The following is a 57,671-nucleotide window of genomic DNA, read 5'->3' as shown; positions in this document are numbered from 1 at the left end:
ATTCACATAAGCTTTCCATACTTTTTTGTACTGATCTTTTGTAACTTCAATTTCTTTTCCGCCCATTCCGAGTACCCTTACATTTTGAGGCATTTCTATTTGTTTTTCGGCTGCTGCGGGAGACTGAATTGTTTTGTTGCCCACCAGGGTCATGATATGTGATCCCGTAGAATCTTCAATTTTTACAATTAATCCCGGCAAACCATAGAATTTGTAGGGTCCATCCTGAAAAGGAATATCAGTAGTAAACCATGCGGTCCATTCTCTTCCGCCAAAACTGGTTGTTGCTTTTTGGGCATTATACTCCCCTATTTTCTGTTTATCAGAAAGAATTTTCCATTCCGGTTTTGCATCTTCTTTCACTTTGTACTGGTCGGTAGAAACTCTTGTAAACAGATATGTCTTAAAATCAGGATACTGCTTGGTTACTTTATAAGAAACCTGTCCCGGTCTTTCGCTTCTATTGATGTTTATATTTCCTGATCCGCCTTTGATCTGTTTTTCCAGATCGGCCTGTGAAGTGGAATCTGCGACAAACTTATCTCTGCTGTAATAGCTGGAACCGTTTTTATCAATATCCAGAAGCATCATCTCCTTTTTTACATCGGCTTTATCATTAGAATCCGGAATAAACTTATATTCATAGAAGAATCTGTTGATCTGTGCATTAGTGAATATGCTAAAAAATAAAAAAAGTAAAATATTGTTTTTCATAGGTTGATATATAAAAAAGCTTTGCCAATTTATATTGACAAAGCTAATTCGGGACTTTATTATTTTGTCTGAATTCTTATTTCTCCTGAAGGCTCTCCATCTTTGGTACGTTTATTTACATTCATACTTTTGATCTGGTCAGGTTTTAAAGCATCAATATCTTTCTTGCTTACTTCAATACCGTTGATATAAAATTTCATATTATCATAGGTCGAATTAAGATTTGTTATTTTTGAAACGGTAAAAGCGTCAGCATTTTTTTTAAAGTCAGAGCTCAGTCTTATAGTTACCGGATTCTTTGAATCATTAAAACTTGTGGTACCATAAATGTATACTTTTCTGTTATTTCCGTCCAAAGCTCTTCTTTCAGCATCAAGCTTGGCTCTTTCCATATCCAGCTTAGCCCGTTTTTCATTCAGTTTGGCTCTCTTTCTGTCAATTTTAGCCCGTTTTGTAACAGTTTCCATAGCATTTTTGGCATTTGCAGCAGCTTTAGCTTTATCTTCAGCGCTCCATTTTATATCCTGCAGATCTTTAAAGCTATACATATTAACTCTTGGTGCATCAGGAGCATTCGGTGGTAGTGGAACATCAGGATATTCAAAATTGATTTCCGGTATTTCAGGGATTTCAATTTCCATCTTCTTAAGCTCTTTCATTTTATTTTTCCATTCATCTGATTTGAAGTAATCATTAATTTTTCTTACTTCATTTCCATTGATGGTATAGGCCATTCTGAAATCGTCTGAGCTGGTAATTTTCCCCATTTCTTCTGAAAGTGAGCTCAGCTCATCAACGTTCTTCTGAAATTCTTTACTCTCAGGTTTCAGCTCTTTTAATGCTTTGCTTTTTTCCTGAATCTTCTTTCCAAGATCGGTTAACTTTTCAGTTTCTCTTTTTCTTAATTGTTTTTGCTGAACAATATCGATGGTATTGATCCTTTCATTTTTTACCGTGTCTTTTTTAATTTGAGAAACGGCCTGTTCGATTGCTATATTCGTTTCTTTGATTTCTTTATTCTTGGCATTTACCATATAAGCAAAGGCTACTGAAAATAAAACCGGCAATGCAAAAATTCTTCGCGCATATCCGAATTTGGTTTTGGGTTTTTGTAACATTTTGAGTCGTTTTTTTAAATTTGAACTTAAAAACGGACTGGTTGCAGGTAACTGTGTTCCGGAAAAGTGACTTGCTAAAAGCATCTGCGCAAATGCTTTTGTGTCCGATTGTTTTACGGCTTTCTTATCAGCCAGATATTCGTGGATTAGATTGAGTTCTTTTTTGATGATATGAAAGAACGGATTGAACCAGAAAACAGAGGTAATGATCTGAATAAAAATTTTATCCAGTGAATGTTTCTGCTCAATATGTACCATTTCATGCTTTAAAATCTGCTTTCCGATGTCTGAATTCAATACAATGGTATTTTTCCAGAACAGGTTTTTAAAGTAAGAAAACGGAGCTTCGGTAAGGTTTGTACGGTAAAAATTGATCCCGTCAAAACTTTCTTTTTGAAATTGGTGCTTAAGTTGTTGAATTCTAAAAATCCCATACATAAATTTCCCTAAAAAATAGAGAGAAACCAATCCCAAAGCTGAAAAAATAATTCTAAAATAAATGTGGTCATTGTTTATTGTTTTATCTGAATTAAAATTCTGTACCTTATTTATTAATACATATACTTCATTGCTTACCTCTATTGTAAAATCATCTACCCTGATCAGTGGCAGCAATAATGACAGTAACATGGCTGATAAAAGATAAAATCTGTTATAATGATGAAATGTCTTGTCCTTTAAAGACAACTGATAATACAAAAACGTTACACCTGAGCATACAATTACTTTCCCAAAGTACAGAAATATGGCTTCCATATTAGTTTTTCTTTTTGAGTTCGTTTAATAACATTTCAAGATCTTCTACAGTCATTTCATTTTTTTCTACCAGAAATGAAACTGCACTTTTGTAAGAACCTTTAAAATAATTCTTCACAAGACTTTTCATCGTTTTTCCTGAATACTGTTCCTTTGAAATCAACGGAAAATACTCATGCTGTCTTCCGTAGACACTATATTCTACAAATTCTTTATCCTTTAATACTTTTAAAATAGTAGAAACAGTATTGGTATGTGGTTTCGGATCAGGAAATAAATCAAGGATATCTTTAAGAAACCCTTTTTCCAGTTTCCATAAATACTGCATTACCTGTTCTTCTGCTTTTGTTAAAGTCTGAATTTTCATATCCTGTTTCATTTATCATTATCAGATATAAAAACATTGTCGTTTCTATATCACTAAGAAATTAGTTATACAAATGTAGAAATAAATCCGAACCAAACAACTATTTTTTTAGTGATAAAATGAAAACAGACACAAATAATTGATAATCAGTTATTTATTTTTTATTAAAATATGTTAAATTTTTAATGAAGAAAATTTATAGCCTGAATAATCAATATTAAAATACTTAATTTGACAGTAAATTCTTAAAACTTGTTAATTTTTATTAAATAAAACTAAAATGAATGTGCTTAAAATGAGAAAATATATTTATTTTAGTGCTTTAAAAATTTCTCATGAAAAGATATAATTTATTGATTGTACTATTACTATTGATTTTTAACGTAACAACTGCTCAAAAGAAAAATTCTCCGGCTGCAGATTTCAGCTCTTTAAAAGAAACGAAAACCAAAATTGAAAACACCGTTCCGCTTGTAATCGGGCACCTGCAAACCATTGCTACAAAAGAAGGTGATAATAACATCCTTACCAACGGAAAAGTCGCTTTAGGAAAAGAATACGGTATTTTGGAATCCGAATGGCGTTTGTACAGAGGGAATATGAATAACTGTATTCTGAACAACTCTTCTAAAAAAGCAAAAAAATGTATGGAATACCATACGACCTATTTAAGAAATACACTGATCAATTATAAAAACTATATCACTTATCTCACGAGAAAAAATGGGTATTTAGGTGTTGAAGGTGATACAAAAATAGATTTCAACCCTGCTGAAATTGCTACTAAATTAAGTGAAGCTTATTTCAATGCCAATGCTGCCGCAGGAAGAATGAAAGGAAATCAGAAAACTGAATTCTTAGGCCAGACCATGGCGGAGGATATTAAACTTAGACCTTACGCAGAACTTGCCCCGTAGATAATGAATGATAACTTATGATCGATCATAAGTTTACAGATATAAAATCCTGCTTTTTGAAGCAGGATTTTTCTTTTATAGAAGCCCACATCCGTGAAAATTTCAACTGTTATTTCTTTCATTTATATTCTGCTGAAATCTTTCACAGATCTCCAAAATCTCACCAGGAGATTCACTAAATTTACCCAGTCCGACAGAATAATAATTCTCTCCGGTCTCTTTAAAATTATACAATGCTTTTTCTCTATCTCTAATTTTAATAAGAAGGCTGTACTTTGTTACTGTAGAATAGCCGCCACCTTCAGTTGGTTCTTTACGTTCGCAACGATCAATAAAAAATCCTGAGATCTTATTCCATGAAACATCAAGGTCAGGAAGTATATTGAAGGTCCCTTCACCATGTAAAATATCAACAATATTTCTTCCATAACGTATCTTCATACCGGCTTTGGATAAAATGATTTTCTTTTTAATGTCCCAGAGATAGCCTGAAACCATAACCATGGGAAAAACCAGCGTCAACAATATCAAAAAGACAATAAATATATGGTCTTCACGAACAGCAAACCACCATTTAATAAAGAAAAATAATGGAACTATACAGAAGATAACCATAAGAACCGCATCCGTTATTACTGATTTCTTTCTTTCCGAAATTATGATTGTTTCCATATTTTAAACTTTACAATAAAGATGGCATAAAAATCAATACATAAGGCCATTAACTTTCAGATTTCCTCTCATCTACAAAAAAACATAAAAAAATATAACATTTTTTGTCCAGAATTTAAAATTCGTTTGTCATTAAGGTATAACAACCAAAATTAAAATCTTATGGAACCAAGAATTAATTTATTCGAAAAAGGGAAAAAAGCGATTACTCCGATCTTTGGAATTACTCAGTATTTGAAGCATTCCACTATTGACAGAAAGCTGATGGAGCTTATTGATTTCAGGGTATCCCAGATCAACCAGTGTGCGTACTGCCTTGATATGCATTCTAAAGAACTTCGTGCTATGGGCGAAACAGAACAGCGTCTTTACGGGCTGAGTGCATGGAGAGAAACTCCATATTATACAGACAGGGAAAGAGCAGCTCTGGAATGGGCAGAAGCAGTGAACAGTCTCCATGTTCCGGATACAGCTTATGAAAATGCAAAAAAACAGTTTTCCGAAGAAGAGATCATTGACCTTACTTTAGTGGTGAATGCCATTAACGTCTGGAACCGTTTCAATATTGCCTTCCAACAGGTTCCGGGAGATTACCAGGTGGGAATGTTCGGATAGTTTTTCTAAAAGTTAGAATTGATTTAATAAAAAAGAGAACCACAATGTGATTCTCTTTTTTTATTTGGAATTTCTGAATACAACTTCATTTGAGATAAAAAATAACAAAATCATTTTAACATTAACAAAAATCTAAGTGTTGGGCTTTCAAAATTGCAAAATTGATTGAAGAAAAAGGAATCGATCCAAAAAGATCGGATTAAAATTAATAACCAATTAAAGCTTCCCTGAAAATATTATAATATAAACAACCACCTTTTTCTACTCATATCCTACACATTTACGAAGTTTTAGAAAACAAAAATTCCTTTTATGGTGAATAAAATTATTTTGTATACTTACTACTGATTGCAATCACAAATAATTATTAATTTAAAATTTATTTACTATGAAAAATCTAAAAAAATTATTGCGAAAAAATTTGAAAACTATAATTGGAGCAGATGGTCAATCTACCGGCAAAATTTATCCCGGTAATGGAATTGGAAATGGAGATTCATGGCATTGCTGTAATAAAACAACCGGCACTTGCGGACCATGTGGAGGAGCAGGAGCCTGTGACGAGGGTTATGAGCTAAGATTTTGCTAATAACATTTCAGAAAATAAGGGAGGCTGTTAGATTCAACAGTCTTTCTTTGTAACTTTATTTAAAACTTTTGAATGAAACGAAATTTCTTTTTACTATTTAGTATTTTAATTTCTTTAAATACTTTTTCTCAAGGAAAAGTCATTGGAAAAGATATTAATGATAAGTATCAGAAAACATTGAGATTAATAAGTCTATATAATGAAAAGTATTATAAAAATTTTGCCGGAGATTCTTCAACAATAAATAGCGGACAATATATCTTTAATATTCCGGGTTATGGTAAAAGTATTCCTTTACCTTTTCGCTTCTTATTTAAAACTGAAAGAAATAAAGTATTTGACATTTCAGAGCTTTTTTACATTTCACACCACACAAATATTATAAAATTTGACTCGGAAACTAAAAAAATCATTCTTGATAAAAATGATAGTTCTTATCATGAGATAAATGATTACAATACCTATCTGTCCTCCTATTTATTTAAGAAAAATAAGATAGACAGTATACAGAATAATATTTATAAAAGAGATTATAAAGTTGGGCAACCTACAATCGACAGCTTGCAGGAGCTTTATGCAGTTCTTGACCGGCATGAGGATTCCTTATTATTAAATATGGCAAATAAAATCCCAAAATCTTACGTTTTATTCTGGAAAATAGTTGGGAAATTTGAATCGAAAGGATTTAAACAAGAGTATCTTAATATTTTCAATAACTTACACCCTACAATAAAAAAATCTTCTGTTGGATTAATTTTTGAGAACGATCTCAAAAAAGCAAAAAAAACTGCTTTAGGAAATACATTTCCCAATTTAAATTTTCAAAATAAAAAAATACTTTCAACTTTAGGAAAAAGCTATACTCTCATTGATTTTTGGTTTTCTTACTGTGCTCCTTGTTTAGAACAAATGCCTGCATATAGAGAAATCTATTCACAATATAAATATAGAGGATTTGAAATTGTAAACATCTCTACAGACAGAACAAAAGATCTGGGAAAATGGAAGAAGGTTATTCAGGAACAGCAGTTGAACTGGGTTCATTATTTAGATGAAAATGGAATAAAAGCAAAACATTATATGATAAATAAGTTTCCCAGTAATTTCCTCTTAGATTCTTCGGGGAAAATTATTAAAAAAGATATTTCTCCCGAAAAATTAAATATTTTTTTAAGTGAAAATATTAATTAGATTTTAAAGTTTTGATTGAGGACAATTTTTTCTGATCAGATTAATGCAGCAAAATAAAAAAAGAGAACCACAATGTGATTCTCTTTTTGCTTTAGTAGCGGGAACCGGACTCGAACCGATGACCTTCGGGTTATGAGCCCGACGAGCTACCTACTGCTCCATCCCGCGATATTGGATTGCAAATATACAACTATTTTTTATAATTCCTAATTTTTCTTTTAAATAAAGGACTTTTATGAAAACTATCTTATTATTTGTATCTTTGTTTTATGGCAAAGATATTAAGAATTTATCCGGAAAATCCACAGGAAAACCTTATCAATGAAGTCATTAAAACTTTAAATAACGGTGGGCTCATCATCTACCCGTCTGATACAGTATATGCTTTAGGTTGTAATATTTTTGACATCCGGGCTATGGAAAAACTGGCTCAGATGAAAAAAATCAAGTTGGAAAAGGCTCAGTTTTCTATAATCTGTAATGATCTCAGCCATCTTTCAGATTTTACAAGACCCATCGATACTTCGGTGTTCAGGTTTCTGAAAAGCCATCTTCCCGGTCCCTTTACATTTATTCTTGAAGCCAATAAAAATGTGCCTTTGGCATATAAAGGGCATAAAACAATTGGTATCCGTGTTCCTGACCATCCGATTCCGCAACTGATCGTTGAAAAACTCGGACATCCGATCGCTTCAACCTCCATTAAAGATGATGACGAGATCATCGAATATTCTACAGATCCGGAACTTATTGCTGAAAAATATGAGCATCTGGTAGATATTGTGATCGACTCAGGATATGGAGACAATATTGCCTCTACCATTGTTGATCTTAGTTCGGGAGAACCGGAAGTGATCAGACAGGGAAAAGGAATAGTTTAAATGCCAACAGTGAAAGATCTACCGTCAATTCTATAAGTGAACAGTTTAATTTAAACATCACATTTTATCAATTTTAATTTTTATGAAAATAATAACATCTCCGGCTAAATTAATGAATGTGGAAAACTCAACCGATCTGTTGAGATCTACCACTCCAAAATTCATTGAAGAGGCTGCATTTATACAATCTCATTTAAAACATAAATCTCCGAAATATCTTTCCGAATTAATGGAAATTTCGCCTAAACTGGCGGATGAAAACTGGGAAAGAAATCAAAAATGGAAATCAAAACCGGGCACAAAGGAATCGGCACCTGCTATGTTTGCTTTTACCGGCGAAGTTTACAGAGGACTGGATGCAAAAACACTGGATAAAAGTGCTGTGGACTATTTACAGAAAAACTACAGAATGCTTTCCGGGTTATATGGCCTCCTGAAACCATCAGATAAAGTAATGCTTTACAGACTGGAAATGGGCCGGCATTTTGAATTTGACCAATATAAAAACCTTTATGAGTTCTGGAGAGAAAAAATCACAGAGCAATTAAATTCCGAGATGAAAAAAAACGAAATCCTTCTTCATCTGGCAAGCAATGAATACGGAAAAGTAATCGACCGTAAGAAACTCAGGCATAAGGTAATTGATTTTGATTTCTATGAACTGAAAGACGGGAAATTAAAAACCATTGTAGTCTATACCAAGCATGCCAGAGGTTTAGTCGTGAGATTTTGTGCAGAAACCAATGCACAAACTTTAGATGATGTAAAAGCATTCAACTATGAAGGCTATCGGATTGATGAAGAAAAATCTACTGATACAAAACTGGTTTTTACAAGATAAATGACGATTTCAGAATTTAAACAATATTTCAAAACAGCACTTTCCGAAATCTATACAGAATCGGAAAGCTCTTTTTTATATTCTGTCTTTATACAAAAAATTGTAGGTTTGGATGCCTTTTATCAGAGAAGATTTGCTGATCAGGAATTACTGATCGATGATGAAAGCCGTCTTCAGCAAGTGATTTTAGAATTAAAAACCAACAAGCCTTATCAGCATATTTTAGGGGAAACCGACTTTTACGGAATGAAATTTTTCGTAGATGAAAATGTATTGATTCCAAGGCCGGAAACGGAAGAACTGTTGGAAATAGCCATCAAAAAGATTCAAAGATTAAGGCTTACCCACGAAAGCTTAAAAATTCTTGACATCGGAACCGGAAGCGGTGTAATTCCTTTGGTTTTAAAAAAACATTTTCCTGAAGCTGAGGTTTCATCTATTGATTTTTCTGAAAAAGCCCTGGAAACGGCAAAAAGGAATGCAGATTTTCATCAGCTGGATATTCATTTTATTCATAGGGACTATCTGAATTCTGAATTGACCGAAAATTATGATATTATTATTTCAAATCCACCCTATATCGGGATTGAAGAAGAAGCTGAAATTGCAGATTCTGTAAAGGAATTTGAACCTAAAATGGCACTCTTCTCTCCTACTTCCGATGCTTTGATATTTTACAGAAAAATTGCAGAAGACTCTAAAAAGCATCTCAATGAAAACGGATTTTTATTCTTAGAGATCAATCAAAAACTAGGTCCTGAAACTTTGGAGTTATACACCGGGCATTTTTCAGAAGCACAGCTGATCAAAGATTTATCTGAAAATGACAGGTTTATTTTCGGAATCAAATAAAATTTTATTTTCAAATGGAAATTAAAGCCCACATCATCAACAGCATCAATATCGCCGAAGCTGTTTCTGACCACCTGATTATCCAATCTGCCCAGGATGCCCTGGATCTTCTGGGCAATGCTTATTATCAGGGTTTTGACAGGGTCATCATTCATGAGAAAAATATAACCCCTGAATTTTTTGACCTGAAAACCAAACTGGCCGGTGAGATTCTTCAGAAATTCTCTAACTACCGGGTACGTTTGGCTATTGTCGGGGATTTCAGTAAATACCAAAGCAAAAGTATCAGAGATTTTGTTTTTGAAAGTAATAAAGCCCGGCATATTAATTTTGTTGAGACCACAGAAAAAGCTCTGGAAAGCTTATCCGTATAGATTTATCATCTGTTTTCAAAAAAATCCACGGCATCCTGTATTGCTTTTTCAATAGGCTTATATTGGACATCTAATTCATTCATTGACTTCCGGTTAGAATAAAAGTTCTCAATTCTCAAAGCTTTCATATTGACGGAGCTCATACCGCTTTTAATCTTTAATACTCTCAAAAAATCACCTACCCACCCCAGAAGAACCAATCCAAAACCAGGGATCGGAATCAATACCGGGCTTTGGCCAGTAATTTCATTGACCTTTTTGAAAAACTGTTTATAGGTTAGATTTTCATTAGCCAGGAGGTATTTTTCACCATTCTTTCCTTTTTCCATTGCATTTATTATTCCATTGGCTGCGTCTTCTACGTGAACGAAATTCTTTCCGCCCTTCGGGTAAAAAACAAACTTCTTTTTCCAGACCCAGAAAATAATTTTTCCGGAACTGGGCTTATAATCAAAAGGCCCGATCATAAAAGTCGGATTTAGAATAGTAACTTCTGTTGTTTTGTTGTTTTGTAAAAGGTAATTTTCTGTTTCAAGCTTAGTCCTGGCATAAAAAGATTGTGTAAAAGGATATTGCTGAGGCATACTTTCGTTTCCCGGTTCCTTCATACTGCCAAATCCTAATGTATTGGCTGTACTCACAAATAAAAATTTTCTGACTCCGGAAGATACAGCCTGTGAAAAAAGTTGGATAGAGGCTTCGTAATTTATCTTTTTGTAGTCATCATAGGAAAGAAGGTTCTGACGCGTTTCCGCAGCGATGTGAATGACACAGTCCACTTCTTTTAGATGAGATGAGAAATCAGAAAGCAAATCTCCTTCAATCAGCCGGAGGTGTTCATTTTCTTCACCCAGATAGCCGTTTTTCTTGCGCACCAGAGCAATAACAAAATAATCATCTTTTAATAATTTTATAACAACATTAGCGCCCAGAAGTCCTGTAATTCCGGTCACAAAAATTTTTTTCATGCTTCTATTTCTTTTTTTATCGCATTGGTCATCAGCGGAAGCTTAATCCATATGGGTAAGACTTTCATAACGAGCCAGCTTATCGGGTTTACCATGATCACCGAATCTTTTTTGAATAACTGATTGATGCAATAATGGGCTACTTTATTCGGATCCAAGAGCGTTAATTTACCTAAAAAACCTTGTTTTTCAATTCTTTTACAGACATCCGTATTGGTTTTCATGGCTCCCGGATTTACTACGCTTACAAATACACTGGTGTGTTTTAATTCTTCATGCAATCCTCTTGAAAAAGAATGAATAAAAGTTTTTGAGGCCGGATAAACCGTTTTAAAACCGATCGGCGAAAAGGCTGCCATACTGGAAACATTGAGAATATAAGCCTGAGGCTGTTCCAAAAGGTTCGGTAGCAGCTGATGAGTAATCAATGAAGTAGCAGTTACATTAACCTGTAAAATTGTATTGATATAATCCGGGCTTGCCTCCACAAATTTTCTTGTTCCTCCCAATCCTGCATTATTAATTAAAATATGAATTTTAAATGATGAATTCAACCAATCTGTTAGTTTTAAAACATTTTCATTTACGGAAAGATCAACTTCATAGTAATGGGTTTTCACCTGATAAGTTTCTGCAATTTCTTCACTTATCATTTTCAGGTTTTGATTGGGAAGACTTATCAGGATTACATTGATATTCTTTTTAGCCAGGCTTTCGGCAAATGCTTTTCCAAGTCCCTGACTTGCTCCTGTAACGACTGCATATGATTCTTTAGTATCCATAACACAAATTTTATGGTACAAAATTATCCCGTGAAAGCTCTTTTAATGTTCCGGATTATATGAGTGAACACATTTGAAAAGAACCCACAAAATAATACAAATCAGTAACTTACAATTAAAAAAAGTTAAATTTTATAAACCTGAACTTATTTTTTGAACTCAGAAGGAGTCTTACCCGTCAATTTTTTGAACGTGGTATTAAAGGAAGTTTTGGAATTGAATCCTGATTCGTAAGCAATGCCCAAAATTGAAAGCTTATTGTTGCTATTATCTTTTAATAATATCTTCGCATGCAGAATCCTGTATTCATTGACAAACTGGAAAAAGTTTTTCTGAAACCCGGAATTGATCACATAGGATAAATGATGGGTAGATACGGAAAGCAATTCTGAAAGCTTAATTAAATTGAGTTCGCTGTCGAGATAAGGTTTCTCTGATTCCATGATTTTTTCAAGCCCGGTTTTAATCCTCAGCAATTCTTCGTCGGAAATCAGTTTTCTTTTCACTTCTTCAGTTTCGGGATCTTCGTTAATGGAGATCAGCTCTTCCCGCTGTTTTTCTTCAACCGGATAAATTTCCTTTTGCTTTAAAGAATAATAAGCAACACTGTAAATAACCAGCAAGAAGGCAATATTAATAAAGACATTTAACGAGTTTGAATTGTAAGAAAGATTATAAATAATATATATAATATTAATAACGAAGATAATGATGATGATATATTCCAGCCAGTTCAGGTTAATTCCTTCTGTATTGGCCGAAAACTGCTGAATCCTTTTCTGGTGTTTCCTTATCGTAATGTATGACAATCCTGTGTAAAATAGGGCCTGGAAAAGAATCAACCCGATGAATATGAGTTCGGAAATATTTTTATTCCCGATCCCAAAGCGCTCTAATAAGAGATTAATGAGAAAGATTACGGGAAGAATCAGGTATTTAAGATCTGACAACTTAAACTTAAATGCAGGATTGGTGTAGAACAATACACTGAAAAAAAACAGGATCGGTGTTAAAAACTGGATCAGCCGAACGGAAAGGATAGAATGGATTTCCACAGGAGAACCTTTGACCAATGAAAGCACCTCATCGAGCCAGAAAGATGACCACAGAAACAGGAACATCCCGAACCAGAAATTGGCTTTCCGGTTTACCCGGAGTGCGTTGGCCAGTTTCAGCAGAGAAAGCAAAACCAATGAACCATAGATAAGTACCACGATAAAACGGTTTAACTCTGATGTGTTCATTGATTTTAATATTTTGGTTAAAGATAGCTTTTTTAGCCTATTTTTTTCCGTATAAAAATCTGATAACTTAAATAGATTAGCGGAAGCGACATAACTCCTAAAAAGTATAAATTACTTATTGCCAATTGAGGGTGCAGGACAATTGAATAAACCAAACCAAAAAATGCCCCCCCCAGATGAGCTGAATGTCCTAAATTATCCCATTGTTTTGGATTTAACATCATATAAACTGAATATCCAAAATATAAGGTCCCGAAAATCCATCCTGGTAAAAAGTTTACACTAATTTCATTAGGAGCCATTGCTATTGAGGCAAAAATAATCCCAGAAACGGCACCTGATGCTCCAATAGCAGAATACCATGGTTGTTTTTTATAAATTAAAAGGCTAAATAAATTTCCAAGAATCATTGATCCGAAATAGATAATCAGAAAACCAATATTCCCAAAAAAATATATTACCACCCCTTGAAAAAAATAAAGAGATAACATATTGAAAAACAAATGCATAAAATCTGCATGAAGAAATGCAGAACTAATCAATCTAATATACTCCTTTCGGCCAGTAATTGCACCAACATTAAATTTATATTTTTCAAATAAACTTGTATTATTAAATCCCATGTAGCTAATGATACATGTAACAGCAATAATTATTAAGACAACTGCATTCATATTTTTTTAATTTTCAGGTTCCCCGCCATCAAATAAGTCTCCAATTACTCCACCTTCATCATCAGTTCCTTCAAAAGGTTCCGGATCTTCGTACACTTCAGGTTCTTCTTCTACAGGCTCAGGAATGGTAATATTGATCGCTTTTACTTTAAATTTCGTGAACTGGTTACCAATGGCTTTTATCCCTTTTACAGCGATAAATTCATCGATGTTTACCATTTCAGGATCGCGGTCTTTTCCTTTGTCTTTTGCAAAAATAATTTCTGCAGTAGAGCCGTCAGCAACCAGTACATTTTCAATAAATGATTTTGGATGTTCCGAAGGCATAAAAGTTTGCGGATTGGTATTATTTTCCAGCAGGAATCTTTTGATAAAATAAATTTCTTTTTCGCCATCGTAATAGATGCAGGTTACGGGCTGATCTGGTCTCCATTTTTCAAGGATCAGATATTCATCGTCAAAACGGTTTCCAAGATCAAAACTGACCAGTTTGGCTTCTCCCTGGGTATTGATTGTTAAAATTTTATCATCTCCCTTGAAATTGCCCAGTAACGTTCCTCTGCCATCAGCATTCAGTCTTCTCACAGTATCATCAAACCAGATTCTTCTCGGAGCCAGTGTGGAAACTCCTTCTTCTTTCAGGTCTACTTTTTTCACTGAGTATTTGGTCACCAGATTTCCTTTGGAATCACGGCCTTTAATTGCTAATTCAGAGAAATCGATATCCATTTTATTTTTCCGGATTCTCGGGTTGGGTTTTAAGAGAACACTTACCGTTTCCGCTTCACCATTCGGATTGGCAGAAAAATAAAGCATTTCGGAGCCCTTTTTATCGGAAGCCAGAGGATAATCAGTGTTTCTTGTTACTCCGGTTACGGAAAAACGTTTCATATAATACGGACCTTCCTTACCTTCACGGTAGATCATATTGTAAACGGTTCTCTTATCATTTTTCTTCCATACGGCTACATGCAGGAGATCTTTCCCGATAAATGTTTTGGCCTCTACTTTTACGACCTTCATACTTCCGTCTTTTCTGAAAGTAATAATATCGTCGATATCAGAACAATCAAATAAATACTGGTCTTTTTTCAGGGAAGTCCCTACGAAGCCTTCTTCAAAATTGGCATAGAACTTTTCGTTCGCAACAGCCACTTTGGTTGCATCAATCGTGTCAAAAATTCTGAGCTCAGTTTTTCTTTGCCTGTCTTTTCCGTATTTTTTCTGGATATTCAGATAATAATCAATCGCATAAGTAATAAGATTGCCCAGATGATGTTTTACCTGTTCTATTTTACCTTCAAGGGCTGCAATATTTTCTTTAAACTTATCTAAATCAAATCTTGAAATCCTCTTGATTCTGATCTCAGTTAACCTCAGGATATCCTCTTCCGTCACTGCCCTCAGCAAATGTCCGGTGTGAGGCTTCAATCCTTTATCGATCATCTTTATCACTTCTTCCCAAGTTTCCACTTCTTCAATATCGTGATAGATCCTGTTTTCGATAAAGATTCTTTCTAATGATGAAAAATGCCAGTTTTCCTGTAATTCATGGAGTTCAATTTCGAGTTCTTTCTTTAATAATGAAACTGTATGATCCGTATTCATTCTTAAGATTTCAGAAACATTCAGGAACATCGGTTTGTCTCCTACAATTACACAGGCATTCGGTGAAATCGTTACCTGGCAGTCTGTAAAGGCATATAATGCATCAATGGTTTTATCCGGTGAAACGTCATTATGAAGGTGAATCAGAATTTCAACAGTGTCTGAGGTATTATCTTCAATTTTTTTGATTTTGATCTTCCCTCTTTCATTGGCTTTCAGGATCGAATCAATCAGGTCGCTTGTTGTTTTGGAAAAAGGCAGTTCAGAAATAACCAGGGTATGTTTGTCCATATGGGTTATTCTGGCTCTGGCTCTTACTTTTCCACCTCTTTGACCGTCATTGTATTCTGAAACATCCAGGTATCCTGCGGTAAGGAAATCAGGGAATAATTCAAACTTTTTGCCTTTCAGATAGGCAACAGATGCATTGATTAATTCATTAAAATTATGCGGAAGTATTTTGGTAGAAAGTCCGACCCCAATCCCTTCAACTCCCTGCGCCAGAAGCAAAGGAAATTTTACCGGCAAGTCGATGGGCTCATTATTTCTTCCGTCATAGGATTTTGCCCACTCTGTAGTTTTAGGATTGAAAACAACCTCCAGAGCAAAGGGGGTCAGTCTTGCTTCAATATATCTTGCAGCAGCAGCAGAGTCTCCGGTATAAACATTTCCCCAGTTTCCCTGGGTATCTATTAACAGCTCTTTCTGCCCGATCTGCACCATTGCATCTGTAATGGAAGCATCACCGTGAGGGTGATATTTCATGGTGTTTCCTACAATATTGGCCACTTTATTATACCGGCCGTCTTCCAGCTCCCGCATGGAATGCATAATTCTCCGCTGAACCGGTTTAAGGCCATCATAAACAGACGGAATTGCCCTGTCTAAAATAACGTAAGAAGCATAATCAAGGAACCAGTCTTTGTAAAGTCCGGATACTTTTTTTAAGCTTTCCCCTTCATGCGAATTTTCGTCTGTTATCATTTGTTATTCAATAGTTTTTTCTCGTTATTGGCTTTCACAACTTTATTTAATGAGAATTTTAAATCGTTTACTTCTTTCTTGGTCAGGTAAGAAATTTCGTATTTCAACATTGTTGAGCCGGAATTTTTACTTGAAATTGTGATATACAGTCTTTTAAAAAAAAGGAGCTGTACTATTTCATACTTTAATAGTTTGTATTTTGGAAACTCATCACTTAAAGGTCTATCCAGAAAAGGTATGATATTCCTGTTTTTAAAGTTAAGCGCTTCCCCGTCACTATCATATTCAAAAATCTGTCTTCCGCTAAGGTAAAAAATACCCAACAGAACAACGGGAATAATAATTAACAAATAGCTTTCCTGCCCTAAAATATTAAACCTGGATTCTTCTAAGAAAAAGCCGGTGATTCCACCTGCAAGTATCATAAACAATAAGGTATTAATAAAATTGTACACCGAAGCTTTGTTACGGTTACTTAGTCTCATACTTATCTGTGTTTGGTTTATCTGAGTTTTTTGGTTACTACTGGTTCTTAGTTTTAGTTTTAATTTATATTTAATTTTCTACTTCATTCAGAATTTCCCTTTTATCAATATCGGGGTCTTCTACTACGAGGTTCTCAAGAATAAACACCTGCCTGTCCGGTGTATTTTTCCCCATATAGAATTCCAGAAGCTGGTCTATGGTCTGGTCTTTCCCTACTACTACAGGTTCAAGGCGGATATCCTTGCCGATAAAATGCTTAAATTCATCAGGTGAAATCTCTCCCAATCCTTTAAAGCGGGTAATTTCCGGATTTCTTCCTAAATCATTCAACGCTTTTAACCTTTCTGCTTCCGAGTAGCAATACCTGGTTTCTTTTTTATTTCTTACCCTGAACAAAGGTGTTTGAAGGATATATAAATGTCCGTTCTTGATCAGATCAGGGAAAAACTGTAAAAAAAATGTAATCATTAAAAGACGGATGTGCATTCCATCAACATCGGCATCGGTAGCAATGATCACCTGGTTGTATCTTAAATCTTCAAGGCTTTCTTCGATATTTAAAGCGGCTTGCAGCAAGTTGAATTCCTCATTTTCATACACCACTTTTTTGGTTAGCCCATAACAGTTCAACGGCTTACCTTTTAATGAGAATACAGCCTGTGTTTCTACATCTCTTGATTTTGTGATAGATCCGGATGCAGAATCTCCCTCGGTAATAAAGATTTGTGTATCCCCTTTTCTTTCCGCCTTCTGGTCGTTATAATGCTGTCTGCAATCGCGGAGTTTTTTATTATGAAGGGATACTTTTTTTGCCCTTTCTCTTGCCAGTTTCTGAATTCCGGAAAGCTCTTTTCTTTCTCTTTCGGAAATGAGGATCTTTCTTTGAATTGCTTCGGCAATTTCAGGGTTTTTATGCAGGAAATTATCAAGTTTGCTTTTCAGAAAATCAATAATGAAAGTCCTTACAGTAGGCCCGTTGGGTCCCATATCGTTAGAGCCAAGCTTTGTTTTGGTCTGGGATTCAAAAACAGGTTCTTCTACATTGATAGAGATGGCTGCAATAATCGATTTCCTGATATCCGATGCATCAAAACTTTTATTGAAAAACTCACGGATTGTCTTTACATATGCTTCCCGGAAAGCATTAAGATGCGTTCCTCCCTGTGTTGTATTCTGACCGTTTACGAATGAAAAGTATGTTTCGGTCTGGGATTTATCCGAATGGGTAATGGCAAGCTCAATATCAGTATCTTTTAAGTGTACGATCGGATAAAGAATCTCGCTTTCCAATTCTTCTTCCAATAAATCTTTAAGACCATTTTCCGAATAATAAGTTTCCCCGTTGAAAATAATTTTCAATCCCGGATTCAGGTATGCATAGTTCCGGAGCATTCTTTCGATATACTCTTTCCGGTATTTGAAATGAAGGAAAATTTCCCCATCCGGGATAAAGGAGATTTCTGTCCCGTTTCTGTCTGAAGTTTCTTTTTCTTCATGATTTTCCGAAATCATTCCACGTGAGAATTCCGCAACTTTCATCCTTCCTTCCCGGAAAGATCTTACCCGGAAATAGTCTGAAAGTGCATTAACCGCTTTTGTACCAACACCATTCAGACCCACAGATTTCTTGAAGGCCTTGCTGTCGTACTTTCCACCGGTATTCATTTTGGATACGGCATCCACTACTTTTCCCAGCGGAATTCCACGACCGAAATCCCGGATCGTAACTTTACCGTCGTCGACTTTGATTTCAATTCTTTTACCTGCCTTCATCCTGAACTCATCGATGGAGTTGTCAAGAATTTCTTTAAGTAAAATATAAATACCATCATCAGCAGACGAGCCGTCTCCCAGTTTCCCGATATACATACCGGGGCGTAAACGGATGTGCTCCTGCCAGTCGAGGGTTCTGATATTATCTTCGGAATAGATTGGATTTGTTTCTTGTGACATATGTTATTTCAGCAAACATACAAAAATACGAAATTGAACAAAATTATCCGATTTTTTTTAATTCATTTTTATCGATATTTATCCATATTATGTTGTATTATTATTAATCAAATTCTATATTTACAGCATTATTCAAATTCATGTGAAAAAATTATTTAATTTTTTTTCATTTTCTATCACTCTGTTTTTTTCATCATTTTTTTTTGCACAGATCCCCGGACTGGTCAATTATAGTGAAGAAGACGGCTTAAACAGCTCTTATACTTACATGCTCAACCAGGATAGCAAAGGTTTTATCTGGATTGGCAGTGATAACGGACTGTTCAGATTTGACGGGAAGGAATTTAAACAGTATAATAAAAAAAACGGACTGAAGAATATTGATATTTTATCGTGCAACCCGCTGCCAAACGGCGAAATTTTCATAATGCCCTATTTAAGTGATTTCGTCTATTTAAAAGAGGGTAAAATTATTAATTCGGATCACAATAAAGAGCTTAAAAAACTTAAGTTTAATCATAATTCTGCAGCCTATACCAGTGGAGATTCACTTTTCATTTACAATACCCGTGACCCAAAAGAAATATATGTTTACAGAAATGGGAAAGTAAAATCAATCCCTTTATATCTCAACAAAAAAAAGGAGGCTTCTGAACCACGTTATGTATTTACTTTTGATGTTCACAATCATTTGCTTTACTTAACTGATACTGATGGTAAAATTCTGGCTTATAATATCTTTACAAAAAAAACTACAATTTGTAATATATCTTTACCTAAAAGCGCTATTTACAGAAAAAGTGACTTTTATATATCAAGACACAATAATGAGATTAATATTTATCGGATAGAGAATAAATATTATTTCAGAAAAATCCAGTCACTTTCCGTCAATGAAAAGATTAATTATCTTGTAATAGACAGAAATTACAGGATATGGCTTTGTTTAGATAAAGGTGGAGTTTTATATTTTAAGCAGTCCTTACTGGATAATCAAAAACTTTCTAATCCACTTAAACTTATGGAAGGTTTCGTGATGAACCATGTTATGATAGACCGGGATAATAATGTCTGGTTTTCAACAAGAAACAATGGTGTTTATTTTATTACCGATAAGTTTTTCAACAATTACATTCATTTACCTGTAAAAAACAATTCATCTTATATTACCGCTATTGCAAGAAACGGCAACAATATAATTCTAGGTTATAATGAGGCCAAAAGTGGTATTCTAAACTCCAATACCATAACAGATCTTACTTTTGAAAAAAACAGCAAAATTGAGACTAAAGCCCTGTTTTCGAAAGGAAACACCATTATATTCGGAATGACTTTCAGTGCAGTCCAATATAATACTTTAACCCATAAAACAATCAATTTAGGAAATCAGAGTTTAAAAAATGTATTGCCTTACACCGATGATTCGGTATTTATTTGCACTTCCGAAGCTCTTAAGTCTTATAATTTTGTGACCCATACTTTTTCTCAATTACTTAATGAAAGAAGTTATACAGCATTACCTTACGACAAAGACAGTATATTTTTCGGAAATTTTAAAGATTTATATAAGCTCAATACTAAAACAAAAAAGAAAAGTTTATTTCTTGAAGGATATTACTTAACCGATATTAAAAAATTAAAATCAAATGTTTATATCGGGGCTACCAATCTTAATGGCATTATATTTTTCAACAATAAAAAAATTATTAAAAGAATTACCGAAAAAGACGGTTTATCAACAGATCAGATAAAAAAGATAGAAGTTGAAAATGAAAGGGTATTCTGGGCAAGCACCAATTCAGGATTAAGCAGAATTGAAATTACAGGGTCCCGGCTTAAGATCAATAATTTTACCCAGACCGATGGCCTTCCCTCTAATGTTGTCGCCGGCTGTGTAATAAAAGAAGATACAATTTATGCAGCAACTTCAAAAGGTCTGGGCATTCTTCCTATTAGTAACCTTCTGGCTCAGCACAAGTTTATCAATAAGAAAGTAAGCATTAATTCGGTCACGGTTGGAAACAGGGAAATTTTTAACCTGAATCAAAAAATCACAGGAAAAGACCCTGACAATACGGTTACTTTTGATGTAAGTTTTCCTGATTTTACCTCTCAGGGGAAAATACAATTTAAATATAAAATAGAGGGATTGAGCGATGAATGGCAGACAGGCAGCTCATCCAGGATTGTATTCAACTCCATTCCTCCCGGACAATATGTTTTTAAGGTTTTCGGATTGGGCTATAATGGAAAACAGTCTTACACCTACTCTTCAGTAGCTTTTGAAATCAAACCCAGATTCTGGCAGACCTGGTGGTTTAAATTTCTATTAATTTCTTTAGCATGTACCCTGCTTTTTATCCTCATAACATTATATTTTCAGAAAAAAAGAAATAAGAAACTAGAAGCCCTTTATTATGAGAAAAAAATTGCAGAGCTGGAGCTGCAGGCTATTAAAGCACAAATTAATCCACATTTCATCTACAACTGTCTTAATTCCATACAGTTTCTGCTTTATAAAAAAGATTATGATGAAACTGAAAATTATCTGAACACATTTGCACAGATGATCAGAAAAACGCTGCATTATTCGGAAAAAACATTTATGCCGATCAAAGAAGAAGTGGAATATCTTTCTTTGTACCTCAATATGGAAAAACTGCGTTTAAAAGATCAGTTTGATTATAAAATAACTTTATCAAAAGACACTGATGAAGAATGGCTGATCCCATCTTTACTGATACAGCCGTTTGTAGAAAATGCTATTAAACATGGTATCTCAAGCTTAAAAGACAGAAAAGGAAATATTGAAATTTCGTTTGATTATAATGGGTCATCACTTTGTATAAGTATTGAAGATAATGGCGTCGGAATCGGCAACTCCGGTCAATCGATAACAAAAACCAACTCATTCGGAGTAAAATTGTCTCAAAAAAGAATTGAAACATTTAAGCAGCTTTTTGAGACTCATATTATTTTAGAGATCAACAACCTTTTTGAAAAACAACTAAAACCTGGAACACAAATTAAAATTTATATTACGCCCTATGAAAACCAAAATACAAGTCTGCATCATTGATGATGAACAAGATGGAAGAGATTATATTTCTCTTTTGCTTCAGAACGAATTTCCGGACATTCAGATTGCATTTCAAGCTTCAAGTGTAGAAGATACTTATATTTATCTTACCAAAAACTCACCAGATATTCTTTTTTTAGACGTACAACTGAAAGACGGTACAGCCTTCGATCTTTTATCAAAATTAAAGGAAATAGATTCGCAGATCATCTTTATTACAGCATTTGAGCATTTTGCAATCCAGGCAATAAAAAACGGTGCTACAGATTATCTTTTAAAACCTATTCAAAAAATTGATTTCATCATCGCCGTCAATAAAGCCCTGGAGAATATTAAAAAAAATAAAAATATTTCTGCCAGTTCTCCCAACCATAATAAAATAAGCCTTCCTACCCTTCAGGGATTCAAACTGACAAATATTGCAGATATTGTGCGCTGTGAAGCAGATTCCAGCTATACTACGTTTTACCTGGTCGATAAAACAAAGATAATTGTATCTAAAACATTACACGATTTTGAGGAATATCTTTCAGAGTTTAATTTTTTCAGAATACATCACAAACATCTCATCAACCTCAGCCATCTGAAAGAATACATCAAGGGAAAAGGCGGCCAGGTGATTATGACCGATGATTCTGTCCTTGATGTTTCAGTCCGTAAAAAAAATGATTTTTTATATAAAATCGAGCATATGGAGTGATAACACTTATCCGTAAAAATAGTACTCTTATTATTGATGAGTATTGGCTATTAAGATTGATTATATTCCAATCACATTCATGGATTTATTTATTATCACTTCATTCAGAATAGTACCAGAATTGTATCTGTTTTAAAGGATTCTAACCATTTTTTTAAGACTCAATATAAAATATGAGATCTTTTTGTTATTAAATAATTTGATGAAATTTTCTCACTAATCACAATTAAGAGAAGTTCATTTACACTTATTAGCAGAATCAGCACACTTACTAATTCACAATAACGAGAATTGAAATTTCAGGGTACATTTAGAATACCAATAAAAACTAAAATTAAACCATGAAAACAAAAACACTATTAGCTATCCTTGGATTAGTTACCACTCAGTCATTCTTTTACTCTTGTAATGATGATAACAGCCAGACAGAATCTCCTTCAGGAATACAAAAATCTAAAACAGAATCTCCGGGTTCTTTTGTATCCACACAAAATTATTTTGCAAACCCGGAACCTTTCAATGGTGCTCTGAATTTTATCACAACACATATTTCAGCACAAGGGACTTCTTATACTTTAACACAAAACGATCTGGATCTGTTTTATGCAAAAGCTCAAATCCCAGTTAATGAAAGACTTACGATAGATCAGGTGAATCAACTGATCAATCAGACAATTAATTCTGCTCAACTTCCTTTTGATCAGATTGTTCAACAACTGACTATTTCAGATGCTGCCAAGTCATTAATGATCTCAATAAATAGTAATTATATTTCTAACATAGAGAGCAATTTAGATTTCAAAAACCTTCCGGATAATGAAAAAGTAATTATCAATAACTTTAATGATCTGGAATTTAATATCGAACAGGGTACCATACTAGCAGGCACATTCCAATCAAAAGAAATGGGTCCCGGGGCACAAAATGGTGCAAAAATTGGTTTTGCATTTGGCTGCTTAATCAGTGTGTTTACACTTAATCCTGGACCTGTATGCGCAGGTGCGATAATTGGAGGAGCTATAGGATCTCTTTGGGATAAATAATCATGAAATTTAAATACCTTTTTGCTATTATAGGCTTATTACTTGTCATTATCTTTTTCTCCTTCCACAAAACTCCTTCTTTAAACAATCGTATTAAAAATCTGGAGCTTGATCAGGAAACGATTTACTTAATCCAGAGAGGAACTACAGGAAAGCTGGGAAATGTAGCAAAAGATTTCAATATTAAGAATTCATATGCTTCTCATCTGGGGATCGGCTTTCTGGAAAACAACAGTTTAAAAATCTACCATGTATACGTAGATAAAAGCAAAAATAACAGCAATCTCTATATTGAAAATATTGACGACTTTATCAAGCCTGAAGACCTGAATTACCTGTCGGTATGGAAGCTCAGAAATATTGATTCTAAAAGCTTCAGACATATCAGACAGACTCTTATTCAGTCTGAAAAGGAAAACATCAGTTTCGACTTTAAATTTGAAGAAAGCAATAATGCCTATTACTGCTCAGAATTTATTGTCAGGAAACTTGAGGAAAGCAATGTTAAAATCATGTCTGACCACAAAAAAAAGATCGTGGGAATGATCAGCCAGATCTTAAAAAAAGATACCCTTACCTACTTTCCTGTAGATGGTTTTGAAAGTTCCCGTAACACAACCAGAATATTTGAATGGGTAAAATAACCTTTCTCATTTTCATATTAAAATAAAACTAATAATTAAAAACAATAACGGTGAAAACCTATTAAACTGAGTATTAATTCCTAAAGTTTTTGTTGGCTTTTGATTTATAAAACCAATATGCATTATGATAAGAATATATTTTTTATCGATCTATTTGCTTTTAGGATGTTTTGTACTTCATGCACAAGCTCCGTGTTCTGATTTCAATGATCCTTCCAATCCGGCAGGGAACTGGGCTCCCGCAGCTCCGCCTAATGGAAATGTAAGTGTAGGATTCGGGTCTGCCAATCCTTTAGACGGCTCCCAGTTTCTTATACTAAAAGATCTGTCAGGAGGTTCCTGGTACGAGAATCACACAGATTACCAAAGTCTTGGAAAAAAATTCCTCGGACAATGCATTTATTTTGATTTCTACATTGAAAATGACAGCGGTTTAGGAACTCCATATCATCCGAACATTACCCTTTCCGACGGAACCAACAGCACAACTTTTGTCGCAAATATTACAGTAACACCGGGAAGTGGATGGGTACGCGTTAAAGCTCCTATCCAGCTATCAAGTGGAGGATCTCTTCCCAGTAATTCTGAAGGATCATGGACGATGGCTACCGTAAACACGGCCATTTTTGATAATATAATGATGAATTCTACCACATTGGGAATAAGCCCGGATATGACATCAACCCAGCAGGAGGTTGTATTTTTTGATAATATCTGTGTAAAACCTTGCGAAAACTGTAATGAATGTAATTCTGACTTTAAGCTTCAAATGACCACCAGTACTTCCGGTAATATCACTATCGGCCAGGTCTTCCTTGAAAGTACAAATTCTCCGAGCCTGTACAAAGTAGACTGGGGTGACGGTAACGTAACGGATATCTTAACTTCTCATGCATACACCAATTCAGGATCTTATAAAGTATGTGTGACACAGTATGAAGGTGATAAACCGAAATGTACCACCTGTCTTGTGATATGCATTCCAAAACCTGTAGAAACAGCACAAAAAGACAATAATCTGAAATCTCCGCTCAGAGACAATGCAGATGTTGCAAGAGCGGAACTCAGCAATGTGAACGAGACTAAAGAATATCTGCTTGTCCCAAATCCTGCTAAAAATTACGTGGATATACATACCAATCTATCAAAAAAAGAATCGGTAACCATAAAAGTAATCGATATGTCCGGAAAAACTTTCATTGAAAAATCAGAAACAGTAGAAAGCGGCCGCCAGAATATAAAACTGAATACAGAAAGATTAATCCAGGGAACTTATATTGTTGAAATTAAAACCAATGCAAAAACAAGCTCCCAGAAACTGCTTATTTCAAAATAAGCAGACCTAAAAATTAATAACCATAAGACTATCCATACCCGGGTAGTCTTTTTTACGGGATGATGACTTTTCTTTATAAAAAATAATTAAATTCGGTGAACGTAAAAAACAGCGTCAATGATACAACTTCCTTTTTCCAAACTTTCTGATGTGGGAACCACCATTTTTAGCCAGATGACACAATTGGCCAATGAGAATGAAGCAATCAATTTATCACAGGGATTTCCGGATTTCATGCCGGATACCGAATTATTAAACTATGTAGATCATTTTATTAAAAAAGGTTTTAACCAGTACGCTCCGATGGGCGGAATGATCGGTTTAAAGGAAGAAATAGCCCGCAAAATTGAAAACAGCCATTCAGCTGTTTATCACCCGGATTCTGAAATAACAGTGACCGCAGGAGGAACACAGGCTATTTTCACGGCGATTGCCACTTTCATTAAAAAAGATGATGAAGTGATTATTTTTGAGCCGGCTTACGATTGTTATGAGCCAACAGTGGAGCTTTTCGGTGGCGTAGTAAAACGTTTTGAAATGAAAGCTCCTGATTTTGGAATTGACTGGAATACAGTAAAAGGTTTAATCAACGAAAAAACGAAGATGATCATCCTTAATAATCCGAACAATCCTTCAGGAAGGATTTTAAAAGAAAATGATATTCAGGAATTGATCAGCATTGTAAAAAATACTTCAATACTTATTTTAAGTGATGAAGTCTATGAAAATATTGTTTTTGACGGAAAACAGCATTTAAGTATCTGCAAGTATCCGGAACTGAAAGAAAGAAGTCTTCTGGTAGCTTCTTTTGGAAAGCTCTTCCATATCACAGGCTGGAAAACAGGGTATTGTGCCGCTCCTAAAATTTTAACGGATGAATTCAGAAAAATACATCAGTTTAATGTTTTCAGTGTCAATACTCCCATCCAGCTTGCATTAGCCGAATACATGAAAAATGAAGACCATTACAATCATCTCAACCGGTTTTTCCAAGAGAAAAGGGATTTTCTGAGAAAAGGATTAGCCGATACTTCTTTTGAACTTCTGGATTGTGAAGGAACTTATTTCCAGGCTTTAAAATATGATAAGATTTCCGATAAGAATGATTTTGATTTTGCCAGTGAGCTGACCATTACCCACAAAGTGGCAAGTGTTCCTTTTTCATCTTTTTATAAAAATAAACGGAACGAAAATGTCATAAGATTATGCTTTGCTAAAAAACAGGAAACATTGGAACAAGCAATTGAGAATTTATCCAAAATATAATAAAACAGGTGGCTTCGAGAAACTCAGCCACCTGTCTTTTTTTTATAAAAACATTCCACCTGAAGCTTCAATTCTCTGACCGGTAATCCAACGTGAATCTTCGGTACAAAGGAAAGCCACTACTCCACCAATATCATCCGGAAGGCCGGCTCTTCCTAAGGCTGTGATTCCTGCCACCATATCATTCATTTCTTTGCTGTCCCGCACTCTTCCGCCACCGAAATCTGTTTCTATAGCTCCGGGAGCAACAACGTTGGCTCTGATTTTTCTTGAGCCCAGTTCTTTCGCCATATATTTAGTCAACATTTCAACACCCGCTTTTATTGATCCGTAAACGGAAGATCCAGGCAAAGCAAATCTTGCCAATCCTGAAGAAATATTCACAATGCCACCCCCATCATTAATAAACGGTAATAATTTTTGAGTCAGGAAAAATACCCCTTTAAAATGAATGTCTACAACATCATCCAGCTGCTCCTCGGTAACTTCCGGAATCGGAGCATATAAAGCCGTTCCGGCATTGTTGATAAGAAAATCGATGTTTCTGCTTCCTGTATTTTCTTCCAGGTGATCCCCAACCGTTTTTATAAAAGCCTCAAAGCTTCTGATATCTTTTGTATCCAATTGATAGGCAATAGCCTTTCTTCCCAGGGACTGTATTTCTTTTACAACAGCTTCTGCCTCTTCTTTATTAGACCTGTAAGTAATAATTACATCAAGCCCTTTCTGAGCGATTTTTATTGCTGAATTTCTTCCTAAACCTCGGCTTCCACCGGTTACTAATGCGATTTTTGTTTTTGTATTCATTTCTTTCATTATTTAATGGTACAAAGTTGAAGCATTTTAGTGAAAAGGTATTTGCTTGAATCAATCTGAAATTTGCAAAATTCAAATCATGAACGAAATTCTAAAGGTGTAAATGCTGTTTTCCTTTTAAAGAAATTTGAAAAATGGGCAATCTCTTCAAATCCTAATGTATATGATATTTCCGAAACGTTCCACTTGGTCTGCCTTAAAAGAATTTTAGCCTCCTGGATAAGTCGGTCAGCAATAAATTCGGTTGTCGTTTTTCCTGTACTTTCTTTAAGTTTTTTATTTAAATAATTAACGTGTACCGCCAACCTGTCTGCATAATCTTTTGCTGTTTTAAGCTGCAACCTCTGATCTGTTGATTCAATCGGGAACTGCCTTTCCAAAAGCTCAATAAATAAAGAGACCACTCTCAGGGAAGCATCATTAGAAGTAGAAATTTTTGTGGCCGGCTGTAGTTTCTGTCCATAATGAATAAGCTCCAACACATAATTTCTGATCAGATCATATTTAAAAATATAATCGGACACTATTTCTGATTTTATTTTGGTGAAAAGCTGTTCTATTTCATCTGCCATTTCATTATCTATCTCAAATAAAGGGAAACCGCCGGGCTGAAATATGGGGAGGTCTTCAAGAGAAAGATGGGACTGGTTTTTAATGAAAAAATCTTCGGTAAATACACAGAAACTCCCTGACTGATTAGGATCTTCCGGCATCCAGTGATAAGGGACTTTAGGAGTTGCAAAAAGCAAGGCATTCTTTTCTATGGCGATTACTTTATCTGCATATTCAGCCCTATTCTTCCCCCTGATCAGGCTTATTTTATAATATTTCCTCCTGTTATAGGGCATTTCAGAAGTTGTTTTTGCCTTTTCAATAGTCTGGGCAATATCAAATATATTGAAATGACCAATATCTTTATGAAGTCCTTTTGGGAATATGCTCTCCAAATCTTTTCCCAGCTTGGCAGTCATCTCTCTGTAGAAATCTTCCAGGGAAGTGTGAACGATTTTTTCCATGATGAATCATTTGTAAAATTCAAATATACAAAGTTGAGAAATGATATGTAAAATTTATCTTAAAAATTATTCTTCTATACGAAGTGATATATTATTAGATATTTTTTATAACTTCGTCATAAACCAACTCACTAAAAATCATCACTATGAAAAATCAAAACGGAAAAAAACTGGGCAAAAAGCAATTGAGAGCCATTACAGGTGGCCTACAAATGTGCATTGATCCTGATACCAATCAATGTATGGCCTATGGACGCCAGTGTGCAGAATTACAGTGCCGGTATATACCTTAATTGAATGATAAATACCACTTGCCAATTAAAAAAATTAACAAATCATAAAATTATTATCATGGAAAATCAAAAATTACCCAAAGGAAAAAAATTGAATAAAAAACAGTTGAGAACCGTTACCGGCGGTCTTGAAGACTGTATAAATCCTGCAACCGGAGGTTGCAGAAAAATATCAATAGGCTGTGCACAGCCGCAATGCAGGCCTGTAATAGATCCTTTATAAAAATATTTTCAAAAAGAAATACCGCTTTTATTAAGGGCGGTATTTTTATTCTAAACAACAGAAGAATTTCCTGTTTCTGTCAAGCAATTCTTCTCTTTATTACTTTTTATCGTGCATGAAGAAAAAAAAGAAAAAAGAAAATACAAATGTCTCATAGCAGGCTTTGACAAACGCATACAAAAAACGCTCCCAAATTCATGGAAACGTTTTTTATTTATACGAACTTTAATATTTTCTTATACGTTGAATCTAAAATGCATGATGTCTCCATCCTGAACAATATATTCTTTTCCTTCCACAGAAAGTTTTCCGGCCTCTTTTACTTTACCTTCAGAGCCATAGCTTACATAATCATTATATTTGATCACCTCAGCACGGATGAAACCTTTTTCAAAATCGGTGTGGATTACTCCGGCTGCCTGAGGAGCTGTCCATCCTTGTCCGATAGTCCATGCTCTTACTTCTTTTACTCCTGCAGTAAAGTAAGTCTGAAGCTTTAATAAATCGTAAGCTTTTCTGATCAGACGGTTTACTCCCGGTTCTGTAAGGCCCAGTTCTTCAAGGAAGATCTCTCTTTCCTCGAAAGTTTCAAGTTCATTGATATCGGCTTCGATCTGTGCAGCCAATACAACCACTTCTGCCCCTTCATTTTTAGCCATTTCTTCAATCTTTCCAATCCATTCATTTCCGTTTTTGATAGAGTTTTCATCTACATTACAAACGTAAAGTACCGGTTTATTTGTTAGCAACTGAACTTCTCCGATGATTGATTTTGTAAAATCATCGGTAGCAAATTCTCTCGCATTTTTTCCGTCTTCAAGAAATTTCTGTAAATTCTGAAGAATTTCATAAGTAAGAATATCTTCTTTCTTACCGGATTTGATGAATTTTTTAGCTTTTTCAACTGCTTTCCCTACAGTTTCAAGGTCTTTCAGCTGAAGTTCTATATCAATAATTTCTTTATCTCTCAACGGATCTACTGAACCTTCAACGTGAACGATATTTCCGTTATCAAAACATCTTAAAACGTGAATAATTGCCTCACACTCACGGATATTGGCTAAGAATTGGTTTCCTAATCCCTCTCCTTTGCTGGCTCCTTTTACGAGGCCTGCAATGTCAACAATCTCAACTACAGCCGGTAAAACTCTTTCAGGGTTTACTATTTTCTCCAGTTCAAATAATCTCTGATCCGGTACTGATACTGTTCCTAAATTAGGTTCAATAGTACAGAAAGGATAATTTGCTGATTGAGCTTTTGCGTTGCTTAAACAGTTAAAAAGAGTTGATTTACCTACATTTGGTAAGCCTACGATTCCACATTTCATATTGTAAAATTCAAAATTTTATGTTTACGATTCAAGGTTTCTTGCATATACTCAAACTTTAATGGTTTAAATGTGTACCTTGAATTATCAGTGTGCAAAGATAGTGATTTTAAAAAGAGTTTCATAATAAAAAAATCTGCCGGAAAAACCGACAGATTTAAAATTTTATTTTGTTATTTACGGATTGTCTCCTGTTGCGTCCTGTGCCAGAGAAACCTCATTCGGAGCTTCCTGTAACGTTTTATCCAGGGTAAATAAAGATTCATCGGTTGCCCTGTCTCCACCGGCAATTTTTAATTTATCAATTAAATTCTGAGCCAGTGTTTCTTCTTCTATCTGCTCCTGTACAAACCACTGCATGAAATTCCATGTAGCCCAGTCTTTTTCTTCCAATGCCAAATCTACAATTCTGTAAATGGCTGTCGTATTATCAACTTCGTGCTTAAAAACTCCGTCAAAGCATGCTGATAATGATTTCGGATCAGCCGGTGGTGCCGGAATAGCATCTACTTTCGGTTTACCTCCCCTATTGAGAACATATTCCATAAATTTTATCGAATGATTTCTTTCTTCCTGTGCGTGCCTGTAAAGGAAATTGGCAATTCCCTGGTAACCTTTATCATCAGCCCAGATTCCATAAGACAGAAAAACGTGTGATGCATGAATTTCCTTATTCATCTGATCACTAAGTGCTTTTTCCACAGTTGGGGAAAGTCTGTTAGTATTCATAATGTATATTTTTTGTGATTAGGTTTAATGATGCAAAAATGATTCCGATAAAGTTTTTAATTTTAATCAATTGCAGGACAACCGTTTACAATATACTATATTTCAATAATTTGAATTATCAATCTATAGTCATTCTAAAATAAAGCCCGGATCAGAAAACCGGGCTTATTGTTATTCAGGTTAATCGCAAAGACGCAATGTTTATTTAAATATATTTTAAGGCGCAGGAAAACCAAAGATTTTTGGTTGGGAAAAATTTAAGTCAGGAGATGCTTCACTTCTCATTGCTTTGTTCAGAAGGATAACTAATTTTGCAAATTAATGATTCAGCGGTTCAGCCTTTTCGCTTTATCTACTTTACCTTCTTTGCCATATAATCACTTTCATTGCCTAATCTGTCAATTGCTTTAACAGCAACTGCATTCAGGGTTTTTCCGTCTTTGTATTTTGGAATTTCCTTTGAAAGGTTATCTAAAGGTACAATTTCGATTTCCCAGACTCCGTTATATTGTGTGAAAATTACCCACTGAAAAACATCACCTATATTTTTAGTGCTCCAACTTGCCTGTACAAAACTTCCGTTATCTGTTGTAAATAATGTAGGGGTTTGTAATGGTATTACTTTAATCCATGGACTTCTCGGAACCAATGCTTTTTCATTGTAGGCTCCGTTTTTTAAAGTCGGTAACATGTTTGAATTTTTTGTCAGTCCGGCAATGCTCCAGTGAATTTCCCCGGCATCATTTTTCAGGATCTGTCTTGAAATTTCAATCTGGTTTTTAATTTCCGTCGGACGGTCCTGGACCTTTATTTCAACGGTATTTAATCCCGGCCATAAGTGACGGTTTAGGGTATTTTCAGATTTCCACCAGTTCAATAATGCTTCAAAACCCTGCCCTTTTGAATCAATCGGCCAGTATAGCTGCGGTGAAAAATAATCTACCCAACCTTTATTCAGCCATAATTTAGCATCGGCATACAGTTCGTCATATTGAGAAGAACCAACAATCCCTTCCGGATAACCCGGTTTCCAGATCCCAAACGGACTGATCCCGAACCTTACATTGTTTTTTTCTGCATGAATTTCTTTATAGATTCTTTCCACGAATTTATTCACGTTATCTCTTCTCCAATCTGCTCTCGACAATGTTCCGCCACCGCTTACATAAGCATTCCAGGTTGTCCTATCCGGAAAATCTGCGCCCCTGTTGTAAGTGGCATAAGGATAAAAATAATCATCAAAATGTATGGCATCTATATCATATCTTTTCACAATATCTTTTACGACATTGGAAACATGCCCCTGAGTTTTGGGATTGGCAGGATCAAACCAATACATTCCATTTTTCAGCCGTACCACAATATCCGGAAGTTTATTCACCATCGACAGGCTGTTGACAGCACCTCCATTGGCATGATGTGCCCGGTAAGGATTTAACCATACATGCAGTTCCAATCCCCGTTTATGGGATTCCTCGATCCAGAATTGTAACGGATCATAATTCGGATAAGGAGCTGTTCCGGTTTCGCCCGTCAAAAAATAAGACCAGGGTTCAATTGAGCTTGTATATAAAGCATCCGCGGAAGGACGGACCTGGAATATGACAGCATTGAAATTATTATCTTTCAGCATATCCAACATACTGATAGCTTCAGCTTTTTGCTCATCAACCGACAGGTTATTTCTTGAAGGCCAGTTGATATTGGCAACACTTGCAATCCATGCACCACGGAATTCCCTGTTGACAGCAGGAAGATCTACTTTAAAAACTTCTTCTTTTGGCGGAATTACCGGCTTATTGATCACAACGGAATCTTTAGGTTTTGAGATATTTTTATCCGGTTTTACTGTATTTCTATCCGGAACAGGCCTTACCATATTATTCTGAACGGAACATGAACTGCTGTATGAGGCAAAAATTCCTAATAAAAATACGAGCTTTAATTGAGTCACTTTCATAGTCTGCAAAACTACTTTAAATTATTTTTAAACTTAAAGGGAAAAAAATAAACATTTTATTTTTTATTTCATAAAAAAGCCCCGAAAATTCGGGGCTTTACTATATTTATAAGAACTTGATTAAGCTTTTGCCGATCTTTCAACTCTTTTTCTTTCTTCTTCGGAAAGTAGTTTTTTTCTCATACGGATGAAGTTTGGTGTTACTTCAATTGCTTCATCACCCTGAATATATTCCATACATTCTTCTAATGAAAATAAGATTTTCGGAGCAACACCGGTATCTTTATCTTTTCCGGAAGCTCTCATGTTGTTCAGCTGTTTTGCTTCTACGATATTTACTACCAGGTCTCCCGGTTTGTTTTGTTCACCGATAATCATACCTGCATAGATTTCCTCACCCGGATCAACAAAGAACTTACCTCTGTCCTGTAGTTTAGCGATAGAATATTCTGTAGCAGGACCTTGAGTTTTGCTGATCAATACTCCATTATTTCTTCCAGGAATCGCCCCTTTGAAAGGTTTATATTCTGTGAAACGGTGCGCCATAATAGCTTCACCGGCAGTAGCAGTCAACATCTGGGAACGCAATCCGATCAATCCTCTTGAAGGAATCTCGAATTCCATGTGCTGCATCTCTCCTTTGGTTTCCATGATATGAAGGTCACCTTTTCTCTGAGTTGCCAAATCGATAACTCTTGAAGCGTATTCTTCAGGAACGTCTACAACCAAAGATTCGTAAGGCTCACATTTTTCACCATCAATTTCTCTTAAGATAACCTGTGGCTGGCCAATTGTCATTTCATACCCTTCTCTTCTCATTGTTTCGATCAAAACAGATAAGTGAAGAATACCTCTACCGAAAACAAGGAAAGTATTGGCATCATCAGTCTGCTGAACCCTCAATGCTAAGTTCTTCTCCAGCTCTTTTGTCAGCCTTTCTTTCAGGTGATTGGAAGTAACATATTTACCGTCTTTACCAAAGAAAGGTGAATTGTTGATAGAGAACGTCATGTTCAATGTAGGTTCATCAATTGCAGTTCTTTCCAATGGTTCAGGTTTTTCAAAGTCTACGAAAGAATCTCCGATCTGGAAAGCATCAAAACCTACAACAGCACAAATATCTCCGGCCTGTACTTCAGTTACTTTTTTCTTTCCTAAACCTTCGAAAACATATAGTTCTTTTACTTTTCCTTTTACAATTTTACCTTCAGCCTGAGCAAGACCGATCCACTGGGATTCTTTGATTTCACCTCTTGTTACTTTTCCGATCGCAATCCTTCCTAAGAAAGAAGAATAATCAAGAGAAGTGATCTGCATCTGAAGATTTCCTTCCGTTACTTTCGGTGCAGGAACATATTGTAAAATTCCATCTAATAATGGTAAAATATCTTCTGTTTGCTCTAATGAAGTGTTGAACCAACCTTGTTTTGAAGATCCGTAGAACGTTGGGAAATCCAACTGCTCTTCAGTAGCTTCAAGGTTAAAGAATAAGTCAAATACCTGGTCATGAACTTCGTCCGGACGGCAGTTTGGCTTATCTACCTTATTGATAACAACTAATGGCCTTAATCCCAGCTCCAAAGCTTTCTGAAGTACGAATCTTGTCTGAGGCATTGGCCCTTCAAAGGCATCTACCAACAAAATTACCCCATCTGCCATTTTTAAAACCCTCTCTACTTCTCCACCGAAATCGGCGTGACCAGGAGTATCAATTACATTAATTTTAGTGTCTTTATAGGTAACAGAAATATTTTTGGATAAGATCGTAATCCCTCTTTCTCTTTCAAGATCATTGTTATCCATTATTAATTCTCCACTTTCCTGATTTTCTCTGAAAATGTTTGTAGCATGAATAATCTTGTCAACCAAAGTCGTCTTCCCGTGGTCAACGTGTGCGATAATCGCAATATTTCTAATGTTTTGCATGAATGATTTTTACGGGTGCAAAAATAGTGATTTTTAATGAAACATTAGCAACAAGTTCAATTATTTAACAAATTCATAATGAGTATATTAAAATAACATAGTATTTAAGCATCTAAAATAAAGTATATTATAAAAACTTTTGAGAAAAAGTATCCGCAAACATCAATAAGATTAAATGATTAATATCAAAGATATTTTCCAGAATAAATCACAATGAGCTGAATCAAAATAATTCTTCCTGACTTCAATAAAAATGATGTCTTCGAAATCTTATGTCTGGCAGAAAGTCTTTTATCCCAGCCAAAAACAATCAAGGAGAGCGGTGGCTTCGAGTGCCTCAGCCACCTTGTACTGGTCTTTTTATAAAAGGTGATTATTTAATTCTGTATGATAATCATTCCGGCAACATTCCAAAAAGGTGGCTGAGGCACTCGAAGCCACCTTATTCGTCTGAAATCAAATCCCTATAAGCTATTGCCAATTGAGGAAGCAGTTCAGGGTTTCCATTGATTAAAGCTTCTTTTTTCTTACGGTTCCAGCCCTGCACTTGCTTCTCTCTGTAAAAAGCGAGATCGATACGTTCATATTCTTCAAAATAAATAAGCTTGACAGGAAGTCTTTTTTTAGTATGATTGGAACCTTCGCCTTTTTGATGCTGCAGGATTCTCCGTTCAAGATCATTTGTACTCCCTGTATAGTAGCTGCCATCCGAACATAATACAATGTACATCCAGCCCTTGACTTTATCTTTCATATTTGTGTTTTCATAAATATAAAAAGCTTTTATGAGTCTATTGATGTTAAAATACCTCGATATAATAAAAGAGCTGCTTTCCTAAAAAAGCAGCTCTTCATTTTTATGTTTCTAACAATTTATTTTTTAGCCTTTACATTGACAGCGATCTCGATATCTTTGCTAATCATCCATTCAGCAGGATCTGCTTCTGAAGTACCGAATTTGATTCCCCAATCAGCTCTGTTGACTGTAAATTTAGCTTCAATAGCCGCTGAATTTTCTGTTACATCCACTTTAGCAGGGAAAGTTACGTTCATTGTTTTCCCTGATAATGTAAGGTTTCCGCTTACGGTTTTATTAGCTCCGGCAACTGCATCTTTAGGTGCATCTTTTAAGTCAGTTACACTGGTAATTTTGAAATCTGAAGTCGGATTTTTTGCAGTATCAAAGAAATCAGGATTTTTTAAATGAGCTTCCAAATCTCCCGGTTTTTTATCCTTTTCCGTTACTGAAGCTGGGTCTACTTTGATAGAATTCATATCGATCACAAAGTTTCCTGCAGCTAACTGACCTCCTTCAATGCTTAAATCTCCGGATTTTACATTAAGAGTTCCCCAACGAGGAGCCATACCTCCTTTATGAGCAGCTTTCCAGTTTACTACAGAGGTTGCCGCATCTACTGTCAACATTTCCCCTTTGCTTTCTGCTACCGTCTGCTCCTGAGTTGCTGTTGCCGTCTCAGCTGCTTTTTCTTTATTACACGATGCTGCAAGCAGTCCTACTGCTACTAATGCAAGTACACTAATTTTTTTCATATTATTTAATTGTTTAAAAAAATTGCTTTATCAAAATCTAAATAAGTTTCAAATTTTTAAATCTTGAGATTCCAAAAATAGAAAAACCTTATTACTTATCCCCTTAACCTACATCAAGAAAATATAAAATAGATGCTTTTTCTCCATTTTGATCATTGAAATAGTAAACGGGTCCTCATTTAAAATATTTTACTCAATATTAAAATTGTCTATTTTAGCGGTTTAAAATTTAGAATGAACGCTACAAGTTATATAAAACAGATACTCAATATACCTGAAAAAAGCATTAATAATACCCTGCAACTGCTTTCTGAAGACTGTACCATCCCTTTTATCTCACGGTACCGAAAAGACTTCACAGGAAACATGGATGAGATACAGATCGAGCAGGTTTCCAAGATCAATAAACAGTTTGAAGAAATTGTAAAACGTAAGGAAACCATTTTAAAATCTGTGGAAGAGCAGAATGCCTTAACTGCTGAACTGAAACAGAGAATTGAAGAAAGTTTCGACATTCAGGAGCTTGAGGATCTATACCTTCCTTATAAAAAGCGCAAAAGAACCAAAGCGGATACCGCAAAAGAAAAAGGACTTGAGCCTTTAGCCAAAATTATTATGAGCCAGAAAAATAATGACATTCTGTTTCTGGCTTCAAAATACATCAACGATACAGTTGATTCTGAAGAAGAAGCTCTTCAGGGGGCAAGAGATATCATGGCTGAATGGATCAATGAAAACATGTACGTACGTAAGAACCTCCGCCGTTTATTTCAGCGCAAAGCTGTCATTACATCAAAAGTAGTGAAGACAAAAAAAGAGGAGGAAGAAGCCCAAAAGTTTTCGCAGTATTTTGAATGGGATGAAAATTTAAACCGAACCCCTTCTCACAGACTTTTAGCTATGCTGAGAGCAGAATCTGAAGGTTTTGTAAAAGTAAATGTAGAAGTGGATAAGGAGGAAGCCATCGGTTTTATTGAGAAAGCTATTATCAAATCTGATAATGAGAGTTCGGATCAGATTGCACTGGCTATAAAAGACAGCTATAAAAGGTTACTGGAGCCCGCAATCTCCAACGAAAGCCTACAGGAGGCAAAGGAAAAAGCCGATAAGAAGGCCATTGAAATTTTCTCTGAAAATTTAACCCAGTTATTATTGGCTCCGCCATTGGGTGAAAAGCGGATTTTAGCCATTGATCCGGGCTACAAAAGTGGCTGTAAGGTGGTGTGTATTGATGAAAAGGGAGATTTGCTGCATAATGAAACCATTTATCCTCATGCGCCCCAAAACGAAACGGGAATGGCAATGAAAAAAATCCGTTCTATGGTCAATGCTTATAATATTGAGGCTATTTCCATCGGAAACGGGACTGCAAGCCGTGAAACAGAGTTTTTTATTAAGAAAATTGCATTTGATAAGCCCTTGCAGGTTTTTGTGGTTTCGGAAGCCGGAGCTTCGGTTTATTCCGCCAGCAAAACAGCACGTGAGGAATTTCCAAGTTATGATGTAACCGTTCGTGGAGCGGTTTCTATCGGAAGAAGATTAGCCGATCCTTTAGCCGAACTGGTTAAAATTGATGCTAAATCTATTGGTGTGGGCCAATATCAGCATGATGTAGATCAGACACAATTGAAAAACGAACTTGATTCTACCGTGATGAGATGTGTAAATTCAGTGGGAATTAACCTGAATACAGCGAGCAAGCCACTTTTAAGTTATGTTTCAGGAATCGGAGAAAAGATGGCTGAAAATATTATCAGCTACCGCACTGAAAACGGAGCATTTGAAGACCGCAAACAGTTAAAAAAAGTTCCGAGATTAGGAGAAAAGGCTTTCCAGCAGGCGGCGGCATTTATCAGAATCACCAACGGCAAAAACCCTCTGGATAATTCGGCAGTACATCCTGAAGCCTATGGAATTGTAGAAAAAATGGCAAAAGACCTGGGAATTAAAACGGATGAGCTCATCGCCAACAAAGAAAAGATCGCTTTAATTCAGCCGGAAAAATATACCACCACGGAGATCGGAATTTTAGGAATACAGGATATTTTAAAAGAACTTGTAAAACCGGGTCTTGATCCGCGAAAGGCAGCTAAAGTATTTGAATTTGATCCTAGTGTAAAAAGCATTAAAGATTTAAAAACCGGAATGATTCTTCCGGGAATCGTCAACAACATTACAGCTTTCGGATGTTTTGTAGATCTGGGAATTAAGGAAAGTGGACTGGTTCATATTTCGCAATTAAAAGAAGGCTTTGTCTCTGATGTAAGTGAGGTGGTCAAATTGCATCAGCATGTGAAAGTGAAAGTAACGGATGTTGATGAGGCAAGAAAACGGGTGCAGCTCAGCATGATTTTTTAATGAAATATGATCTCTAGATTGACTGGTCCTGAAAAAGGTTACTAGTTTAATACATCAAATATACTTAAATCAGATTAGGAATTTTCCTATTCTGATTTTGTTTTTTATAGGTTTTTAATTTTACGTTATTTTTCAAGTGTACTTGGCCTGGAATATTATAATTCAGGGAAAAATGAGGTCTCAAATTATTATAATAGTAAATGGATTGATCAAGCTGCTGTGAAAGATTTTTAAAATCTTCAAAGGTATCAATCAATCCAAACTCATATTTCAGAATACCGTTCACTCTTTCCGCTACAGCGTTTTCATAAGGATCGGAGTTCTCTGTCATACTGATAAGAATATCACTTTTCTTTAGTATTTCAGTATATTCTTTACTACAATACTGCAAGCCTCTGTCTGAATGATGAATTAAAGAGTGTTTGTACATTCGGTTCTTTATGGCCTGATTTAATGCTTTCACTGTGGAACCAGTCTGTAAATTATCACTCAATTCATACCCTACAATTTTTTTTGAATAAGCATCGGTAATCAAATGAAGATAATAATTCTTCTCTTTAGTTTTAAGATAGGTAATGTCTGCAACCCAGACTTTCTCTGCACATTTAAGTTCTTTTTCTTTGATAATATTAGGATACTTCTTCATCCAATGCCTGGAAAACGGATTTAAAAGATAGTCCAACCAAGCAGACCTTACAGTCATCCGTTACCATTGTCTTGAAATCAACAACTGATGAATTGGGCTTTAAGAAGCAATTAGTGGAGCAGGGAATTAACGTAGTGGTACGGAGGAATGATACAGCGCGTATTTACGGAATGACGTTTACAGACCACAATTCTAAGGCGGTTTGGAACGGCTCACGTTTGAGCAAGGAACTGTCTGCCAATGTCTTTAATAATTATTGGAACAATAACATCAAACCGGAAATTAAAGAAGCTGTCGTACAACAAACGAAAATATCCAAATCAAATGATACGGATATTCCTGTGGCAGAACCATACCATTTGTTCGACTTCCTGAATACTTCAGAAAAACACGAAGACGGTTTGACTGAAGCATTTGGTGGCTTATTGCCCGAAGCACAGGGCGAAGATTACGAGGAACAGGATTTCGCCAACAAAATGAAGAAGAAAAGAAAACGTAATAGAGGTCAGAGGTAAACCATTTGAGATTTACATATTTATTCTTTCTTGTAATTGTTGAGCTTTTAAACAAAGTAAAAAGGACTTATAAACAAACTCGACTCAAAGAATGCTTTCTACCTTTGTCTCATCAAAAAATTAAAAATTTAATTTAATAAATGGGACAAACAAATTACAACGGAGCATTACAAAAACCAATAGGTTCTGGCTTCAACGCAAAATCATCTACAACAGATGTTATAAAAGGAATTGACCTTACAGGTAAAACAGCCATTGTTACAGGTGGCGACGGTGGTTATGGCTTAGAAATTACCAAAGCATTTTCTCTGGCTGGAGCAACGGTTGTCGTTCCGGCAAGAGATGTAGAAAAAACAAAGGAAAACTTGAAAGGAATTGCCAACGTGGATGTAGAAAAATTAGATTTATCCGAGCCTGCATCCATTGAAGCATTTACCGATACGTTTTTAAAAACAAGCAGACCATTGCATTTGCTTGTTAACAATGCAGGTATTATGTGGACACCTTTGCATCGTGACCAAAAAGGAAATGAAGGACAATTTTCTACCAATCATTTAGGACATTTTCTACTTACTGCAAAACTTTGGTCAGCTTTAAAAAATGCCGATGGAGCAAGAGTGGTAACGGTTTCATCTTCATCACACCATTATTCGCCTATTAGTTTTGATGATGTAAACTTTAACACAAGACCGTATAACAAATTTGAAGCGTATGGACAGTCTAAAACAGCAAACATTCTTTTTGCTTTAGAATTAGATAAAAGAGGACAGCAGTTTGGCGTTCGTTCTTATTCTTTGCATCCCGGTTTAAGTTTGGAAACCAATTTGGGCAGACATTTAACTTTTGAGGATTTTGTGGCTTTAGGTGTCGTACATCCAGACGGAACGCCGAATAAAGAAGCAGAGGAGGCAATGAAAGGTATCCAAAAAACCAAAGAGCAAGGAGCGGCAACTGCAGTTTGGGCAGCAACTAATCCGCAACTGCAACACATTGGTGGTATCTATTTAGAGGATGTTGAGGTGGCTCAATTTGATGAAGCCAATTATGAACATATTGCAGCAACTTATAGAAACCCAGGTGGCTTTGCAGGTATAGCACCTCACGCTTTGGATGAAGAAGCTGCACAAAAACTTTGGACGCTAAGCGAAGAATTAACACATACAAAATTTGATATTTAATATTGAAATGAAAGTGGTTCAAAAAGATGAGCCACTTTTATTTTTTACCTTTGTAAAATGGCAATAAGAGAAACAAATATAAATGCCGAGATTGTGTTCACCTGTAGCGGAGCTACCTTAAAAAACACGGAATTGATTGCAGAGGAACATTCTGTAGTTCGTATAATCTCAGGAGAATTAAAAGTTATTCAATATAATAAAACATACGTTTTTGGAAAAGGTGAAACACTGCTTTTCCCTAGAAATCAGCTATCTACATTAATAAAGACAGACAAAGATGGCTTGCCTTATAGAGCCATAGTTGTAAAATTATCACAAGATGTGTTGAGGAATTATTACGAGCAAAAAAACTTAAACCCCAATTTAGTTGCCAAAACAGACAACATCATTCCGTTAGCTAGAAGTCCTTTGTTGAACAGCTTTTTTGCTTCGATGTTGCCCTATTTCGATTTGAATTATCAACTTCCCGAAGATATTTCTCAATTAAAAATACAAGAAGCTATTGCAATTTTGCGTTCAATTGACAAACAGATTGACAATACGCTTTCTGACTTTTCTGAGCCACACAAAATCAATCTTGTTGAATTTATGGAACGTAATTTTATGTTTAATATGCCGATAGAAAAATTTGGGTATTTAACAGGACGAAGCTTAACCACTTTTAAAAGAGATTTCAAAAAAGCATTTAATAATACACCGCAAAAATGGTTAACCGAAAAACGTCTAGAACGAGCTTATTATCAACTAACCAAAGAACACAAAAAACCTATTGATATATATTACGAAGTAGGTTTTGAAAACTTATCGCATTTTTCGTTTGCATTTAAAAAGCAGTTTGGGTATGCCCCGAAAGAATTGATTGCTCAAAGAGAGGGTCGCTAATAGTTTTCAAGAAAAATGTCACCAATATTGCTATTTACAATGTTATTCTCAAAAAAGAAAAGCCGACAATCAAAAGCTAGGAATAAAAAACCGCCTCATTACTGAAGCGGTTAATGTAAATTTTTATTTAAAGTCTTTGGAATCTCTTCTCGGTTCCTTTGCTTCCGGCCATTTTACCGTTTCTCCTTTATCATCCTGTGGCATTACCCTTCTTTCCCTGCTGGTAAATTCAGGGTCTTCTGATGCCATATATGCCAAAGTAGCAGTAAGAATCACATTATTTTTGATTTCATCAAACACAATTTTATCATAAGTATCTTTTGTCGTATGCCATGTATAACCAAAATATCCCCAGTTAAGTGATCCTAATGAAAACCCCGGTACTCCGGCAGCTACAAACGATGCATGATCTGACCCGCCTCCGCCGGGCATTCCCGGAAAATCTGTTTTGATATTGTCTCTTACACTTTTAGGAGCAGCATTCAACCATCTTCCGATATAATCATAAGATTTTACAAATCCCTGCCCACTGATATTCACTACACGGCCCGTTCCATTATCCTGGTTAAAAGCAGCCTGCACCCCTTTCATAATTTCCGGATGATCTGCCACAAAACCCCTGGATCCATTCAAACCCTGTTCTTCACTTCCCCAAAGCCCTACAAGGATTGTCCTTTTATTGTTCGGATAATATTTTTTCAGTATTCTCATGGTTTCAAGCATCGTTAGCACTCCCGTTCCGTTATCCGTTGCTCCTTGTGCACCATCCCACGAATCAAGGTGTGCAGAAAGAATTACATATTCATCAGGCTTTTCCTTTCCTTTGATCATTCCGATGGTATTGAAAGTTTTGGCTTCAGGAAGAATTTTTGATTGGGCTTCTACTTTAATTTTAGGTTTTGCTCCTTTTTCTGCCATTCTGAAAAGCATTCCGTAATCTTCCACATCAATATCCAGCATAGGAATTTTTGTGGTTTTAGCACCAAAGATCCTGTTTGCACCCATAATTCCGGTCCAGTTGGAAATTGCAATCCCGGCAGCTCCGGCTTTCTCTAAAGCTTCCGGAAGCGTATTGTTATCATAACCGATGCTATTCACATAATCCTTAAAATCCTTTGAAGCCTTGTCTTTTTCGGCTTTTAACTTTTCGTACAGCTCCGGCGTTGCAAATTCTTTAATCTGCTCATCTGAACGGCCTATTTTCTGATATTGTGCCATCAATACGATCTTCCCTTTTACAGAAGGCAGCCATTTATCAAATTCAGCTTTGGAAGACACTTTAGGAAGCACCACGACTTCTGCTTCTACAGCTTTTTTAGTAGATGGACTCCATGCAAGCTGTGTTGCAGACAAAGATTTTATCCGCGGATAGGTCATATCAACATGGGTAGTTCCTCTCTGCCATCCTTTCCAGGTTCCGAATTGCTGAAGATTGGCATCGATATCCCATGAACGCAATTTATTAGCCGTCCATTCATTGGCAGCCAACATTTCAGGAGTGCCTACAAGACGAGGCCCGATTCCGTCAAGAAGTTCATAGGCAAGGTTCTCCAACTGGGAGTTGTTATTCACTTCATTAACAAAATTTTCTATAACAGGATTGAGCTTTTCCTGTGGTTTTGCCGGTGCCTGTGCCCACGAAAACTGCGCTGCCAATACAACCGCCGGCATGGTAAAAAAGGTGTTTATCTTCATAAATTTATTGATTGGAATAAAGATAAAGCAATTCGGGGAAAACTAAAAATGAATGAAAGGAAATAAGCCGTATTAAAGAAAAAATATCAATCGGATCGTAAAGTCAATAAAAAAGCCGGCTCGTTGAGCCGGCTTAAAATAATTTATTTTTTTGATTCTTCAACAGAAACTTTTCTGAATTCTTTAAATAATTTGCTTAGTTCCAAAGCTGATTTACGAGCTCTTGTTCCTGCTGCTTTGTTTCCTTTTTCAGCTTGTTGGTTTGCTTCAGATGCAAATGCTTCAAATTCCGTGTTGATTTTTTCAATTAATTCTTTCATTATTTTTAAAATTTAGGCTGCAAATATAGGTTTTAAGATAATTCCAGCCTAATCCCTCACGCAAAAAATTATATTTTATTAAGATTTTTTATAAGTTTATTTTTTTTAGCCGGTTTATGGTAAACTGCCATATAAAAATCCGGTTAAATACACAGGATTTTAGTTCCGATTTCTATATGGTATTTATTGATTATCTGATCCAATAATCAGCCTTTTTTAAATTAATGCTGTTTTAAAAGACCGAAACTGATACTAAACAGCAATAAAGGCCCCAACATTGTCCACCAATTCAATGTATACTGCCGATGATAATATTCCAGAGGAAACTTTTTCCAATTTATTTTTTTTACCGGCTCATTGGTAAAGATTTTCGGATAAAAAAACAATCTTTTACTTTCATGGAAATGGTGTGTAGCTTCTATAAATTTCAGCTGATCGGCAAGTCCTGGACCCGGTAAGGGCATTAAACTGAAGCTGGGTATGCAATCCCGGAACGAAATAGGACATCTTCCTGCTCAGTTCCACTCTTTTCCAAAGCTTTGCTTTTAACTGATCCGATTGTCTTTCTGATTCATCATCACCCATCTGTTGCATGGCATAGTACCACAGCCAACTGAAATTCTCTTTCGGAAAACCATAACCTTTGAACTGGGGATAATGCATATAAAATTTCTCTATTGTCGCGTTTTTATCTGTATCCCATTTTTCATGGTAAGCTTCCCGCTGTTCTATTGCAGTGTCCAAAGCTTCAGGAAGCGGGTATTTATTCAGAATAAAATTATTAAACATTGCCGGCAATACAATGGTCAGAACAATCCATGCACATAACAGCCCTGCCGCACTAACGCTTGAATTCTTTTTCCAGGAAACCACCCAGAAACTGATCACAAACCAGAAGATAAGATAGCATACCGATACGAATGTAAATCCTAATAACAAAAAATTACAGCTTAAGTTGAGAATGGGTATCGCCAATACAATAAAAAATAATAAAACAGCAACAACAGCAATAAAACGCACCAGTAGTTTTTGTAGAATAATCCTGAAAGGATGCTGAGATTGTACGAATAGCAATGGCCACGTGCTTTCCTCCCGTTCTTCAGACAAAAGGCTGTAACAAAAGGAAATAATCACTAAAGGAAACAGGAAAATAATAACAAGGCCCAAATCCAGGTTTCCCATAAGCAGACTCACCGGATTATTGAGGTCGGTATCGTATTTCTGCCCTTCCAGGTTTCTGATTGTTATGCTTTGTATGGATGGATTAACATCCCGCTGCCCTATGGATAATGCATTCAGGTGATCCGTTTTATTGACCAATCCGAACTTCAGATAATATAAAAGAAGCCCGAACTCTTTATCAAAATACCCTGAACACCGCTCTATATGCTCCTGCTGATATAAAGCTGTGCTATTGATATTCTCCGCTTGTTTATCTATAAACTGCTTTCCTATATAAAGGCTTACCAATCCTGACAACAGCAAAAAAAGCAGGCCAAGATAAGCCGACTGGGAACGAAAAAAATTTTTTAAATAATAAAAGGTACATAGGTTATATTTTTATTTTTTTAGATACATAATGAATGAAAAATAGCAGTCCAACTACCCATATAATCAATGAGATTATGGAAACAACTTCATTCCGGAAAAGGTTTTTCCTTTCGATAAACCGATATTGAAAATCGGGCATTTGTTTCCAGTGATCGCTGCTGATAGTATATGGCTTTTCATCAGCTTTCTGCTTTTTATTGCTTATATTCTCCATTTGCAGCTTGTTCATAAGCTGGGCCAACTGATAGCGATAGACTTCTACCTGCTCCTGATAGCTTGTATAAGAATTGAAATCAGAGCCGGTAAGGGCCATTGAAAGGTTTTTAATGGACAGAAAAGGATTAACATACGAAAGGTATTGATTGACATTGTTTTGCTTTTCATATATTTCAAGTTGCTTCTTCCAGTATGTATTATAGATGCCTGCACTGATCTTCTCCCCTTCCGCCATTATATATCCACTGTAATTAAAAGGAAGTTCTTCTACGGTCTTCACTTTATATGTCTGTAGCAAAGAGTCTTTTATTGCTTTATAATGGATGTCGTCAGGGTTATGGCTGTCTCCTGTTTTAAGCAATTCATTTTCAACCCTGGTATCAAAATCTATTTTTGAAGGGGCTGGATGAAGATAAGCTCCAAAAGCCTGAGCCGTTCTAGGCATAATAACGATAAACAACAACCAGATACTGATCAGCTTTATTAAGGATTCCCGTGAAGTTTTGCTTACTGCCGATACCAGGATACAGACAATACAGATGATAAAAAAATATACAAAATAGCCGAGTACAATCCAGAATAATCTTAAAAGTTCATCCCCTGTACTCTGAAAACCCGTAAGAGAAAGCCACAACAAAATGGATAATATAATGACCGGAAAATAGATAAGGCTTACCGTATAGAGCAATCCCAGTATTTTTCCCGCCAGAAGCTCTTTCCATCTTTCCGGCAATTTTTTTGAGAAAAAAAACAAATGTATAACGGTCTCCAGCGAACCCGTCACTTAAAAGCTTATGGTGACAGATCGGGCATTTGGTATCACATGAAGAAAAAGCTTTTTTGAAGATTTTCTCCCCATGCTTTTCCGGGTATTGCTGAGCCCTTTTAGTTCAAAATTATGAAAAAGATGATTGTGCAGGTATTCTGCCGGGGAAACGGCAAAGGCATATATGACTATGAATATAGCCGTTAAAAAACTTTTATAGTGCCTTGTAATCCGCAATCGTGATATTATTTTTTTAATCAATGAAACCTACAAGCTGCTAAATTATAAAAAATAATCAGGATTAATATTCTCATGATTCCTATTTTACTTAATACAGCTAAAAAGCTGAAACCTGGCAAATTTCAATCGAAGACAACAAAAAGCTGCTTTAAATCTACCCACCTTATTTAAAATAATCCTAAACTAAGTAAAAATAAAGTTCCTGAATTCCTTATGTTTAAAAAAGAATTTAAATGTGTATATCGATTAAAAACGCGATTACCCCTATATAATCAATTAAAAAGCAAATATTTGAAATACAAAAAACCTACGTATATTTAGCCGTACTATTTAACAATCGAATAACCAAAAACCATATGAAAACACAATTTTTATTAACCTTCTTATTGACTGTGCTGGGATCTATAATTTACGGACAAACGAACGCAACCATAGAGACAAAACATGAACTTAACTTCAATGACCTGCAACATATTTTATACTTTGAAGGGATAAGTAATCAAAAATTCAGCATTAAATCAGATAGCCTAAAAGGCAAAAATTATCAGATTATTATCAAAGAATTTAAGCTTGGAAAATTATCAAAAACAGATGTGGTTTTTAATTCAAAAGAAGATGAATATTTTAAAATAAAGGCTGATAGTCTATCATTTGCTGTATTGACTAAAATGTCTGAGCTCAGTTATTTTAAAATCCAGTTTCAGTTTGACGGCTTTTCTTCTGATCGAAAATATACTGTTAAGCCAACAGAAAAAGATAAGTTTACTTTGAAAAGTTTTTTTGGTCCAAAGACACAGCTTCCCATCAATCTGAAAGGACTGAATTATTTTTTGGCCTACATGATGCCTTATGTAAGAAAGGATAAAAGTGAAGCCTACTGTGAAGTTGCCCAATCAGGTATTGATCCTGAAAAGCTATATGATAAATATAAAATCCCGCACTATTTTTTAATCGCAATACAATTTGAATAAACCGGAATTTTCTGCTGAAAAAAACTTTCCGGGAATGATTTTAACCCGTGTCGTACATAATCACAAATCAACCGAACATTTATCTGAATAAAGCAAAAACCTACTGACACCTACTTGTCACAACCCCAGCCTATTTTTGTAGAGTAATTTAAAATCTTCAAAAATGAATTTAGTATCAATCCGTATTATTACAGCCAATATTGAACGTTTAGTTCCATTTTATGAACAAATAACAGGAGTTCAGGCAATACAGTATACTCCCGATTTTGCTGAGCTGAAAACATCTACGGCGACTCTTGCGATCGGAAGCACTAAAACCTTACAGTTTTTTGGTGGCGAAAATATAGCACAGCCTGCTGAAAACCGTTCTGTGATTATAGAGTTTATCGTTGATGATGTAGAAAAAGAATTTGAGCGGTTAAGAGATTTTATATCTTCTTACATTGTACAGAAGCCCACCACAATGCCGTGGGGTAATAAATCATTATTGTTCAGAGATCCTGATGGTAACCTTATTAATTTCTTTACTCCGGTAACAAGAGAATCGATAGAAAAGTTCGGGTCAGAATAAGGAACAAAAATCAATTAACCATGATCTTTATTCTGCAAAAAATAAAAACAACCTGCTGTTTTAAAGTGGGTTGTTTTATTTTTTAAACCCTGTGACCATGGAAATATAAAATCAGAATGCCTCAAAGAGAAGATTTAGGCCATCATTCATACAGACACTTAACCTACTGATTTTCAAATCATATCAATTATAACAAATAAAGATTTAAAATAATTATTTCAGATCTGAATTTTGGTTCTTTAAGAATTCTCTCGGGGAACAATTCATGTATTTTTTAAAATTCCTGTTAAAGGAAGTTTTAGAATTGAATCCGCTTTCAAAGGCTAAGGAAAGAATAGTAAATTTCTGATTTTCCGGCAAAACAGACAGTCTTTTAAACTCTTCAATTCTTTGTCGGTTGATATAGTCATAGAAATTTTTATTTTCAATGGAATTAATTGTCTGAGAAAGGCTATTGGGATGAATATCTAACAGGGAGGCTACATGATCCAGGTTCAGATCCGGGTCCTTAAAAAGTTTTTCAGTATCCATTTTATAAACAAGCTTTGTATAGATTGACTGAATTGTATCTTCATTCAGCAATGATCTCTGGTATTTTACAGAAACCGGGGAAACAATAGTCTCTTCTTTTTTGATCGCATTATAGTTTTTTATTTCGGTCAGGTTTAAAATACCAGCCTTGGTGATTCCAAAATAAGCCGCAAACAAAACAAAAAGAACTACTGAAATAAAAGTAATAATATCACCGGTGAAGATGATACAGAACCAGATTACTGAAATTCCGGCAATAAGATAATATACCCAATTCAAATTGATTTTTTCTGTATTGGAGTACTGCCCGGATATTTCCTTTTTATATTTTCTCAATGACAAAAGGCTTAAACTGACATACAAAACCCCCGATACCATAACAAGGGCATTAATGTTTTGTTTGAAACTGATATACTTGTCACCTCCATTCCGATAAATGAATATTTTCTTTTCCGGAGGTAAAATAAAGAAGTCCGATAGCAGTAAATAAATAATAACCAGAGGTACAAAATGCAGGATCAGCTTATACTTTTGGGAATTTTGGCCTGTAAGACTTAAAATATAAGCATACATTAGCGGACCATGGATTAAGGGAAGTGGGATTTCCAGTGCCAGAAAACCGGGATTTCTAAAATAACTCCCGGTAAAATTCAGGAAAAATAAGGTAAGATGTATTCCTATTACCAAAAATCATACAGCCAATATATAATCGGCAGCACCCTTTCTCTTCTTACCTAAAATAAGAAATGAAGAAAAAACGGCTATAAAAATACCGGCTAAATAAAACATAACAGGGGTTGAAAAAAGATATACATCAAACTAAAATCTGTTTTTTTTAATATTAAAAAGCATCCACTAAACATTCATGTATTCTGAAACCCTTTCTCTGATCGGATGCAATTGTTCTTTAATTCCTAATATTTCCTGATGCAAAACCCGTGTTGTCAACAGTTTTTTTTGAGCTTTGTCTGTAAAATTAAAGCTTATAGGTTTTAAAAACCTATAAGCTTTGAATCCTGCAAGAATCTAAGCATAATATTAATAATTTCCATTGATACCTGCTCAAAAATACGCGAAAGTTTTATTGCCGGCAAAAGAAAATTAAAAAATAGAAACATTCAGCTAGTATGAAGGAACCCTGAGCGAAATACTTCTGAATAAACAACTATAAATTATAAGTAAAAAACAATGCTGTTAAAAAATCAGACCCTTTTTTATTTGTGACTACAGAGGTACAAAGTTTGAACTTTAGGTACAGAGTTCAAAAATGTGCTTCATGAGTTTAAGTAATCTATATTACCTGCCCACAATTTTTTTGGTTACAAATTCATTGAAAAAGAAATCCCTGTAAATGCTTCCGATAGGGATCTCGTTTGTACCTATATACACTGTGTTGTTATCCACAGAACCGATATGCTTAACATTGATGATATAGGATTTACTTACTCTTACAAACGTATCTTTGGGTAACTGATCATGGATCGTTTTGATATTCATCGCTGTAATTACTTTCTGATTTTCGCTATGCATGACGACATAATCTTTTAAACCCTGAATAAAAAGTATGTTATTGAAATAGATTTTAAAAATTTTCCGGTCTGCTTTCACAAAGAAAAAATCATCTGCTACCTGTTCGATGTTATTATTAGCGTAATCCGCTTTGAATAATTTGGAGTAGATGTGGGCTTTTTCAACAGCTTTTTGAAAACGCTCCAATTTTACGGGCTTTATCAGATAATCAATCGCATCCACTTCATAGCTGTCGGTGGCAAATTCAGAATAGGCAGTTGTAAAAATCACAAATGTTTCTTTCGGAATGGTTCGGGCAAATTCAATACCGTTAATTCCCGGCATTTGTATATCAAGAAAGATTAACTCAACTTTATTGCGTTCTATAAGATTTGTGGCAGTTTCAGGGCTGTTGAATGAGCCGATTAAATCTAAATCAGCCGTTTGGCTAATCAACATCTCTATGGCTTCTCTTGCCAATGGTTCATCATCTATAATAATACAGTTCATAATTTTATAATTAAAGTTATGCAATACCTTTCTGAATCCTCCTCAATATCTAAGCTATGTGTTGCCGGAAACAAAAGTTCCAGTCTTCGTTTTACATTTGCCAGCCCTAATCCACCCCTGTTACTAACGGATTTAAGCATAGGCTTGGAGTTGATGCATTTAAAGAGAAGTTCATTGTTTCTAACATTGAAATACAAGTTTATATAAGATAATTTTGTTGCATCGTTGTTGTGCTTTACCGCATTTTCCACAAACGGAATAAACAGCAAAGGAGGAATTTGCACGCCGCTCAAATCCCCTTCTTTTGAAATCAGGAAATCAAAACTATCCCGCCTTACTTTCTCCAAATTTAAAAAATCTTCTAAGAAATGAATATCTGAAGTCAGCAACACTTTATCTCTTGTACTGTCATAAAGCTGATACCGTAGTAAATCGCTCAACTTCATTAAAACCTGCGAGGCCTTTTCGGGGTCTTTCTTCGTCAGAACATTGGCATTATTCAGCATATTAAACAAAAAATGCGGATTGATCTGGTTTTTCAGTTGTTCCAGTTCTGCATACGTTTTCGACTGTTCCAGATCGTAGATCAATTGCTTATCCATCATTCCCTTCTGAAACAGCTTTATGGAAGAGGAAGCTGCCAGCAGCAGTGCAGTAAGGAAGGTAAAAAGTGGGATATTCAGCCCGTGTTCTTTATTAAAAGGATTGAAAAAATAACCGCAAATAGCCACGATAACAAGAATGCTGATTACAGATAAACAGTATTCAATATTATTATTCCGGAACAAAAGCTTTGGCACCAGCACATACATATTTACATAGAATAATAGAATAAAATATACAAATATCACTACCGGATTGTCAATTACAGAAGTGCTGTTGTACAACACCGTACCGATAAAAACAATAAAAAGCAGATGCCGGTATATCCTGCGGTCAGGTGAAATAAGGAAATGAAAAAACACGTTTTCACTAATAAGCTGTCGATGAGTAAAATCATTCATTTCTAAAATTGTATAGAACAAACTTAACATTTAAGGCTGCGGTCTGGTCTGCTTTTATACAAAAGTGTATGCTTTTTATACGAAAGCAGGAAGTAATATAAAAACGCATAGAACAGGAATTATATTTTGTCGTGCCCCGACATCATTTCCTATAAAAGATACTATGTTTGGTATAATTACAAAAAAAGGCGGTTACCCAAAGAAGTAGTTTTGTGCTCAATTACAATTGTTAAATCTATTTTTAAGATGAGATGCAAAATCATTTATACACTGCTGCTTATAATCATTTCATTCGGGGTTTATGCACAGAAGAAAGTTACATTGAGTGGAATAATTGCCATAAAAACAACCACCGAAACAATACTCGGTGCAAACATTTTCATTCCTGAAGCAAAGGTATCAACAGTTACCGATGCGTATGGCTTTTATTCTATCACCCTGCCCAAAGGAGAATATACTCTCGTTATAAGCTATGCAGGATTTGAGAGTATCGAGGAGCATATCGTTCTGACGGAAAACATCAGGAAAGATTTTTCAATGCTTGAAAAAAGCAAAACGATAGATGAAGTAGTGATAAAAAACACGGGCTCAGCAAGCAACATCAGGAAGCCGGAAATGAGTGTGAATAAGCTCTCTGTCTCCACCATCAAAAAGATGCCGGCAATTATGGGTGAGGTTGATATTCTGAAAGCCATTCTGCAACTTCCGGGAGTTTCCAATGCACAGGAAGGCGCAACAGGTTTTAATGTCAGGGGCGGTTCGGTTGACGGTAATCTGGTATTGCTAGATGAAGCTGTTGTTTACAATACTTCACACCTGTTCGGCTTTTTCTCCGTTTTTAATGCGGATGTGATTAAAGATCTGAAATTGTATAAAGGTGGAATACCGGCTCAATTCGGTGGGCGTACATCCTCTGTTCTGGATATTTATCAAAAAGAAGGGAACAATAAAGAATATCACATAGCAGGTGGAATCGGGGCGGTTTCGAGCAGGTTGCTGGCAGAAGGTCCTATTGTAAAAGATAAAGGTTCGTTTGTAATTGCCGGCCGTGCTTCTTATGCCCATTTGTTTCTGAAACTGGCTGACAATGCCAATTCTGTTTCTTTTTATGATCTGAACGCTAAGCTGAATTATAAGATTAATGACAATAACAGGGTTTTTCTTTCAGGTTATTTTGGCAAGGATAAAATGGATTTCAATAATTTTTTCAGCAACAATTATTCGAACTCATTTTTTAATCTCCGGTGGAATCATATCTTTTCCGAGAAATTTTTCTCCAATGCATCAGTCATTTATAGTAAATACGATTATGGATTGAAGATAAAATATGTTGGCATTGATTGGGTATCGGACATCCGAAATTATAATCTGAAGTACAATTTCACCCATCATCTTTCTGATAAGCTGGTTTTGAATTATGGCATCAATTCCATCTACTATCAGTTCAATCCCGGCACCATAAAACCTATCGATGCTGCATCCCCTATCAATGCCGACCAGATTGAAAAAAAATATGCCTGGGAAAATGCAGCTTATATCAGTGCCGAGCAAAAAATCACTGATCAATTATCATTAAACTACGGATTGCGATACAGCAATTTCCTACGATTGGGGGAACAAAATATAAATAATTACGCCAATAATCAGGCAGTGGTTTTCAACCCCGGCTTACAAATTTATGAGGAAGGAACACCTACAGGTATAACCCATTACAACAAAAACAAAAAGATTACCGGTTTTGGGAATTTAGAACCTCGTCTGGCAGTTTCATATGCCATCAATGACAACCAATCCGTTAAAGGGAGCTATAACCGGATGAGCCAGTATATCCACTTAATTTCCAACACGGCTTCCGTCTCTCCACTCGACATCTGGGCACCGAGCGACCAATATCTGAAACCTGAAATTCTTGACCAGGTGGCATTGGGCTATTTCAGAAATTTCAGCAATGGAAAATATTCCCTGGAAACAGAAGCATTTTACAAGACAACCAAAAACAAGGCGGATTATATTGACGGTGCCGAACTGATTGCCAACAGAGCCATAGAACAGGTATTGCTGAACGGAGAAGCAAGGGCTTACGGACTTGAGGTAATGCTGAAGAAAAATACCGGAAAACTGACAGGCTGGCTTTCTTACACCCTTTCTAAAGCAGAGCAACGCACACCGGGAAGAAATGCAGACGAACCCGGTATTAACAACGGCAAATGGTATCGTGCCAATTACGACAAAACACATAACCTTTCACTTACAGCCACTTATCAGTTGAACAAAAAATGGAGCTTTGGCGGCATTTTCACCTATCAGACAGGGAAAGCCGCAACCTATCCCATCGGCAAATATCAGTATCAGGGAATTACAATTGCAAATTACGGAGAGCGAAACGCCAGTTCGCTTCCGGCTTATCATCATTTGGATTTATCCGCAACCTACACCCCAAAACCCGACAGCAAAAAAAGATGGAAAAGTGAATGGGTGTTCAGTATTTATAATATCTACAATAGAAGCAACGCTGCATCTGTTATGTTCGAGCAAAACAGAGAAACAGGGTTGAGCGAAGCAAAGAGGATATCAATCTTCGGTATCGTTCCGGGAATAGCTTACAATTTCAGATTTTAATTTAATAATATAAAAATGAAAAATACATTTAAATACCTGATTATTTTATTCTGCTTTTCTCTTCTTTCTTGCACGAAAGTAATAGAAGTAGATTTAGAGACAGCAGAACCGAAACTGGTCATTGACGCATCGATTGACTGGGTAAAGGGTACGACAGGCAATGAGCAGAAAATCAAACTATCCACCACCACAGGATATTACAGCACGATATTTCCTACAGTTTCAGGAGCGGATATAGTAATAACAAATTCAGCAAATACCGTTTTTAGTTTTACAGAGAATCCCGGTACAGGAGAATATACCTGTTCCAATTTCCATCCGGTTATCGGGGAAACCTATACCTTAAAAGTAGTTTTAAATGGAGAGACCTATACTGCAACCGAAACCTGCATCGGTGTGCCGGATATTGAAGATAATATTGTACAAAATAACGCCGGTGGATTTGGAGGCGATGAAATAGAAATCAAATATTACTACCAGGATAATGGCAATGAAGAAAATTATTATCTCCACCGTATTGTATCCCCTGTATCAACGTTTCCTGATTATAAAGCACAGGATGACGAAAACAGCCAAGGCAACCTGATGCAGGAATATTTTTCTGACGAAGATCTGAAGGCTGGGGATATGACAAACATCAGGCTGTATGGAATTTCCAGGAGATATTATGATTATTTCAGAAAGCTGTTAACAGCATCCGGGGCTGGTGCCGGGCCGTTTCAAACAACACCGGGTTCGGTGAGAGGAAACATCATCAATCAGACTCATTCTGCAAACTTTGCTTATGGATATTTCAGATTATCAGAAGTAGATGTAAAGGATTATACCATACAGTAATTAATTGAGAAATTTTAATTGGGAAGACTGCAACAAAAAATCCTCAAAAAAATAATTAAAATACGAATATTTACAATAAATTAAATAAAATAAAAAATACGATATATCGTATTTTTATACATTCATTAGTTAAATATCAGAAATATATATTAAGATATCCGCTATCTGATGAAATAAGGAAAAATGGAGTAAATGAAGCCCAACCATCTAAGTCATATCTTGATAATAATTGATACAACAAAGACCGGTAAATGATTTCACAGGTTGTTTGATTATCGCGTATCTGACAATAGAACGATATTTTTTATGCAATTCCTGTTAAATTAATATTGAGCTCAGCATATTTAAACGTAAAAAATCGGAGTAATCAACCCCGATTTTTATAATTTATACAGTTTTTGAAATAGTCTGTAAAAAAGGATTAACGTTTCTTTATTCGTTTAGCCTCTTCCCCGATTTTTGAAAAGGATTTGTCTCTTTTGCGCTTCTCATGTTCAGAAGCAGAAAAATTCCATGATTCCTTTCGCAATTTTAGGTAGCTATCGTACACATCGGGTTCTAAAAGACCTTTGTCTACGGCATCCTTAACTGCACATCCGGGCTCAGTAGTATGGGTACAATTGTCAAATCGACAGGAACGGGCAAATCCAGAAATATCGAATATACCCTCTAATGCTTCAGGAGTGTCTACCGTTACACCGAACTCTCTTACACCAGGCGTGTCAATCAAAACGCCGGAGCCATTCATCAGGACCATTTCTCTCCGGGTTGAAGTGTGCCTGCCTTTCCCGGTGGCGTTGCTTATTTCCGAGGTGAGAAATACCGTTTGTTCACACAACGCATTAACTAACGAACTCTTCCCTACACCAGAGGACCCTACAAACACTACTGTTTCTCCCGGCCGAATAGATTCCCGTACAAGAACAATGGATTCTTTGGAATAAATGCTTGTAAAAAATACCGGCACTTTACTGATAATATGTTTTAACGAGTCTTCTATATCCTGCCGGTTAAATTTCAGGTCAGATTTAGTGAATATAAGTATCGGCTGAATATTTTCTTCCAGTACCTGAACCATAAAACGCTCGGTTCGACGGGGATTAAAGTTGGCATCAAGGCCTTGAACAATAAAAGCCTTGTCAATATGGGATGCTATTGCCTGTTTGTCTGATACGGTGTCACTCTTTCGGCGGTATAATATGCGGGTGCGAGGCAGGATATCAACGATTATTCCTTTGCCCTCGTCAAAAGGCTGAAAGATCACCCAGTCGCCTGTACATGGTAATTCAAATAATGGCTTTCCGAAGAGCAAATTGCCTGTCAGCTCGCAAGATAGCAAGCCGTTCTCAGAAACAACCTCGTAGTTAGTTTTATTTACAGTCGAAACACGACCATGAAAAAGATGACTGTATGAAGATGTTTGTTTAAGCTGAAATAAGCTTTCATTCCAGCCAAATAATGTTAGATTATTCATTATTAATAATTTAGAATGAGAAAGTTAGATTGTTAATTCATTATCATCTGAATGGCTCACCCGCATGTCTATATATTAGATAACATATTTGTTATCTAGTTGACAACGAAAAAGGCAAGACATCCAGAATCAGGCAATCATTCCTATCGCTAAACTATAATATGTAAATAGCTGTTTTTGCATGAACTGTAAAAATACAAAAACTAAAAATATAAAACTATATTTTAATGCTTCTAACATTGTTGATTATTAACCTATCAAGAAAAGCAGATATTTGAATAGAATTTTTATTACAGCTAAGTACATTTTTTAGTACACACTTTTCTAAAATAAAAATTTAAAAAAATTTAATTTTGGAATATTAAAATATTGTTGTAAAAATCAATCCAATAGGAGATATATCGCAAGTATACTTCCTTTATATATCATCAAATAACTCAATTAGATTAAGCAATGCTTTAGCAGCTTATAAGCTAACTTGCCTCCATCTTATCGACTAATCCATTAAAAATGAAAAAAAAAATTGTTACATTACTTTTCTTCGCAATTTCGACATTCTCTTTTTGTCAGATTGGAATTAATACTACAACTCCAGACCAATCAGCAATGCTGGATATAGTATCAGATAACAAGGGTTTATTGGTACCGAGAATAGCGCTCACTTCAAGAACTGATGCAACCACTATCCTTTCTCCTGCCACCGGCCTTATTTTATATAATACCGCAACAACAGGAACGGATGGCGACCAAATTACCCCCGGCGTTGTTACAAATGCGGGAAC

General features: G+C 35.5%; 51 protein-coding genes, 1 tRNA gene and 3 pseudogenes (1 of these 55 running past the window's edge). 25 read left to right on the top strand and 30 right to left on the bottom strand.

The features are described 5' to 3' along the window. The 3 genes in view from PMI13_RS10600 to PMI13_RS10590 are tightly spaced (at most 59 nt apart) and all read right to left on the bottom strand, a layout consistent with a single transcriptional unit that may run on beyond the window. Positions 1-714, bottom strand: the 5' portion of a protein-coding gene (locus PMI13_RS10600) for a GLPGLI family protein (RefSeq protein WP_007843481.1). It extends 195 nt beyond the left edge of the window; only the first 714 of its 909 coding nucleotides appear in the window; the start codon lies at positions 712-714; its stop codon lies beyond the left edge, outside the window. Positions 715-773: 59 nt separating this feature from the next. Beyond that, positions 774-2,588, bottom strand: coding sequence for a M56 family metallopeptidase (locus tag PMI13_RS10595; protein WP_007843479.1), 1,815 nt, complete (start codon positions 2,586-2,588; stop codon positions 774-776). 1 nt (position 2,589) lies between these two features. Continuing rightward, positions 2,590-2,955 carry a BlaI/MecI/CopY family transcriptional regulator gene (locus PMI13_RS10590; protein ID WP_007843477.1) on the bottom strand — a complete coding sequence of 122 codons (366 nt, stop codon included), beginning with the start codon at positions 2,953-2,955 and terminating at the stop codon, positions 2,590-2,592. A 335-nt stretch (positions 2,956-3,290) separates the two neighbouring features. Between PMI13_RS10590 and PMI13_RS10585 the strand changes: the two genes are divergently transcribed. Further along, positions 3,291-3,872, top strand: a complete 582-nt coding sequence (locus tag PMI13_RS10585; protein ID WP_007843475.1) for a hypothetical protein — start codon at positions 3,291-3,293, stop codon at positions 3,870-3,872. A 102-nt stretch (positions 3,873-3,974) separates the two neighbouring features. Here PMI13_RS10585 and PMI13_RS10580 read toward each other — a convergent pair whose 3' ends face one another. Then, a complete protein-coding gene (locus PMI13_RS10580) occupies positions 3,975-4,544 on the bottom strand; it encodes a hypothetical protein (RefSeq protein ID WP_007843473.1) in 570 nt (189 codons plus the stop codon). Positions 4,545-4,706: 162 nt separating this feature from the next. Between PMI13_RS10580 and PMI13_RS10575 the strand changes: the two genes are divergently transcribed. The 3 genes from PMI13_RS10575 (at position 4,707) to PMI13_RS20640 (ending at position 6,939) form a co-directional block, all read left to right on the top strand. Next, positions 4,707-5,159 carry a carboxymuconolactone decarboxylase family protein gene (locus tag PMI13_RS10575; protein WP_007843471.1) on the top strand — a complete coding sequence of 151 codons (453 nt, stop codon included), beginning with the start codon at positions 4,707-4,709 and terminating at the stop codon, positions 5,157-5,159. A 388-nt stretch (positions 5,160-5,547) separates the two neighbouring features. Next, positions 5,548-5,748 (top strand): bacteriocin-like protein, encoded by a 201-nt coding sequence (locus PMI13_RS21165; protein WP_007843469.1) that lies wholly within the window; start codon positions 5,548-5,550, stop codon positions 5,746-5,748. A gap of 72 nt (positions 5,749-5,820) precedes the next feature. Then, on the top strand, positions 5,821-6,939 hold the full coding sequence (locus tag PMI13_RS20640; RefSeq protein ID WP_007843468.1) for a peroxiredoxin family protein: 1,119 nt from the start codon (positions 5,821-5,823) through the stop codon (positions 6,937-6,939). Positions 6,940-7,034: 95 nt separating this feature from the next. On the opposite strand, the gene PMI13_RS10565 is transcribed toward PMI13_RS20640, so the two are convergent. Continuing rightward, a tRNA-Met gene (locus tag PMI13_RS10565) sits at positions 7,035-7,107 on the bottom strand. A 101-nt stretch (positions 7,108-7,208) separates the two neighbouring features. Between PMI13_RS10565 and PMI13_RS10560 the strand changes: the two genes are divergently transcribed. From PMI13_RS10560 to PMI13_RS10545, 4 genes are all read left to right on the top strand, one after another. Next, a complete protein-coding gene (locus tag PMI13_RS10560; protein WP_007843467.1) occupies positions 7,209-7,820 on the top strand; it encodes an L-threonylcarbamoyladenylate synthase in 612 nt (203 codons plus the stop codon). Between the two features lie 82 nt (positions 7,821-7,902). After that, positions 7,903-8,661 (top strand): peroxide stress protein YaaA, encoded by a 759-nt coding sequence (gene yaaA, locus PMI13_RS10555; RefSeq protein ID WP_007843465.1) that lies wholly within the window; start codon positions 7,903-7,905, stop codon positions 8,659-8,661. Next, the gene (gene prmC / locus PMI13_RS10550; protein ID WP_007843464.1) at positions 8,662-9,513 is read left to right on the top strand and encodes a peptide chain release factor N(5)-glutamine methyltransferase; all 852 of its coding nucleotides are present in this window, start codon (positions 8,662-8,664) and stop codon (positions 9,511-9,513) included. A 14-nt stretch (positions 9,514-9,527) separates the two neighbouring features. Beyond that, entirely contained in the window at positions 9,528-9,887 is a 360-nt protein-coding gene (locus PMI13_RS10545) for a DUF4180 domain-containing protein (protein WP_007843462.1), read from the top strand. Between the two features lie 5 nt (positions 9,888-9,892). Here the strand turns inward: PMI13_RS10545 and PMI13_RS10540 are convergent, their stop codons facing one another. The 7 genes from PMI13_RS10540 to PMI13_RS10510 all read right to left on the bottom strand — a co-directional run bounded on the left by PMI13_RS10540 (position 9,893) and on the right by PMI13_RS10510 (position 18,586). Then, positions 9,893-10,855, bottom strand: coding sequence for an NAD-dependent epimerase/dehydratase family protein (locus PMI13_RS10540; protein WP_007843460.1), 963 nt, complete (start codon positions 10,853-10,855; stop codon positions 9,893-9,895). Further along, positions 10,852-11,637 carry an SDR family NAD(P)-dependent oxidoreductase gene (locus PMI13_RS10535; protein WP_007843458.1) on the bottom strand — a complete coding sequence of 262 codons (786 nt, stop codon included), beginning with the start codon at positions 11,635-11,637 and terminating at the stop codon, positions 10,852-10,854. The genes PMI13_RS10540 and PMI13_RS10535 overlap by 4 nt, the downstream gene beginning before the upstream one ends. Before the next feature lie 146 nt (positions 11,638-11,783). Next, positions 11,784-12,881 carry a helix-turn-helix domain-containing protein gene (locus PMI13_RS10530; protein WP_007843456.1) on the bottom strand — a complete coding sequence of 366 codons (1,098 nt, stop codon included), beginning with the start codon at positions 12,879-12,881 and terminating at the stop codon, positions 11,784-11,786. Between the two features lie 32 nt (positions 12,882-12,913). After that, positions 12,914-13,555 carry a rhomboid family intramembrane serine protease gene (locus tag PMI13_RS10525; protein ID WP_007843454.1) on the bottom strand — a complete coding sequence of 214 codons (642 nt, stop codon included), beginning with the start codon at positions 13,553-13,555 and terminating at the stop codon, positions 12,914-12,916. Positions 13,556-13,561: 6 nt separating this feature from the next. Continuing rightward, positions 13,562-16,147: a DNA gyrase/topoisomerase IV subunit A gene (locus tag PMI13_RS10520; RefSeq protein WP_007843452.1), complete on the bottom strand. Its 2,586-nt coding sequence runs from the start codon at positions 16,145-16,147 to the stop codon at positions 13,562-13,564. Then, positions 16,144-16,632, bottom strand: a complete 489-nt coding sequence (locus PMI13_RS10515; protein WP_007843451.1) for a hypothetical protein — start codon at positions 16,630-16,632, stop codon at positions 16,144-16,146. The genes PMI13_RS10520 and PMI13_RS10515 overlap by 4 nt, the downstream gene beginning before the upstream one ends. A gap of 70 nt (positions 16,633-16,702) precedes the next feature. Further along, positions 16,703-18,586: a DNA topoisomerase IV subunit B gene (locus tag PMI13_RS10510; protein ID WP_007843449.1), complete on the bottom strand. Its 1,884-nt coding sequence runs from the start codon at positions 18,584-18,586 to the stop codon at positions 16,703-16,705. 142 nt (positions 18,587-18,728) lie between these two features. Between PMI13_RS10510 and PMI13_RS10505 the strand changes: the two genes are divergently transcribed. The 6 genes from PMI13_RS10505 (at position 18,729) to PMI13_RS10480 (ending at position 26,654) form a co-directional block, all read left to right on the top strand. Next, positions 18,729-21,665 carry a sensor histidine kinase gene (locus PMI13_RS10505; protein ID WP_007843447.1) on the top strand — a complete coding sequence of 979 codons (2,937 nt, stop codon included), beginning with the start codon at positions 18,729-18,731 and terminating at the stop codon, positions 21,663-21,665. Beyond that, positions 21,634-22,365 carry a LytR/AlgR family response regulator transcription factor gene (locus PMI13_RS10500; protein ID WP_007843445.1) on the top strand — a complete coding sequence of 244 codons (732 nt, stop codon included), beginning with the start codon at positions 21,634-21,636 and terminating at the stop codon, positions 22,363-22,365. Before PMI13_RS10505 ends, PMI13_RS10500 begins: the two co-directional genes overlap by 32 nt. Before the next feature lie 341 nt (positions 22,366-22,706). Then, complete coding sequence (locus tag PMI13_RS10495) at positions 22,707-23,408, top strand: hypothetical protein (RefSeq protein ID WP_007843442.1); 702 nt, start codon at positions 22,707-22,709, stop codon at positions 23,406-23,408. Positions 23,409-23,410: 2 nt separating this feature from the next. Further along, positions 23,411-24,052: a YiiX/YebB-like N1pC/P60 family cysteine hydrolase gene (locus PMI13_RS10490; RefSeq protein WP_007843435.1), complete on the top strand. Its 642-nt coding sequence runs from the start codon at positions 23,411-23,413 to the stop codon at positions 24,050-24,052. A 124-nt stretch (positions 24,053-24,176) separates the two neighbouring features. Next, on the top strand, positions 24,177-25,388 hold the full coding sequence (locus tag PMI13_RS10485) for a T9SS type A sorting domain-containing protein (RefSeq protein WP_007843430.1): 1,212 nt from the start codon (positions 24,177-24,179) through the stop codon (positions 25,386-25,388). Positions 25,389-25,505: 117 nt separating this feature from the next. Next, a complete protein-coding gene (locus PMI13_RS10480) occupies positions 25,506-26,654 on the top strand; it encodes a methionine aminotransferase (RefSeq protein ID WP_007843428.1) in 1,149 nt (382 codons plus the stop codon). Between the two features lie 42 nt (positions 26,655-26,696). Here the strand turns inward: PMI13_RS10480 and PMI13_RS10475 are convergent, their stop codons facing one another. Both PMI13_RS10475 and PMI13_RS10470 read right to left on the bottom strand, forming a co-directional pair. Beyond that, positions 26,697-27,461 carry an SDR family NAD(P)-dependent oxidoreductase gene (locus PMI13_RS10475; protein ID WP_007843426.1) on the bottom strand — a complete coding sequence of 255 codons (765 nt, stop codon included), beginning with the start codon at positions 27,459-27,461 and terminating at the stop codon, positions 26,697-26,699. An 86-nt stretch (positions 27,462-27,547) separates the two neighbouring features. After that, a complete protein-coding gene (locus PMI13_RS10470; protein ID WP_007843424.1) occupies positions 27,548-28,486 on the bottom strand; it encodes a helix-turn-helix domain-containing protein in 939 nt (312 codons plus the stop codon). A gap of 146 nt (positions 28,487-28,632) precedes the next feature. Between PMI13_RS10470 and PMI13_RS21335 the strand changes: the two genes are divergently transcribed. Next, complete coding sequence (locus PMI13_RS21335; RefSeq protein WP_007843423.1) at positions 28,633-28,779, top strand: hypothetical protein; 147 nt, start codon at positions 28,633-28,635, stop codon at positions 28,777-28,779. A gap of 58 nt (positions 28,780-28,837) precedes the next feature. Beyond that, positions 28,838-29,002 carry a hypothetical protein gene (locus PMI13_RS21330; protein ID WP_007843421.1) on the top strand — a complete coding sequence of 55 codons (165 nt, stop codon included), beginning with the start codon at positions 28,838-28,840 and terminating at the stop codon, positions 29,000-29,002. A gap of 236 nt (positions 29,003-29,238) precedes the next feature. On the opposite strand, the gene ychF is transcribed toward PMI13_RS21330, so the two are convergent. From ychF to PMI13_RS10435, 6 genes are all read right to left on the bottom strand, one after another. After that, positions 29,239-30,330 carry a redox-regulated ATPase YchF gene (ychF, locus tag PMI13_RS10460; RefSeq protein WP_007843420.1) on the bottom strand — a complete coding sequence of 364 codons (1,092 nt, stop codon included), beginning with the start codon at positions 30,328-30,330 and terminating at the stop codon, positions 29,239-29,241. Between the two features lie 177 nt (positions 30,331-30,507). Continuing rightward, on the bottom strand, positions 30,508-31,059 hold the full coding sequence (locus PMI13_RS10455) for a ferritin (protein WP_007843419.1): 552 nt from the start codon (positions 31,057-31,059) through the stop codon (positions 30,508-30,510). Positions 31,060-31,411: 352 nt separating this feature from the next. After that, on the bottom strand, positions 31,412-33,019 hold the full coding sequence (locus PMI13_RS10450; RefSeq protein ID WP_007843418.1) for a glycoside hydrolase family 10 protein: 1,608 nt from the start codon (positions 33,017-33,019) through the stop codon (positions 31,412-31,414). Between the two features lie 120 nt (positions 33,020-33,139). Further along, entirely contained in the window at positions 33,140-34,945 is a 1,806-nt protein-coding gene (gene typA, locus PMI13_RS10445; protein WP_007843414.1) for a translational GTPase TypA, read from the bottom strand. 442 nt (positions 34,946-35,387) lie between these two features. After that, positions 35,388-35,699, bottom strand: coding sequence for a GIY-YIG nuclease family protein (locus PMI13_RS10440; protein WP_007843413.1), 312 nt, complete (start codon positions 35,697-35,699; stop codon positions 35,388-35,390). A 119-nt stretch (positions 35,700-35,818) separates the two neighbouring features. Continuing rightward, positions 35,819-36,496, bottom strand: coding sequence for a YceI family protein (locus tag PMI13_RS10435; RefSeq protein ID WP_007843412.1), 678 nt, complete (start codon positions 36,494-36,496; stop codon positions 35,819-35,821). Between the two features lie 234 nt (positions 36,497-36,730). On the opposite strand from PMI13_RS10435, the gene PMI13_RS10430 reads away from it, so the two are divergent. Next, positions 36,731-38,854, top strand: coding sequence for a Tex family protein (locus PMI13_RS10430; protein WP_007843411.1), 2,124 nt, complete (start codon positions 36,731-36,733; stop codon positions 38,852-38,854). 64 nt (positions 38,855-38,918) lie between these two features. Here the strand turns inward: PMI13_RS10430 and PMI13_RS10425 are convergent. After that, positions 38,919-39,515, bottom strand: a pseudogene (locus PMI13_RS10425) (IS3 family transposase); the annotation flags it as partial. On the opposite strand from PMI13_RS10425, the pseudogene PMI13_RS10420 reads away from it, so the two are divergent. From PMI13_RS10420 to PMI13_RS10410, 3 genes and pseudogenes are all read left to right on the top strand, one after another. Then, positions 39,512-40,015: pseudogene (locus tag PMI13_RS10420) on the top strand (conjugal transfer protein MobB); the annotation flags it as partial. The pseudogenes PMI13_RS10425 and PMI13_RS10420 overlap by 4 nt on opposite strands. Before the next feature lie 140 nt (positions 40,016-40,155). Beyond that, a complete protein-coding gene (locus PMI13_RS10415) occupies positions 40,156-41,193 on the top strand; it encodes an SDR family NAD(P)-dependent oxidoreductase (RefSeq protein WP_007843407.1) in 1,038 nt (345 codons plus the stop codon). Between the two features lie 57 nt (positions 41,194-41,250). Further along, entirely contained in the window at positions 41,251-42,075 is an 825-nt protein-coding gene (locus tag PMI13_RS10410) for a helix-turn-helix domain-containing protein (RefSeq protein ID WP_007843405.1), read from the top strand. 123 nt (positions 42,076-42,198) lie between these two features. Here PMI13_RS10410 and PMI13_RS10405 read toward each other — a convergent pair whose 3' ends face one another. From PMI13_RS10405 to PMI13_RS10390, 5 genes are all read right to left on the bottom strand, one after another. After that, the gene (locus tag PMI13_RS10405) at positions 42,199-43,770 is read right to left on the bottom strand and encodes a M20/M25/M40 family metallo-hydrolase (RefSeq protein ID WP_007843404.1); all 1,572 of its coding nucleotides are present in this window, start codon (positions 43,768-43,770) and stop codon (positions 42,199-42,201) included. 143 nt (positions 43,771-43,913) lie between these two features. Further along, positions 43,914-44,090, bottom strand: coding sequence for a histone H1 (locus PMI13_RS10400; protein WP_007843402.1), 177 nt, complete (start codon positions 44,088-44,090; stop codon positions 43,914-43,916). Positions 44,091-44,311: 221 nt separating this feature from the next. Next, complete coding sequence (locus PMI13_RS21765; protein WP_394330368.1) at positions 44,312-44,554, bottom strand: hypothetical protein; 243 nt, start codon at positions 44,552-44,554, stop codon at positions 44,312-44,314. Further along, the gene (locus tag PMI13_RS10395; protein WP_007843400.1) at positions 44,487-45,575 is read right to left on the bottom strand and encodes a DUF3526 domain-containing protein; all 1,089 of its coding nucleotides are present in this window, start codon (positions 45,573-45,575) and stop codon (positions 44,487-44,489) included. The genes PMI13_RS21765 and PMI13_RS10395 overlap by 68 nt, the downstream gene beginning before the upstream one ends. A gap of 67 nt (positions 45,576-45,642) precedes the next feature. Then, positions 45,643-46,590, bottom strand: coding sequence for a DUF3526 domain-containing protein (locus PMI13_RS10390; protein ID WP_238536301.1), 948 nt, complete (start codon positions 46,588-46,590; stop codon positions 45,643-45,645). 629 nt (positions 46,591-47,219) lie between these two features. On the opposite strand from PMI13_RS10390, the gene PMI13_RS20635 reads away from it, so the two are divergent. After that, positions 47,220-47,834 (top strand): hypothetical protein, encoded by a 615-nt coding sequence (locus tag PMI13_RS20635; protein ID WP_007843396.1) that lies wholly within the window; start codon positions 47,220-47,222, stop codon positions 47,832-47,834. A gap of 163 nt (positions 47,835-47,997) precedes the next feature. Further along, complete coding sequence (locus PMI13_RS10380) at positions 47,998-48,405, top strand: VOC family protein (protein WP_007843394.1); 408 nt, start codon at positions 47,998-48,000, stop codon at positions 48,403-48,405. Between the two features lie 213 nt (positions 48,406-48,618). On the opposite strand, the gene PMI13_RS10375 is transcribed toward PMI13_RS10380, so the two are convergent. The 3 genes from PMI13_RS10375 to PMI13_RS10365 all read right to left on the bottom strand — a co-directional run bounded on the left by PMI13_RS10375 (position 48,619) and on the right by PMI13_RS10365 (position 51,959). Then, positions 48,619-49,623 (bottom strand): helix-turn-helix domain-containing protein, encoded by a 1,005-nt coding sequence (locus PMI13_RS10375; protein ID WP_238536300.1) that lies wholly within the window; start codon positions 49,621-49,623, stop codon positions 48,619-48,621. A gap of 609 nt (positions 49,624-50,232) precedes the next feature. Continuing rightward, positions 50,233-50,955, bottom strand: a complete 723-nt coding sequence (locus PMI13_RS10370; RefSeq protein WP_007843390.1) for a LytR/AlgR family response regulator transcription factor — start codon at positions 50,953-50,955, stop codon at positions 50,233-50,235. Beyond that, the gene (locus PMI13_RS10365) at positions 50,952-51,959 is read right to left on the bottom strand and encodes a sensor histidine kinase (protein WP_034669688.1); all 1,008 of its coding nucleotides are present in this window, start codon (positions 51,957-51,959) and stop codon (positions 50,952-50,954) included. The genes PMI13_RS10370 and PMI13_RS10365 overlap by 4 nt, the downstream gene beginning before the upstream one ends. 246 nt (positions 51,960-52,205) lie before the next feature. Here PMI13_RS10365 and PMI13_RS10360 point away from each other — a divergent pair, with 246 nt between their 5' ends. Next, positions 52,206-54,578 (top strand): TonB-dependent receptor, encoded by a 2,373-nt coding sequence (locus PMI13_RS10360; protein ID WP_007843387.1) that lies wholly within the window; start codon positions 52,206-52,208, stop codon positions 54,576-54,578. A 15-nt stretch (positions 54,579-54,593) separates the two neighbouring features. Further along, complete coding sequence (locus PMI13_RS10355) at positions 54,594-55,415, top strand: DUF4249 domain-containing protein (protein WP_007843385.1); 822 nt, start codon at positions 54,594-54,596, stop codon at positions 55,413-55,415. Between the two features lie 421 nt (positions 55,416-55,836). Here PMI13_RS10355 and rsgA read toward each other — a convergent pair whose 3' ends face one another. Beyond that, positions 55,837-56,889: a ribosome small subunit-dependent GTPase A gene (rsgA, locus tag PMI13_RS10350; protein WP_007843383.1), complete on the bottom strand. Its 1,053-nt coding sequence runs from the start codon at positions 56,887-56,889 to the stop codon at positions 55,837-55,839. A 510-nt stretch (positions 56,890-57,399) separates the two neighbouring features. Between rsgA and PMI13_RS21555 the strand changes: the two are divergent. Then, a pseudogene (locus PMI13_RS21555) lies at positions 57,400-57,671 on the top strand (hypothetical protein); the annotation flags it as partial.

Origin of the sequence: Chryseobacterium populi (genome assembly GCF_000282115.1) — a bacterium.
Taxonomy (GTDB): Bacteria; Bacteroidota; Bacteroidia; order Flavobacteriales; family Weeksellaceae; genus Chryseobacterium; species Chryseobacterium populi.
The sequence above is the reverse complement of the archived record's forward strand: the minus strand, read 5'-3'. Positions and strand labels throughout refer to the sequence as shown.

Bases quoted from the DNA above. Each gene is read 5' to 3' on its own strand.
- PMI13_RS10475 (WP_007843426.1), bottom strand. From the start codon at position 27,461: ATGAATACAAAAACAAAAATCGCATTAGTAACCGGTGGAAGCCGAGGT.
- PMI13_RS10480 (WP_007843428.1), top strand. From the start codon at position 25,506: ATGATACAACTTCCTTTTTCCAAACTTTCTGATGTGGGAACCACCATT.
- PMI13_RS21165 (WP_007843469.1), top strand. From the start codon at position 5,548: ATGAAAAATCTAAAAAAATTATTGCGAAAAAATTTGAAAACTATAATT.
- PMI13_RS10495 (WP_007843442.1), top strand. From the start codon at position 22,707: ATGAAAACAAAAACACTATTAGCTATCCTTGGATTAGTTACCACTCAG.
- PMI13_RS10545 (WP_007843462.1), top strand. From the start codon at position 9,528: ATGGAAATTAAAGCCCACATCATCAACAGCATCAATATCGCCGAAGCT.
- PMI13_RS10510 (WP_007843449.1), bottom strand. From the start codon at position 18,586: ATGTCACAAGAAACAAATCCAATCTATTCCGAAGATAATATCAGAACC.
- PMI13_RS10365 (WP_034669688.1), bottom strand. From the start codon at position 51,959: ATGAATGATTTTACTCATCGACAGCTTATTAGTGAAAACGTGTTTTTT.
- yaaA (WP_007843465.1), top strand. From the start codon at position 7,903: ATGAAAATAATAACATCTCCGGCTAAATTAATGAATGTGGAAAACTCA.
- PMI13_RS21330 (WP_007843421.1), top strand. From the start codon at position 28,838: ATGGAAAATCAAAAATTACCCAAAGGAAAAAAATTGAATAAAAAACAG.
- PMI13_RS10520 (WP_007843452.1), bottom strand. From the start codon at position 16,147: ATGATAACAGACGAAAATTCGCATGAAGGGGAAAGCTTAAAAAAAGTA.
- PMI13_RS10530 (WP_007843456.1), bottom strand. From the start codon at position 12,881: ATGAACACATCAGAGTTAAACCGTTTTATCGTGGTACTTATCTATGGT.
- PMI13_RS10580 (WP_007843473.1), bottom strand. From the start codon at position 4,544: ATGGAAACAATCATAATTTCGGAAAGAAAGAAATCAGTAATAACGGAT.
- PMI13_RS10355 (WP_007843385.1), top strand. From the start codon at position 54,594: ATGAAAAATACATTTAAATACCTGATTATTTTATTCTGCTTTTCTCTT.
- PMI13_RS10435 (WP_007843412.1), bottom strand. From the start codon at position 36,496: ATGAAAAAAATTAGTGTACTTGCATTAGTAGCAGTAGGACTGCTTGCA.
- PMI13_RS21765 (WP_394330368.1), bottom strand. From the start codon at position 44,554: ATGCCCTTACCGGGTCCAGGACTTGCCGATCAGCTGAAATTTATAGAA.
- PMI13_RS10430 (WP_007843411.1), top strand. From the start codon at position 36,731: ATGAACGCTACAAGTTATATAAAACAGATACTCAATATACCTGAAAAA.
- PMI13_RS10525 (WP_007843454.1), bottom strand. From the start codon at position 13,555: ATGAATGCAGTTGTCTTAATAATTATTGCTGTTACATGTATCATTAGC.
- PMI13_RS20635 (WP_007843396.1), top strand. From the start codon at position 47,220: ATGAAAACACAATTTTTATTAACCTTCTTATTGACTGTGCTGGGATCT.
- PMI13_RS10485 (WP_007843430.1), top strand. From the start codon at position 24,177: ATGATAAGAATATATTTTTTATCGATCTATTTGCTTTTAGGATGTTTT.
- PMI13_RS10490 (WP_007843435.1), top strand. From the start codon at position 23,411: ATGAAATTTAAATACCTTTTTGCTATTATAGGCTTATTACTTGTCATT.
- PMI13_RS10595 (WP_007843479.1), bottom strand. From the start codon at position 2,588: ATGGAAGCCATATTTCTGTACTTTGGGAAAGTAATTGTATGCTCAGGT.
- PMI13_RS10590 (WP_007843477.1), bottom strand. From the start codon at position 2,955: ATGAAAATTCAGACTTTAACAAAAGCAGAAGAACAGGTAATGCAGTAT.
- PMI13_RS10560 (WP_007843467.1), top strand. From the start codon at position 7,209: ATGGCAAAGATATTAAGAATTTATCCGGAAAATCCACAGGAAAACCTT.
- PMI13_RS10535 (WP_007843458.1), bottom strand. From the start codon at position 11,637: ATGGATACTAAAGAATCATATGCAGTCGTTACAGGAGCAAGTCAGGGA.
- rsgA (WP_007843383.1), bottom strand. From the start codon at position 56,889: ATGAATAATCTAACATTATTTGGCTGGAATGAAAGCTTATTTCAGCTT.
- PMI13_RS10585 (WP_007843475.1), top strand. From the start codon at position 3,291: ATGAAAAGATATAATTTATTGATTGTACTATTACTATTGATTTTTAAC.
- ychF (WP_007843420.1), bottom strand. From the start codon at position 30,330: ATGAAATGTGGAATCGTAGGCTTACCAAATGTAGGTAAATCAACTCTT.
- PMI13_RS10405 (WP_007843404.1), bottom strand. From the start codon at position 43,770: ATGAAGATAAACACCTTTTTTACCATGCCGGCGGTTGTATTGGCAGCG.
- PMI13_RS10380 (WP_007843394.1), top strand. From the start codon at position 47,998: ATGAATTTAGTATCAATCCGTATTATTACAGCCAATATTGAACGTTTA.
- PMI13_RS10515 (WP_007843451.1), bottom strand. From the start codon at position 16,632: ATGAGACTAAGTAACCGTAACAAAGCTTCGGTGTACAATTTTATTAAT.
- PMI13_RS10455 (WP_007843419.1), bottom strand. From the start codon at position 31,059: ATGAATACTAACAGACTTTCCCCAACTGTGGAAAAAGCACTTAGTGAT.
- PMI13_RS21335 (WP_007843423.1), top strand. From the start codon at position 28,633: ATGAAAAATCAAAACGGAAAAAAACTGGGCAAAAAGCAATTGAGAGCC.
- PMI13_RS10415 (WP_007843407.1), top strand. From the start codon at position 40,156: ATGGGACAAACAAATTACAACGGAGCATTACAAAAACCAATAGGTTCT.
- PMI13_RS10360 (WP_007843387.1), top strand. From the start codon at position 52,206: ATGAGATGCAAAATCATTTATACACTGCTGCTTATAATCATTTCATTC.
- PMI13_RS10400 (WP_007843402.1), bottom strand. From the start codon at position 44,090: ATGAAAGAATTAATTGAAAAAATCAACACGGAATTTGAAGCATTTGCA.
- PMI13_RS10540 (WP_007843460.1), bottom strand. From the start codon at position 10,855: ATGAAAAAAATTTTTGTGACCGGAATTACAGGACTTCTGGGCGCTAAT.
- PMI13_RS10500 (WP_007843445.1), top strand. From the start codon at position 21,634: ATGAAAACCAAAATACAAGTCTGCATCATTGATGATGAACAAGATGGA.
- PMI13_RS10370 (WP_007843390.1), bottom strand. From the start codon at position 50,955: ATGAACTGTATTATTATAGATGATGAACCATTGGCAAGAGAAGCCATA.
- PMI13_RS10470 (WP_007843424.1), bottom strand. From the start codon at position 28,486: ATGGAAAAAATCGTTCACACTTCCCTGGAAGATTTCTACAGAGAGATG.
- PMI13_RS20640 (WP_007843468.1), top strand. From the start codon at position 5,821: ATGAAACGAAATTTCTTTTTACTATTTAGTATTTTAATTTCTTTAAAT.
- typA (WP_007843414.1), bottom strand. From the start codon at position 34,945: ATGCAAAACATTAGAAATATTGCGATTATCGCACACGTTGACCACGGG.
- PMI13_RS10450 (WP_007843418.1), bottom strand. From the start codon at position 33,019: ATGAAAGTGACTCAATTAAAGCTCGTATTTTTATTAGGAATTTTTGCC.
- PMI13_RS10440 (WP_007843413.1), bottom strand. From the start codon at position 35,699: ATGAAAGATAAAGTCAAGGGCTGGATGTACATTGTATTATGTTCGGAT.
- prmC (WP_007843464.1), top strand. From the start codon at position 8,662: ATGACGATTTCAGAATTTAAACAATATTTCAAAACAGCACTTTCCGAA.
- PMI13_RS10410 (WP_007843405.1), top strand. From the start codon at position 41,251: ATGGCAATAAGAGAAACAAATATAAATGCCGAGATTGTGTTCACCTGT.
- PMI13_RS10575 (WP_007843471.1), top strand. From the start codon at position 4,707: ATGGAACCAAGAATTAATTTATTCGAAAAAGGGAAAAAAGCGATTACT.